Below are 42,607 nucleotides of genomic sequence, written 5' to 3'. Positions count from 1 at the left end.
TGCTCTAGCATACCTACAAGACAATAATTTTAAAAAGCTCTCAACTCCCTGATAATCAAAGGACTGAGAGCTTTTTTATTTGATAAATTCTGCCAAACTCAGGTTTGATCACGGAGCCGTCCGCACGAAGAACCTGGAACTTGTCATTGGTTCTGACACCGCCGATGGTTCCCATCGTTGACGGAATGACACGAACTGCGTAGAAAGGAGCCTGCTCGAACGGAACCAGGAATTCAGGATTTTTATCGAAAACGGGGTCCTTCTTGTCTTTGCAGGCCTGGTTGTACTGATCCATCGTGGCTTTCAGCTGAGCAGCGGGAACGCCCATCGCTTTGGCGAGCTCTTCCCAGTTTTTACCGCTGACAACGATTTCCGGATCGTTGTATTTGGCAAGCAGAGCGGCCTTATTCGTGTCTTTGCTGTCCAGGATTGCCCAAGCGGCTTTCTGATTGGCGATCGGATCAACAATGTAAGGCAGGTCTTCCTTAACGAAGCGTTTTCCGTCCTGGTTCACAAAGACGTCATCTTTGTACACATTCTTGGTTCTGAAGGTATTGTTCAGTTCCCTCTTTGTAGAAACCGGACTGATACCCATGACCCAGCCGTCTTTGAAGCCTGCGGCGCCCACTTTCTGAGCCATGATAATGCCGTCACCGGTGGCGCCGGGCGTCGCATTGGACACATCCGTGTAGGGTGCGTAGGAAGGAACGAATTTTTCAAGGAGTTCTTTATTTCTGGCAAATCCGCCGGTACCGAGAATAACGGCTTTTGCACGAATTTCGATTGGCTGTTTGCCTTTCATGGCTTTGACGCCGACGACATTGCCCTTGCTGTCCGTGATTAATTCTTCAGCCTTAGTTCCGGTCATGATCGGAACACCGGCATTGTCGAGATAAGTTGTGAATGCCTTGACGACAAAGCGGCCGCCCGCAGGAGAAGAGCCTCTGCCGGAAGCAGGAATCGGAGATTCTGCCGGTGCGTGCGCATAATTCGGGCCGCCGTAGCCGAAGGGGCGCGGAACGGCAAACTTATGGCCGATATCCTTTTCCATCCAGTTGACGGTCTTGTCGAATTCATTAATGATCTTATGCATGCGGGCTTCATCCGGCATGCTTTCATCGGCGCCCGGGAAGGAGCGATCCTGGTCTTTAATCCAAATGTTGACGAAACCGTCATCTGAAACATTCTGCGTACCGGCTCGCTTCTGCGGGTTTGTGTTTCCCGCCGCTATAGCGCCGCCTGCAAGTGCGGAACTGCCGCCGACAAATGCCTGCTTTTCAATAAGAAGTACTTTAGCGCCGTGCTGATGGGCCGACGCGGCAGCAGATAAGCCCGTTCCGCCTGATCCAACCACGACAACATCGGTGTTGATTTTTTCGATATCAGCTGCGGAGACTACAAAGGGAAGGCAGGCTAGTACAACAGAAAGCGAAAGCGTTTTGAATTTCGTCATTTCAAGTTCCTTGAGAGTTTTTTTAATTATGTAGACCGTCGGATAGCTCCCACAGAGCTTCCGGAATGCATTATTATTAAATTATAAGAATGAGCTCAGAAATACTCACGCTTTTTAAGAGCCTCAACGGGTTTGTTCGATTTGATTTGAATTGCTGAAAGCGTTCGTCTGACCGAACGAACAGGCGTTTTGGTTCCGAAAGAAAAGATGTACTGTTTAGCCCGATAATTTCTTTTCAGAGGTCTGGATAAAAACAAACCCGGGACATTGCCCGGGTCTTCGCATCTGGAAATGTTTTTATTTCTGCAGGATTTTTTTGCGAACAAACTGCACAATAACTGCGAAAGTAAAAGGTACCAGCGCAGCGAGGATGCCGACAATCAAAATCAGGGAGAGATTGTTTTTGATGAACGGGATGTTGCCGAACAGATAGCCCGCGCCGACGATAGATGTGACCCAAAGAAACGCGCCGGTGCAGTTGTAGAGCTGGAATTTGCCCATTTCCATTTTGGCAGCGCCTGCGACTAAGGGGGCAAAAGAGCGAACGATCGGGATAAAACGCGCTAAAACAATAGTTTTTCCGCCGTGCTTTTCATAAAAGTCATGAGTTCTCTGAAGGGCGGACTGATCAATCCAGCTGATGGAGCCGTCATAAATCTTATTGCCAAGCCAAGAGCCGATGTAATAGTTCAGTGTGTTGCCGAGGATCGCGCCGAGGGTAATGAGAAGAATCAGCGTCGATACTTCAAGCGCGCCCGCCGCAGCTGCGGCGCCGGAGATGAATAACAGAGAGTCTCCCGGAAGAAAAGCCGCAATGACCAGCCCTGTCTCGCTGAAGAAAATCGAGAAAAGGACAAAGTAGACCCACCAGCCGTAGTTCTCGGCAATGTAAAAAATAAAGTGGTCGGCGTTGCGGAACAGCTCTAAAGCAAGAGAGAAAAAATCCATGTTATTCAAAAAGGCAGACTGACTCATGAAACAAGTGATTCTACAGTATCCCAAGGGGTTTCATTGCCGCATACGGGAAGAACCTAGGGAGGTTTCGGCCTTTCGCTGAAGTCTAGCGGTCCGGATGCTGTCTCCACTTTTTGACAATAAAGCCGATCACAAAGGGCGCGAGTCCCAGCACAATACCGCCGACAAGGATGAGCGACAGATTGTTTTTGATGAACGGGATGTTTCCGAAGAGGTAACCGGCCGTCACGATAATCCCGGCCCAGAGAACGGCGCCGAGTGTTCCACTCGCTTCAAAGCGCAGTCGATTCATCTTGGCCGCACCGGCGACGAGCGGCGCAAAGGACCGAACTATCGGCACAAATCGAGCAAGCAGGATGGTCAGATTACCGTGCTTGGCAAAGAACGCTTTTGTCTTCGCCATGGAGTCCTGATCGATCCACTTAATCGACCCGTCGTAAATTTTATTGCCGAGCCAGTAACCAAGTCCGTAAGCGACAGTGTTGCCCACGCAGGCGCCAAGCGCGATCGCGAAAAACGCCGCGACAGGGTTCAGGATTCCTGCGGCAGCCGCAGCGCCCGTTACAAAGATCAGAGAGTCTCCCGGCAGAAGCGCGCAGATTGCGACACCGGTTTCAAGAAAGTAGACGGTGAATAGGAATAAATAAACATAGGCGCCGTACTGAGCAGCCATATGCGCGATAAATTGGTCGCTGTTTCGGAAAAGTTCCAGAAATACCGATAAAAAATCCATCTCTTCATGCTCAAACAATCATCCGAAAATAATTTTAGAAAGATGAAGGAGAATCGGCGCCGGAAAGGCCCAAAACAAGGAAATTAAAGACGAAAATGAATAAAGCGAAACAGATTAATTGGTTGCGTCAAAGCGCCGAAAATCTAAAATAATCATATGAACAATACAGCCAAAAATATATACACCGGGCGCGGAATTCGTGAACTTTCCGATCAGCTCGTGAGCCAGATCGCTGCTGGAGAGGTAGTGGACCGTCCTGCGTCCGTTGTGAAGGAACTTGTGGAAAACGCGATCGACGCGGGTTCGACTTCAATCGAAGTGCGGCTGGACGGAGGCGGTATCAAACGCGTCTCCGTTGCGGACGACGGATGCGGTATCCCGCGCGAAGAACTGACGCTTGCGGTAAAGCGTCATGCGACGAGTAAAGTACGCGATTTGGATGAGTTGGAATCTGTCGCTTCGTTAGGGTTTAGAGGCGAGGCGCTTGCGTCTATCGCCAGTGTCGCGGATCTTAAACTCACTTCAAGGGTCGAGGGCTCGGACGCCTTTTCGATAATGGACGGAGAAATTTCTCCCGCATCCGGAACACATGGAACCCGCATTGAAGTTAGTGATCTTTTCTATAAGACGCCGGCACGCAGAAAGTTCCTTAAAAGTGAATCCACGGAACTTGCACACTGTCTTACATGCATCGAGCGGATCGCGCTCGCTTATCCGAATATCGCTTTCAGTGTGATTGTGAACGGCAAGTCTGTGATCAATCTGCCTGCTTCCGGAACCGAGGAACGCCTTTCAAGGCTTATGCCCAAAGACTTTAGAGACGCGCATCGGGCGGTGGACGCCTCTGTGCCGATCGGTAATCTCTACGGCTGGGTCGGTCTTCCAACCGCCGCAAGGGCAAGAGCGGACAACCAGTATTTCTACATTAACGGTCGTTTTGTACGCGATAAAGTGCTCTCCCATGCGGTACGTCAGGCTTATAACGATGTGCTGCACGGACAAAGCCAGCCGAGCTACTGCCTGTTTTTGGATATGGATCCCAAACGAGTGGACGTCAATGTCCATCCGACAAAGAGTGAAGTTCGTTTGAGAGACTCACAGGCGATTCATCAGTTTGTATTCCATGCGGTGGAAGAAGCGCTTGCGCGAACCACTATTGTGGATCCTTCCAGCGGTGAGATTGTCGAACAAAAAGATCCGTCGGCAGTCAATCGTCTTGAGCATACTGCTCGCACGGACTTTCCTCCGCAGCCTGCCGCGCACAAGGGGACCGCGCGTTCTTTGGAAGCTTTCTTAGACTTTGCTTCTCCGGGGTCGCGTCCCCATTCTTCGAGCGCAAAACCATTTCCGACAACGATTGCGGCAATGCGCGTCGATAGGACGGAAACACAGGGACTTTCCGCGGTTTATCACTCCGATCAGAGCCTTCCTCAGGGTCCGCAGCCGTTGGGCAGGGCCGTCGGACAGGTATGCGGTACCTTTATTATTGCCGAGAACGCCCAGGGCATGGTGCTCGTCGATATGCACGCCGCCCACGAGCGCATCCTTTATGAGCGCCTGAAAAAGAGTTTTGACGAACGAAATATGCCGATTCAGGCGCAGCTGATTCCGCTCGTGTTTACGGTCACGGCCGAGCAGATGGCGGTGTTTGAGGAGAGCCGCGAGGAGCTTGAGCGCTTGGGTCTTGAACTCAGCGCGGTGGGTCCGACTCAGCTGAGTCTGCGCGGCGCGCCGCAGTTCCTGGACACACAGATGGCGCAGTCCGGTCCGACCATTGTTCGAGACGTCCTCGACGACATTCGGCAATTCGGCAAAAGCGCGGTCATGACTGAAAAACGTAATGAAGTCCTTGCGCGTATGGCCTGTCATGCGGCAGTACGCGTCAACCGTATCCTGACCATTGAAGAAATGGATGCGATCCTGCGTCAGATGGAGCAGACCGACCGAGCGGACGAATGCAATCACGGCCGGCCGACATGGATTCAGCTTTCGGCTAAAGAGCTCGACAGTTTCTTTATGCGGGGCAAATAATGAACGAGAAACCCGACGCGATTTTGCTGGTTGGTCCGACCGCAAGCGGAAAGACCGCGTTTGCACTCGACTTGGCAAAAAAACTTCCGATCGAAATTATTTCGGTGGATTCCGCGCTCGTCTACAAGGGAATGGATATCGGTACGGCCAAACCAACCGCAGAAGAGCTCGCGTCAGTCCCGCATCATTTAATTGACATCATCACGCCGTTGGAAAGTTATTCAGCCGCTCAGTTTGCAGAGGACTGCACTCGATTGGTTCGAGAGATCCGCGGCAGAGGCAGACTGCCTATGATCGTAGGCGGTACGATGCTGTACGCCAAGGCGATTCGCGACGGCTTATCCGAAGTCCCGACCACCACGCTCGAAGTCCGTGACCGTGTCGCAAAAGAGCTTGAAGAAAAAGGGCTCGCATCGCTCTATGAGCGCCTGAAAACGGTTGATCCGAAGACGGCCGAGCGCCTGAAACCCGGGGATACTCAGAGAATATCGCGAGCGATTGAAGTGTATGAGATGTCGAGGAGACCGATTTCTTCTTTCTATGCCGATCAAAAGCCGCCCGTCTTGAAGCTCCGTTCCTTTGCGCTGCTTCCTCCGGATCGAGCCGAGCTGCATCGCAGGATCGCACTGCGTTTTGATCAAATGCTTGAGGTGGGATTTATCGATGAAGTGAAGCGTCTGAGAGAGATTCCCGGCCTTACGACAAACTATGCAAGCATGAGGTGCGTCGGTTATCGTCAGGCGTGGGAATACCTCGACGGTAAGAAAACGTTTGATGAGTTCCGGGAAAGCGGCATTGCGGCGACTCGGCAGCTTGCGAAGCGGCAGATGACATGGATGCGTTCGATGAAGGATACCGAGCTTTTAGATCCGACGGATCCGAAGAGTTTTGAAGTATGGGAGTGCGCCGCACACGCCGCTTTATAAGAAAGTTCTGAAAATGAAAGAGGCTGCCGAGGCAGCCTCTTTGAGCACTACAGACTTAGACGTTCAGAATATTTCCGCCTTCCAAATCCGTTCTTGAGCCGCTGCTCAGTTTCGCGCGTTCTTTGTCGCGAATTTCTTCGGCTCTGCCGCCTGTCCAATAATCGGCGCCGCGGATTCTAAGCTTTTCCGGGTGGAAAACAGGGTCAAGACCGATGGCAAGCTGTTCCGACAATCGCGCCGAAAGCCGCGTCAGCGCCGAAGGCGCAGCGGACGATCAGAGAGACGACGTCATCGAGCATGTCGATGTGCATGAACACAATCACAAGCGAGAAGATCACGTAGGCCTGAGCCATGAAGGGCACGACCAGAGTTGTGAACGCCGCGATGCGTTTTAAGCCGCCGAACACAATGAAGGAGAGAAGAGCCGCGATGGCGCCGGCGGAGATCGCAGGAGTGATGCCGAAGGCGTTTTCCATGCTGGTCGCGATGGCGTTAGCCTGTACGCCCGGCGGGAAAAGACCGCAGGAGAAAATCGTCACAATCGCAAAGAGCCAGGCGAACCATTTAATGCCGAGGCCTTTTTCGATGTAGAAGGCGGGACCGCCGCGGTATTCACCGTTAATCTTTTCTTTGTAGATCTGACCGAGCGTGGATTCTACGAATGCGGAGCTTGCACCGAGGAACGCAACCATCCACATCCAGAAAACGGCGCCGGGGCCGCCGAACGTGATCGCGGTGGCAACGCCCGCGATGTTGCCGGTACCGACTCTGCCGGCAAGTGTCATAGAGAGGGCCTGAAAGGAAGAGACGCCTGTGACGTTGTCCTTAGGCTGGAAAAGGAGCTGCCACATGTGCCTTAAGTGGCGCAGCTGCAGAAAGCCTCCGCGCAGGGAAAGAAAAAGGCCTGCGCCAAGGCACAGGTAAACGAGCGCCGGCGACCACACGACGTCGTTTACTGCCGATACGATGGATTCCATTGAAAACTCCGATGATGTAATTGGTGTTGTTTAAAAATAAATTAACGCAAAAAATCTTGACTTTTTTCGCTTAAAGATATTTTTTTTATCGGTGTTATCGTAAATACGGTGATTTTTACCGTTTTCGAGGCATTTCTGCTTAAAGTTCACTTTAAGTGCGATAAAAGAAACCGTAAAAAAAGCGCCTCCGAGGAGGCGCTGCATTTTGAGGCCGACAAAACGCCGGCCAAGAGGAAATTTTTATTCGTGTTTGGCTTTTTCAAGGATCGGTTCGGTCACGCCCTGTACGCCGACAAGAGTCATGGCGGTAAGGAAGGCGACCTGCGGTCCCTGGAAGGCGTCGGTGCTGTCCCAGCTTTCGCTTAACGCATGGTTGTTGGCTTCTGTGCCGCCTGCGCCGAGCGTTGTCGCGGGAAGTCCGTAGTAGAGCGGAACGTTCTGGTCGGTCGCGGCAAGAGTGTACTTGTCGAGCGAAATGTCCAGAGAAAGCAGTGCGCCGTAAGCGGCCTGAATGACGGACGCGTCGTCAGCGTTCATACCGGCAGGACGGTCGCCGATCTGCTCGATGATGAGACGGACTGCGTTTTCACCTTCAAGATTCCAGCGTTTGTTTTCATCTTCGCAGGCCTGTTTGATGGTGGCGAGGATTTTCTCGACGAACGCTTCGAGAGAGGGCTGGTTGAAGCTGCGGATGTCGAGTTCGGCTTCGGCTCGGGCCGCGATCGCGTTGACGCTGGTGCCGCCCTTGATGACGCCGAAATTGAACGTGCACTTCGGATCCTGCGGAGCTTCGAGGTTGTCAACCATCGTGATTGCGCGGGCGAGACCGTGAATGGCAGAACCCACGATGCCGAATTTATGCAGGCTGTGTCCGCCCATGCTTTCAAAGATGATGCGGAAGCGCTTGCAGCCGACCGCGCCGCGAAGAATGCGGTGGACATTGGCCGAATCGATTGCGATCATGCCGTCATAATCGTTCTTTTCCTTAAAGAGCGCTTTGCAGCCGCGAAGATCGCCGTTGCCTTCTTCGCCGAGCGTTCCGACAAAAACGATGTCGCCGACCGGCTTGATGTTGTTCTGAGTCACGCAGCGCATGACCTGAAGCATGCCGGCAAGACCGCCCGCATCATCAGAGATGCCGGGCGCGTAGTAGACGTTTCCTTCTTTACGGACGGTGCAGTCGGTGCCTTCTTTAAACACGGTGTCGATGTGCGCGCCGATGACAAGCACAGGGCCGTTTCCGGAACCTTTGACGCGGCCGATAACATTGCCGATCGTATCCTTATGCGCGTTTTCTACGCCGTACTGCTTGAACATTTCTACCAGGGCGTCAGCGCGGACTTCTTCGTGGAAGGGAGGCGCGGGGATTTCTGTCAGCTTGACCTGATCGTCGATACGCTGCTGATGCTGCTCTTCACACTGCTGAATCGCTTTGGCGATAACAGGATCGGCACGCAAGGCGGCGATGACGGCCTTTGTTTTATCGGTGCATACGGGCTTCGGGTCGGTCATTAAATTCTCCTTTGCTGGTTATTTGTGCTAACAAGTAAGTAGCAACTATCCATTCTTTCAGACTTCTGCCGCTTTCGATATAGAGATAACCCAGGTTTGACAAAACCGCTGCCACGTGTCAGCCGCCAGCTAAAGATTTTCGGATTTCGGGGTTTGTCCGCTCTGGAAGTTGACACTGAGATGATTCGTTTTTTAGCGGTATTCTTAGATTTATTTTGCGGACAGATTATGAATTCAGCAGAACATCTCAGTGCGTTAAGAAAATGGATGGTTTCGAAGAAAGTCGACGCCGTTTATCTGACCTGTACCGATCCGCACCAAAGCGAATCCGTGGCAGATCATTGGAAGACCGTTCAGTGGTTTACCGGTTTCACCGGAAGTGTCGCCTGGGCGATTGTGACCGCTGATAAAGCGGCATTCTGGACAGACGGCCGCTACACGGAACAGGCAAAACGTCAGGTGGATGCGGAACTATTTGCGCTTTACAGCATTTCTGATCCGAAGGATCCGGATCGTTTCGATTGGCTGAGAAACCATATTCCGAAGGACGGCTGTCTCGCGCTTGACGCAGGCGTTCTGTCGACAGCGAATTTCCGCAAAATCCAATCCGCGCTGAAGGGCAGAGATATCCGTTTTGAACTGAATCTTGAATCCTTCCTCAATATTTGGACCGATCGTCCGAGGATTCCTCAGGACTCGCTTTATCAGCTTGAAGAGGAATTCACTGTCAGAACCCGAAGAGAAAAGCTGACGGCGCTCAGAAAAGAACTCAGAGAGGCGGCAGGAGAAGGCGCGGTGACGCTTGTCTGCGGACTCGACGATGTGGTTTGGCTCACCAACCTTCGCGGACACGATAATCCGCTCTATCCGTTCTTTCATGCCTATATGGTGGTCGGGCCGGACATTGCGCTTCTCATGACGGATCAGAGAAAAGTCACCGCCGAGCAGGCCGAAGGGCTGGATGCGGACGGAATATTCCTCGTTCCGTACCGCGAGACGGAGAAGTTTCTCTCGCATATCGCCGCCGGTACTAAAGTTGTTTTAGATCCGCATAAGACACCGGTCGCGCTCTTTGAGGCGCTGCCGGACACGGTGGAGATTGTCGAAAGGCCGGATTTAACCGCTGCGCTGAAAGCTAAAAAATGCGCGCGTGAACTCGAGAACATCCATAAGGCGAATGATTTGGAAGCGGCAGCGGTTATTCGGCTCATGCGCTGGCTTGAAAAGACTGTCGGTAAAGAAACGATTACCGAATACGACGTCGGTCAAAAGCTGAATGAATTTCGCGCGCGCTCAGAACTGTACCTGCAGCCCGCGAATCTTCCGATCGTCGGTTTCGCGGATAACGCCGCGGTGATTCATTACCGTCCGCGTAAAGAGGATAGTAAAAAAGTGATCGCCGAAGGTTTTCTTCTTTTTGATGTCTGCGCTCAGTACAAGTGCGGCACGACCGATTTAACAAGAACGGTCGCACTGGGTCTGCTGACTGAAGAAATGAAAGAGGATTACACAGACGTGCTGAAAGCCAACATCCGATTGGCCTCTCAAAAGTTCCCGCTCGGAACCACCGGTGACCTTTTGGACGCGATCGCAAAAGCCGATCTGTGGAACAAGGGAAAGAATTTCCGCCACGGCACCGGTCACGGCATTGGCTATGTATCCAATATCCATGAAGGTCCCGGAAAAATCTGCGTTGAATATGCGCCTGCGTTCCCTTACGCGCGAAATACGCCGCTTGAGGAAGGCATGCTGTTTTCTGACGAGCCCGGTATTTACAGAGTCGGCCGTTACGGCATCCGCATAGAGAACTCGATCGCGGTGCGCGAAGAAGGAGAGACGGAGTTTGGTACTTTCCTCGGATTTGAAGTGATGACCTTCCTGCCGTTTGAGCACAAGGCGATTCTTGCGGAAAAACTGAGTGCATTCGAAGTGAACTGGATTCGGGATTATTACGCCGAGTGCAGAAAACGACTGCGTCCTTACCTGGACGATGAAGAATTCTCGTGGCTTGAGAAAAAGACAGAGTTTTAATCGCTAAACAAAAAACCGGAGTCGATGGGCTCCGGTTTTAAGTGGTCAATGCGTCTGAATTACTTGACGACGCAGGGCGCTTCGCCTTCGGGGAGCGCTTCGATACAGCCGATGGTGTAAACGGTTTCACCCGCTTTTTCCAGCGCGGCTTTAGCTTTTTCGGCGTCTCCAGCAGCGACGATCACAGCCATGCCGATACCGTTATTGAAGACTCGGTACATTTCGTGATCTTCGATATGGCCTTCCTGTTGCAGCCAGTTGAAGACTTCGGGTCTCTTCCAGGAGCCTGCTTTGATCACGCACTGTGTGCCTTCGGGCAGCACGCGCGGGATATTTTCCAGAAGGCCGCCGCCGGTGATGTGCGCCATACCCTTGATCGTGACAGTCTTCATCGCTTCAAGAATCTGTTTGACGTAGATACGGGTCGGTTCCATAACGGCGTCGGCAAGAGTTTTTCCGTCCGAAAGCTGTGTTTCCCAGGATTTTCCGGAGACTTCCACAACCTTGCGGATCAGAGAGAAGCCGTTGGAGTGCGGGCCACTGGAGGCAAGACCGAGCACAACGTCGCCCGGTTTAATCGTCGTTCCGTCGATGATCTGATCCTTTTCGACGATACCGACCGCAAATCCGGCGAGATCGTATTCGCCCTGCGGATACATGCCGGGCATTTCAGCGGTTTCGCCGCCGATAAGGGCGCAGCCTGCGAGTTCGCAGCCGCGTGCGACGCCGCCGACCACTTTTTCCGCGACGTCCACATCTAAGTGGCCGCATGCGTAGTAATCAAGGAAGAAGAGGGAGCGGGCGCCCTGAACCAGAATGTCGTTCACGCTCATGCCGACTAAATCCTGGCCGACAGTGTCATGACGGTTCAGCAGGAAGGCAAGCTTGAGCTTGGTTCCGACGCCGTCTGTACCGGTCACGAGAACCGGGTTCTTATATTCTTTAGAGATTTCAAAGAGCGCACCAAATCCGCCGATTGAACCGAGCACACCCGGAATCAATGTCTTTTTAGCAAGCGGTTTGATACGTTCGACTAATTCATCGCCGGCGTCAATAGAGACTCCGGAGTCTGCATAGGAAAGAGGTTTAGTCATTGCTGGCAGTACTGAGAAGTGAGGATGTAATGCGGCAATTTTAGCGGATAAAGCCCCTTAGGAACTCGAATTTCGGAGGAGCCTTAATACAGACTGAAAAAATCCTCCGCAGCGCTTGCGGATTCAAGTGCCGCTAGCGTTGGGGAGGATGGCTTTGGGACAGAACCGATTTAGGCGGTTTCTGTAGAAAGCTTGGCCGCGAGCGCGGTTGGGCTCATTGCGGTAAACGGGCCTCTGCCGTCGGAGAGGAAAATCGCGGGCGTGCCGTGCAGTCCGAGTCTTTCAGCCAAGCGGCGATTTTTATCAAGGATCTGGTCGGATGCTTCCGAGGAGAGTCCGTTGGGCATCTGATCAAACTTCATCCAGTCCACCAGAGCTTTGGCTCGGTTGGAGCTCGATAAGATGGCGCTTGCCATCTCTTCGGACTCTTCACCGAGAATCGGCCAAAGATAGACATAAATCGTGATGTTGTTCATGTTCGCAAGCGTTTCCTTGCTGAGTTTTTTGCAGTACACGCAGAAAGGATCCATGAAGACGGCAAGTTTCTTGTCGCCTGCCCCTTTCACAACTTTAACCGCGGTCTCTTCAGGCCAATCCATCTCATTAAACTGATGATTCATTTTCACCGCCTTTTTGCTAGCACATGCCGACCACGATAAAACGATCTCAGTCGGAAGGAAGACGTCTGGCTCTCGTATTGAGCAAATAACAAATTGTGCGAACCTTAGTGAAACGCCTTGCGAATGGTTAAAATTCAGGAAGACGAATTTTGCAGACGTATGAATTTAGAAAGAAAAACACAGCTTCCTCTGGCTTTTTTTGAGGATAACAAGCCGACACTTGATAACTTTATCGTTCCCGCCGACGGCGGAGAGGAGTTTTTCGGCGTTTCTTCAAACCGGGGGATCATCGAAGCGATGCGCGAAGTGGCCTCAGGGACAGGCCCGCAGTTTCTTTTTATCTGGGGCGATCAGGGCGCCGGGAAGACACATCTACTGAAGGCGCTGGCGACTCAATCGGAGTGCGTGCCGAAATTCACGGAAGGCGTCTCCCTTTACACCGTTGACGATGTTCAGAACCTGAATGACAGTGAGCGGCATCAGCTTTTTGAGCTGTATAACGAAATCCGCGCGCATAGCGGTACACACCTTGTCGCGGCTTCCGACCGCAGTCCTAAGGATTTTGAAGCGGAGGGCTGGCGCCAAGATCTGACAAGTCGTTTTTCCTGGGGTCCGGTATTTGAGCTGTTCCCGCTTTCTCAAGAAGACAAGCGGCGCATTATCTTGGAGCGGGCGGCTAATCGCGGCCTTACCGTGAGTGACGAAGTGATCTCATGGATGGAGAACAATCTTCCGCGCGACATGCACAGCATGACCACGCTTCTTAATAATTTAGATCGTTACGCGATGGCCGCCAAGCGGCCGATTACGATTCCGCTGATCAAAGAATGTCTTTCTCAGCAGGATGACACCAAGGAAAAATAAGTGAAATACGCTTTCTTTGATTTAGACGGGACGCTTATTCCCGTCGACAGTTCTATTCGATGGGCAGAAACTCTGCTGGATCACGCCGCAGAGGATAGCCGCGAGGCACTGAGAAAAGAAAGGCTTCAGTTTGACGTGGACTACCACAACGGCTGTCTTGATATTCACAAGTTTGACGATTTTGAGATGCAGCTGCTGGCGAGTTTTCCGCGCAGCGAGCTGGATCGGCTCAGAGTCGAATACATGCGTGATTTGATTGAACCGCATATTCTTCCTAAAGCGGTTGAACTCGTGGAGGCCTATCGCAGAAGCGGTGCTAAAGTTGTCATGGTGACCGCTTCGTACCGATATCCGGTAGAGCCGATCGCGGAGCTTTTTAATATGGATCATTTGCTGTGTGCGGAGCCTGAGGTAGGGCCAGACGGCGAGTTCACAGGCCGGTGCGCGAAAGAAAATTTTGCGGCAAGCAAGATCACCGGCGTGAGGGACTATCTGCTCGAGCGAGGTGAACCGACGGACATCATTAAGCAATGCGTGTTCTATTCGGATTCGAAGAATGATCTTCCGCTGCTCGAGTTCATTGCGGACAACGGAGGAAAAGCGGTGGCGACTAACCCTGACGACTTGCTTCGGCAGACGGCCGAAGCAAGAGGCTGGGAGATTTTGGATTTGTTTTCCAAAGATGAAATGCAGTAGGCGCCCCGCGGAGGAAAAAAATTGATCGACCAAATAGTTGAGACAGTACAGAATCTTTTCGGGACCCGAAAAATCAGGCGCAAGCCGCGGGTCATTCCGCATAAAGAAAATAAGATCGACCTCAGGCAGGTCAGCCCGTTTGCGGTTTCTGTCTGCAAAAGGCTGCAGGAGGCGGGCTACAAAGCCTACATTGTCGGCGGCGCGGTCCGCGATCTTCTGATCGGGCATACGCCTAAAGACTTTGATGTTGCCACCGATGCGACGCCCGAGCAGGTGCGCAAGGTAACCCGACGCGCCATCATCATCGGACGCAGATTTCGTCTGGTTCATGTCATCAAAGGAGCGGAAACGATTGAGGTTTCCACTTTTCGCGGATTGACCGCCGAAGGCGTCCAAAAAGATAAGAACGGACGAGTGATCAGCGACAATGTTTTCGGAGAGCAGTACGAAGACGCGGCACGACGCGACTTTACCGTAAACGCGCTGTACTTCGATCCGACAAGCGGCGACGTGCTGGACTACCACAACGGTATGCTCGATATCCGCAAAAAGCGGATTCGCATGATCGGAGATCCGCAGATTCGCTATCAGGAGGATCCGGTTCGTATTCTTCGCGCCGTTCGAATCGCCTCCAAACTCGGCTTCACCATTGATCCGAAAACCGCGGATCCGATGACACAAATGCAGCAGTATCTTGACAACGTTCCGGCGGCCCGACTGAACGATGAGATGCTCAAGATGCTGATGAGCGGGGCTGCGCTGCAGTGTGTGGATTTAATGGCGAAGTACAAGATTGAAGTGCATCTTCCGATCTTTAAGCTTCTGATGAGAGAGCGGGAGAATGTATTTGTGCGCAAGGCGCTTGACCGATGCGACGCACGTGTGCGTCAGGGCAGATCCATTTCTCAGAGTTTCCTTTACGCCGTACTCCTATGGCGTGATGTGGAATCTTATGTTGAGAAGAACTCGAACGCTAAGAGCATGACGCAGTGCTGGGAAAAGGCTGCCGCCGAAGTCAGCCACAGCCCTGTGATGGTCGGTGTCCAGGGACGCTTTATCAATGATATGCAGGAAATCTGGAAGCTTCAGCCTAAGTTCGAGCGCAGAGGCGGCCGCCTTCCGTTCCGTCTTTTGAATCACCCGCGATTCCGCGCAGCGTACGACTTTCTGCTGATCCGAGCTTCAAGCGGCGAGGTGCCGCATGAGCTGGCGGATTGGTGGACCGCGTTTGAGAGCGCTTCCGAGGATGACCGCCACATCATGATTCAGGAAATGGAGCGCGCAGCACGTGTCCGGAAGACTTCTGCAAAAGAGGAAGGAGCAGAGGACAAACCGAAGAAGACGAGAAGGAGGAGAAAGAAGAAAACGGGTTCTCAGCCCGCGAATGCCGCTCTGCAGAGCGAAAGCGTCGAGCCCCAAGAGCTGGCCGCAGCGGCTGAACCGCCGCAGCTTCCCGCTGTGGAGACTATTCAGGAACCGGCTGCAAAACGAAATTCTCCGGCCGCAAAACCGAAGAGCGAGGCAAAGCCTCAGGCGAAAGTTTCAGAAGCCGAAAAGTCCGAAGCTTTTTCTGACGAGCCGAGTGCGCCGAGAACGGTCAGACGCCGCAGAGCGCCGCAGAGATCAGCACTTTTAGGCGGAAGATCCCGAGAATGACGATCGCCGTGATTGGAATGGGCGGAAATATCGGGGAGCCTGAAAAAGCGCTCCCCGAAGCCGTTTTAAGAATTTGTGCGCTCGATTCAGTCAGCTTCCGCACGGTCTCTTCTCTTTACCGCACTGAGCCGATCGACTCGAGCGGCCCGGATTATCTAAATGCCGTTCTTGTAATCGAAACAGAGATGGGCGCAAGGGCGCTTTTAACAGAACTCCTCCGTATCGAAAACGAACTCGGCCGCGTCAGACCCGCGGGTGTTCACAACGCGCCGCGTACCGTTGATCTCGACCTTCTTCTCTATGGTGAAGAAGTCAGTGATGATCCCTTTGTCATACTCCCGCACCCGAGAATGACAGAACGCGCGTTTGTCCTTGTGCCTCTAAATGAAGCGGCGCCGCAGTGTAAGATAACTGCCAAAACAAAAGCCGCGGATTATTTAGCGGATGTGAAAGATCAGAGAATCCAAAAATACAAGAGCCCTAAGCAGTGGCTCAATCTCAACGGAGAATGTACTCATGGAAGAAAACAAAACCCGAAAGCCGGTTAAGCTCGGCACGCTCAGAAAGATGCATCAGGAGGGCGAACCGATCGTCATGCTGACATGCTACGACGCGACTTTCGCTGCGCTCGAAGATGAAGCGGGCGTGGATATCATGCTGATCGGAGACTCTCTCGGCATGACAGTTCAGGGTCACGGCACCACGATTCCGGTTTCAATTGACGACATGGCGTATCACACCGCCTGCGTCGCCTGCGGAAACAAAAACGCCTTCGTGCTTGCCGACATGAATTTCGGCTCTTACCTTGTGAACGAAGACGAAGCGGTTCGCAACGCGGTCAAGCTGATGAAAGCGGGCGCCAATATGGTGAAATTTGAGGGAGGCCTTGAAGTTTGTCCGCTCGTTGGCCGCCTAAAGCAGATTGGTATTCCAGTTTGCGCGCACATCGGTTTTACGCCTCAGTCGGTCAACGCGATCGGCGGATATTATGTGCAGGGCAAAACCGCAAGCGGCGAAGAAAAGCTCTATCAGGAAGCGATGGCGCTTCAGGAAGCGGGCGCGGACATGGTGCTTTTTGAAATGGTTCCCGCCGAGATCGCCTCGAAGATCACCAAAGAGCTCCGTATCCCGACGATCGGAATCGGCGCCGGTGTCGGAACGTCGGGTCAGGTGCTCGTGCTCCAGGATATTCTCGGCATCTTCCCCGGCCGCAAGCCGAAGTTCTCTAAGAATTTTATGGAAGGCGCTTCTTCCATTCAGCAGGCTGTAGCCAACTATGTTCAGGCGGTGAAAAGCAGACAGTTCCCGACTGATCAGCACTCTTTTTAGGAAACGGACGTCATGAAAGTTGTTCATACCATTAAAGATCTTCAGGCTGAGCTTGCGGATAAGAAAAACATTGTTTTAGTACCGACGATGGGAAATCTCCATGACGGCCATCTGCAGCTGATGAAAACCGCCGGAGCGCACGGCGACACGGTTGTCGCATCCGTCTTTGTCAATCGTCTGCAGTTCGGACCGAACGAGGATTTTGATCAGTATCCCCGTACGCTCGAAGAGGACTGTGCCAAACTCGAAGCGCAGGGCGTTGTGGATATTGTTTTTGCGCCGAGCGAAAAAGACATGTATCCCGAGCCTCAGGTTTTTACCGTTCAGCCGGATCCGAAGCTCGCTGACATTCTTGAAGGGTTTTATCGTCCGGGATTCTTTACCGGGGTCGCCACCGTCGTGATGAAGCTTTTTTCGATCGTTCGTCCGAACAAAGCCGCTTTTGGCAAGAAAGACTATCAGCAGCTTCGTATTATTCAGAAGATGGTAGAGCAGTTTGGAATGCCCATTGAAATTATCCCGGTGGAGCTGCAGAGAAATCAGCAGACCGGTCTTGCGCTGTCCTCACGAAACCGTTATCTGAATGACAAGGAGCTTGAAGAGGCGACACTGCTCTATCGTACGGTTAAAGGCGTGAAAGAAGCGCTTGAAGCAGGAAGCTCGGACGCCGACGCGCTTGAAGAAAAGGCGATGGAGACGCTGAGACAGAACGGCTGGCAGCCGGATTATGTCGCGGTTGTCCGCAGAAAGGACTTACTTGCGCCGACTAAGGACGATCTGCTTACCAGAGAGCCGCTGGTGGTGCTTGCGGCCGCTAAGATCGGCACGACGCGTCTCATTGACAATATTGAAGTGTTCTAATCGAACGGTTTCATAAAATTATTAAAGAGCCTCTTTCCAAAACGGATCGAGGCTTTTTTTTGCGTTAAAGCTTATCGCGGAACATGAAGTAGGCTGCGCCGAGTATGCAGAGTCCGGCCCAAAGGTAATCCAGTTTCAGCGGCTCCTTCATGTAAAAGACGGCAAAAGGAATGAAGACCGACAGCGAGACAACTTCCTGCAGGATTTTGAGCTGACCGAGTGAGAGGTCCGTGAATCCGAGTCGGTTGGCGGGCACCATAATCGAGTATTCGAAGAGCGCCACGCCCCAGCTTGAGAGGATCGCGATCCAAATCGGCGCGCTGCTGAGATTTTTGAGATGCGCATACCATGCGAAACTCATGAAGAGGTTGGAGAGAACCAAAAGTGCTACGGTCCTATAGATGACCGGAATAGAAGAAAAGAAATGAGAGAAGTCCATGATTGGCTCGGCACAAAAGAAAAGGAGCCGCAGCTCCTTTTCAAATCTTAGACCTAATTATTCGGCTTTAGGAAGCACGCGCTTCAGGAATGTCTTGGTACGTTCCTCTTTCGGGTGCATCAGAACATCTTCCGGGTTGCCCTGTTCGACGATCACGCCGCCGTCCATAAAGATGACTCGGTCGGCCACTTCGCGCGCGAAATTGATTTCGTGCGTGACGACGACCATCGTCATACCGGACTTGGCCAAATCGGTCATGACTTTCAGCACTTCGCCGACGAGTTCCGGGTCAAGCGCAGAGGTCGGCTCATCAAAGAGCATCGCTCTGGGCTCCATCGCCAAGCCGCGGGCAATCGCGACGCGCTGCTGCTGACCGCCGGAAAGACTTGCGGGATAAGCGTTTGCTTTATCGGCCAAGCCCACGCGCTTGAGCATTTCCAGCGCTTTTTTCTCAGCGGAAGCCTTGTCGACTTTAGAGACGAGCTTCGGAGCCAGCGCGACGTTTTCGAGGACCGTTTTGTGCGGCCAGAGATTAAATCTCTGGAATACCATGCCGAGGTGTTCGCGTACCTTGTTGATGTCGGTCGACGGCGATGTGATATCGACGTCGTTGACATAAATGTGTCCGCTCGTTGCTTCTTCAAGCGCGTTGATGCAGCGAAGCATGGTCGATTTTCCGGAGCCGGACGGTCCGAGGATTACGACCTTTTCGCCGGGCATAATGTCCAGATCGATTCCGCGAAGCACCTGGTTGTCGCCGAAGTACTTATGCAGATCGCAGATACGAATGATAGGCTTCTGTTCGCTCATCGGTTGTCATCTCCTTTACCCAAGTGTTCTTCCATCTTCTTAACGAGATAAGCCAAGGCAAGTGTCATGACCCAGTACATGAGAGAGATGGTGATGTACGGCTCCCAGTAACGAGCCGATGCGCCGGCGACTGTTCGCGCAGCGTAGGCAAGTTCGGCAAGACCGATTGCGGACACCAGCGAGGAGTCTTTCAGGATGGCGATCGCGTTGTTGCCCAAAGGCGGAAGCATGCGGCGGAAAGCCTGCGGAAGGATAATGTGGAACATTGCCTGCCAGTAGGTCATGCCGACAGAGCGGGCCGCTTCCATTTGACCTTTGTCCAGAGACTGGATACCGGCACGGAAGACTTCGGAGAGGTAGGCGCCGGCGTTCAGAGTGATTGCGATGATACCGGCGAGCATAGCGCCGTATGTTGAGCGGATTTCTCTGGCTAAGTCGCCGCTGATCAGCAGTCCCTCGGTCGGATGGATAAAGAAGGGCAGGATCGCGAACTGCATCAGCAGGATCTGCACAAAGAGCGGAGTTCCGCGGAAGAAACTCACGTATACCGTCACAGGCCAGCGTACGCAATATTTCAAAATCTGCCGCCACGGTGCGTGACGCGCGTCCGCAAGACGCGCCATACCTAATGCCATACCCAGGATAACGCCCAAGACCACGCAGATGATCGTGATCTGAATCGTCATCTTGGCGCCTTCCATAAACAAGGGCCAATACTCTGTAATTACCTCATAGCGAAAACCGCCCACGATTACTCCTTCGAGTTAGGTTAAAAAGAGCCCGACCTGTAAAAGATCGGGTTCTATCGGGAAGAAAAGATTAGTCGGGAAGTTTCGGGGCGTCGGTGCCGAACCACTTCTGATAAATCTTGTTGTATTCGCCGCTCTTTACGACTTTATCCAAACCGGCGTTGATTTTTTCGGCCAGTGCTTTGTTGCCTTTCTTGACGGCGATTCCGAAATACTGTTCTTTGAAGTTCGGATCGCGGGTCATGTTGAAGTGTTTGTCCGGATTGTTGCGAGCGTAGAAAGCGAGAACGCCGACGTCACCGATCGCGGCAACAACACCGCCCTGGTTCAGTTCTTCAAGAGCGAGCGGAGTGTTGTCGAAGCGGCGGATGCGGGTAGAGGCTTTGCCGAAAGCTTCGGAAGCGGCTACGTCACCGGCGGAACCGCTGACAACCGCGACATTGCCTTTCTTAAGATCGGTAAGCTTTTCAATCTTGGTGTTCTTGTCTGTCAGGATGAGCTGATGGGCAAGGAAGTAGGGTTTGGAGAAATCGACAGCTTCTCTGCGCTTGTCGGTAATTGTGATACCCGACATGATGATGTCTCTGTCGCCTTTATCGACGGTAGCGAAAATGCCTTCCCAAGGAGTGTTGATAAATTTGACATCAAAGCCTTCGGCTTTAGCGATGGCGCGCATCAGATCTACGTCAAAGCCGACGAGCTCTTTCTGAGGAGTTTCGTATTCGAACGGACGATAGGTAGCACCGGTACCGACAACATATTCTTCAGCGCTGACGCCGGCTGAAGCAGTAAGGGCTGCGGCAGCACAGACCGCCCACAGCAGCTTTTTGAAAGGCATTTCTTGATCTCCAATAAGGTTGAGTGGCCCTGAAAGACGCACATTACTGTAATCATGCCATAGTAGGACGCTTGGGATGTCTTTTCAAGGAACGAGTTTCTCTGTTGTTAGGGTTAATATTAGGTCAGCGACCCGTTTACGAGGATCCAGACGGTTGGTTTTTGCAGGAAAAACTTCACAGCGCTAAATCTCGTTTTTAGTTGATTATGATTTGAACGCGCGGCGCTTCTTGGCGGCTGCCTTGTCAACCCTTATTAAGGACCTTAATGGAAAAAGAAAATCGTTATTCGCGTCATGAGCTTTTAAAGGAATTTGACGCGCATACTCAGGAAAAAATCAGCGCTTCCAAGGTGCTGATCATCGGTGCGGGCGGCTTGGGTTCCCCTGCGTCTCTGTATTTGGCCGCTTCCGGCGTAGGCCGCATCACGATCGCCGACGGAGATACCGTGGATCTCACCAATCTGCAGCGTCAGGTGATTCACAACATGAGCCGCATCGGTATGAATAAGGCGACCAGCGCGAAGGCTTCGCTTGAGGCGATGAATTCCGAGATTGATATTCGAGCCTTTACGCATCGTCCTTCGCTTGAAGAGCTCGAAGAGCTGATTGCAGATCATGACGTAGTGCTGGACTGCACCGACAACACCGCTTCCCGCTACCCGATCAGTGAACTGTGCCGCAGACATAAAAAGCCGCTTGTTACGGCCGGCGCGGTCGCGTTTGACGGACAGATTACGGTTTTTGACTATCGGGACCCGGACTCCGCCTGTTATGCCTGTCTTTTCCCAAATCATGACGGGGCCGACGAGAAGGCTTCGACTAAGGGCGTATTTGCGCCTTTAGTGGGTACGCTCGGATGTATGCAGGCCTCAGAGGCTCTTAAAATTATCGGAGGTTTCGGCAAGCCGCTGACGGGTGAGCTATTAATGGTGGATGCCCGCAGCTGGAGCTGGTGGCATATGAAGTACAGCCGAAGTGAAGATTGCCCTTGCTGCGCAAAGGAGAAATAAATGAGCGTGAAAGTTTTGTATTTTGCTTCCCTGAAAGATAAGGTTCTGAAGGGCGAAGACAGTCTTGAACTGCCGGAAGATGTCACGACAGTCGAGGATTTGATTAATTACCTGTCGGAAAACGACGAAGCGCTGAAAGCCGCATTTGAAGAAATGCCGAGACTTCGCTTTGCCGTGAACCAGGAAATGGCCAAGGAATCGACGAAGATTAAAGACGGAGACGAAGTCGCCTTTTTCCCGCCGGTTACCGGAGGCTGATTTTAAGGCGGCTGCAAAATGGCAGTGACCGCGCAGGATCCGAAGCTCGAAAGGAAATCGAGGCTTACGGCCACTCTGCGCTTTTTTATAACGATATCGCTTGCGCTGGGTATCTCCGCTTTGATCGGAGATCAGCAGATCGGCGGTTTCGCGGCTCTGGGCGCCTTTATGGCGCTTCTGAGTGATACGGAGTCTACTTTAAAGAGCCGACTGGGCGGTCTTTTGCTGACTTTTCTCGGAGTGCTGGCCGCAGCCGGTGTCGGTCTCGCTTTGAAGCACTTGGCTTTCGGGGAGTGGCTGATTCTTGCCGCAGCGTGCTTCGGGCAGAGCCTCATGACTTTTGCGGAGAAGTTCTGGTGGCTTTGGGGCAAGTATGTCCTGGTCTTTCTTTTGATCTCCGTTTTTGATTTCTCGCCGAACCTGTCGGCATTCATCGGATACGCGATGGGTTTTTCGCTGGCGGCTCTGGTGGTCGTTGCGGACCATTATGTCTGGCGCATCGAAAAGCTTGGTCCCCGCTTATTTGATCAGCTCAGGATGGTCGAAGGCGGAACGCGCAATACGACCGCCTACGGACTGATTTCCGCGCTGACCATGGTGACAGGCCTCTGGCTGTCCACGTTTATTGATATGTCAGAACCCGGCTGGGTCGGCATCACGATTATTTATATTCTGAATTCGGACGTTCGTTCCGGCTTCATCCGCATTCTTCTTCGTATTCTGGGTACCGTTGCCGGCTACTTCGCCGTAGTGCTTCTGATGCCTCATATTCCAAATCTTTTTGTCCTCGGAACGGTTGTGGTGCTGGCCTCTCTGGGCATACCTTACTTCGTCGGACGCAATTACGCGCTGATGCAGTTTTTCATCACGATGTACATCCTCTTCGTCCTTGATTGGCTGATGTACGCCTACGGCGGAGACCATTCCATTCTGATCTGGCGTATCTGGGACACGCTTTTAGGCGCAGGCTGCGCCTCGGTTGGTCTGTTTATTTACTGGTTATGGACAAAACGCCACTCAAATACGGGAATATCTAAGTGAATACGAGTGTGGTTTTGTCTCTTTCAGATATTGACAAAACCCACCCCTTAATGGGAAAATTATTAGATTAGTCATTTGAAATTATTGACTTTTTTTCGTAACAGATGTTTAAAAAAATTATGGCAATGGAAAAGACAAATCAGTCTGAAGCGACTGAGCAGAAAACAGAGAAAACCCCCGCCTCGACAGTGAAGAAGGCCGCTCCCGCGCGGCGCACCCGTCGTCCGGCGGCTGTATCCGCAGCGGCAGAGCCGGCAGCTGCGTCCGCCCCCATCTCGCTTGATGATCCCTCTCTCTACATTAACCGAGATATCAGCTGGATTGAGTTCGACCGCAAGGTGCTTGAGACCGCGATGGACCCGTCCATTCCTCTGCTCAACAGAGTTCTTTTCCTTTCGATTTTCTTCAACAATCTCGACGAATTCTTCATGGTTCGCGTGATGAACGTGCAGAGACAGGCACGCATGGGTGCAGAGCCGACAGGTCCGGATAAGATGGCGCCCGCCAAGCAGATGTCTGAAATCCGCAGAAAAGTTTCGGAAATTGTTGAGGTTGCGGAAAATCTCTGGATCAATACCCTGAAGCCCGCTCTTGATAAGAACAATATTCGCATTGTTAAGTATTCGACGCTTCCTGCGGCGCAGAAAGAAACGCTGAATCTTTTTTTCAACGAAGATATTCTTCCGGTGCTGACGCCTCAGGCAGTCGACAAGGGTCGTCCTTTCCCGATGATTTCCAACACCAGTCTGAACTTTGTGATGGAACTTCAGGCGACGACTCCGAACGCTCCGGTGAAAACACGTTTTGCGCGTCTGAAGTGCCCGAACAACGTGCCGCGCTTCCTTTTTGTTTCCAATAAAGACAACTCTGTGACGCCGGATCTGTCGTACGCGACCTCCGACGGCGTGATTGTTCTTTCTGAAGATTTAATCGGGAACTGTCTGGACACGCTTTTCCCGGGATACAAGGTCACCAGCCAGGGCCTTTTCCGAATCACCCGCAACACGGACGGCGAGATCGAAGAAGATGAAGCCGACGATCTGCTGTCAGCGGTTCGTGACTATGTTGAACAGCGCCGTTTCGGCTCTGTGGTTCGTCTTGAGATTGAGCGCGGCATGCCGCAGCGTTTGCAGGACTTCCTTTACTCTCATCTGGACATGCTTCCGAGCCAGGTTTATCGCTGCAGAATTCCGCTCGCGTTCTCTGAATTCGGCCGTCTGATGAAAGAGGATCGTCCCTCGCTCAAATATCCTGCCGACCATCCGAAGATGCTCAAGGCGTTTGACTCGGACCACTGCTGCTTTGACGAGATCCGCAAGCATGACATCATGGTCTACCATCCGTATGACTCTTTCAACTGCGTGCTTGAATTTTTGAAGCAGGCTGCTCGTGATCCGAACGTTGTCGCGATTAAGCAGACGCTGTATCGCGCAGGAAGCGATTCTCCGGTCGCCAAGTATCTGCTCGAAGCGCGCCGCCGCGGCAAACAGGTGACTGCGGTGGTTGAGCTCAAAGCCCGTTTTGACGAAGAGCAGAACATCAACTGGGCCGAAGAGATGGAACGCAACGGCGTGAACGTGGTTTACGGTTTTGCCGGCCTGAAGATTCACGCGAAGCTCTGTTTTGTTGTTCGCCGTGAAAAAGACAAACTGGCGCGCTACACCCACATCGGCTCCGGCAACTACAACGCCGCATCCGCGAAGATCTACACCGACCTTGGACTCTTTACGTCGAATAAGGCCATTAATGATGACGTTCAGGATTTGTTCAACGTCATGACCGGATACGGCCTTGTGAAGAAGTATCGTGAACTTTTAGTTTCTCCGCACACGCTTCGTCCGCAGATCACCGCGCTGATTCAGCGTGAGATTGAGCAGCACAAGAAGCACGGCAACGGTCACATCATCATTAAGTGCAACCAGCTGGTTGACTTTGAAATGGTGAAGGTCCTGTATGAAGCAAGCAGGGCAGGCGTGAAAGTTGAGTGTATCGTCCGCGGCATCTGCAGTCTTCGTCCCGGAGTCCCCGGCGTATCCGAGACGATTACCGTTCGTTCGATTGTCGGACGGCTGCTTGAGCATGCCCGCGTGTACTACTTCCACAATAACGGCGAAGAGGAAATGTACTTCGGCAGTGCTGACCTGATGACCCGCAACCTCAACGGCAGAATCGAGGTTCTGACACCGATTCTTGAAGAGCGTCTGCGCAAGAACATCATGAACCAGATTATTGAGCCGCAGCTCAAAGACAATATTCACGCGTGGGTAATGCATTCCGACGGTTCCTACACCAAGCTCAACCCGAAGAAGGGAGAGAAGGCGTATGACAGTCAGGAAGAGATTGTCCGCAAACTGAACCTGATGAAGAAGTAATCCCATCTTTGTCTGACGCAAATCTCTCTTTCGGTTTTCGGAAGAGAGATTTTTTAAAATGCAGCTCTTCTTTCGTGCAATTTTTAGGATCCGACGCTGTGCGTGAATCGACTTCTTTGAATGAAGCGAAGCTTCTTCTTAACGTTTTAAAGCGAATTCCTCTGAATCGCAAAATTACGACTTCCGAGATTTATGAGCAGCTGACCGCGGCCGGCTTTAAGATGCACCGCAGGTCGCTGCAGCGTTACTTAAAGGCGCTCACTGAAGGGGATATGGGCGTTGAGTGCGATAAAAAGTCGATTCCGTTCGGCTATCGTCGAACCCTCAGTACGAATGATCTGGACCGTGTCGGTATCGGTGCTGACGGATCTCTTCTTCTGCTTTTGGCGCGTGAGCATTTGCGCTATCAAATGCCGCCCGATCTGACAAATTCCATGTCCTATCTGTTTGATGCCGCAGAGCGCTTTATGACGGAAAACAGTAAATCCGCTCCGGAGAAACAGTGGCTCAGCAAAGTCTGTTTTGTGAGCGGGACGCTGCCGCAGCTTCCGCCTCTGATCCGTCCGAAGATTTTTAATACGGTATCTGAGGCTTTGTTTAAGCAGAAAAAACTTGATGTGCTTTACAGCACGAGTGAAGGCGAAGAGTTCGAGCGCCGAATCTCGCCGCTTGGTCTTGTGCAGCAGGACGTACGTCTCTATTTAGTATGCTGCTATGACGACACGACTCAGATTAGAAATTTTGCGCTTCATCGTATTCGAAGCGCAAAACTCACGGATTTTGCGGCTGAAGAGTCCAAGGGGTTTGATTTACGCCGTTATGTGGACGCCGGGCCTTTCAATTACGGGCGTTCCGAGATGGTTCGGCTGGAACTGATTTTTACCAACAAACAGACAGCCGTTAATCTTCGCGAGACTCCGTTTAAAAGAGATCAGCTCATTGAGGAACTGCCCGACGGCACTTATAAATTAACCGTTGATATCGAAGACTCGATGCCTTTAAAAGGCTGGCTTGCGATGTGGCGGGAAAAAGCGGGCGTTATTTCAGAGAAGAAAACACCTCTGAATAAGACATCGCCCTCTAAATAAAGCAAAACCTTCCGTTTTCGGAAGGTTTTGCCTATTAATGCTCTGAATTAGTATTCAGGTACGTAGCGCTTTTTCTGAGAACGCTTGAGTGAAGACGCATAACGAATCCAAGCCTCAGGAAGCGTTTCATCGTCTCTCCAATTGAAGGTACGGATGCCGGCCCAAAGTTTCGGATTCCACATCGGTTCATCCGGGACACGGATAAACGCGTTCAGGCTCGGGTACTCTTTCGGATTGAGCTTCATCATGATCTTCTTGCAGTCGCTCACAAAGTTTCCGTAGAAGTCATCCACAAAGCGATCGAATTTCGTGAAGTTGATCGTGATATTGCGGCCGCCTTCAGGGGCTTTTTCAATCAGGAGAATCGGAGTGCCGCTGCTGTATTTGCCGAGTCGGATGACCAGGCCGCCGTAAGTTTCGTAAACGGACTTCAGGTAATCCGGTGTTGTTTGGAAGAATTCTTCGGCGATCGGGTTAAGGCGCGGTTTTCTGAGCCAAGGCTTATTCGGGATATTCGGGCCCTGGACCGTCATGATTCGAGGATCGGCGAGAACCTCGGGCGGAACGTTGAGTTCCTTGCTGTGAACCATGTTGTCAAAAGCTCTTCGATCGGCGATTTTCTGCATTTGGTCAAGGATTGACCAGACTTCGGGAAGATTCTGCGCGGGCAGATCGAATTCATCGCAGTATCCGTATGCTTCGCTTTCAGCTCTGTAGTTCGGACGCTGATCAAGCGCGTGCATCACTTTCCAGTGTCTGCCCTGTGCGGCGCTCGGCTGAGGCCAGCGGCTGTCGATTTCTTCCTGAACTGGTGCTGCGGTTTGGCCAGACTCGTCTTCCGCTTCGAAATTCATTTGCTGCTGACGCTGAGACGCGTATTGAGCGTTGTCTTTGCGGCGGTCTCTTTGGCGATCTTTGCGGTTGCCGCGGTTAAATTTGTTGGTCTGGCGAGATTCGTGCGGGTTGTATTCCTCAGGAACTGCTGGTTCGGCATTCTGTGTCTGCACTGTTTCGGGTTCTGTCAGCGAAGCAGTAGGAATTTGTGTGTCAGGAGCGGGCTTGGTTTCAATCTGTACGGCTGGAGCTTCTGTTTCGACTGATTCGTGTCTTTTTCTCGGAAGGCGCAGTCTTGGTCTTTCCTGCATCGGAGCGGTATTGACCTGAGTCGGAGCAGTATTGACCTGAGGTGCGTCTGTCGGGGCTTCACTGATAGTCTGTGCAGGGGGCTCTGCGGGTTTTTCCGACGCAGCGACGGGATTAACACTCTCAGCGGGCCGGACCGAGTTCTCAGCGGCTTGGCCTTCTTTATTCTGCATGGCCGCTTTATGTTTCTCTAATTCTTTGACCCACTGATACAGGCTTACGACGTTTACGCCAAGTTCGGCAGCGACGACAGCCGGTTTTTCATGACCGATAACGACTCTTTTGGCCGCTTCAACTTTAAATGCCGGGTCGAATGTGCGACGTGTTCTCTTAGTTTCCATAAATAACGAATAGAAAGTAACCGCAAAATTCCATAAAAGAACCTCAAAGTTCGCAAGAAGCGCCTGAAGGGTTTCGGTCGGGTAAGGAATATGAAAAGACGAATGAGACCGAAACGGTGGAATTAACTCTTTTCTCAAGAGTTGCGGCTTAGTCTTCGAGTGGATTGTAGCTTAAAAATTAAATAATTTTTTTTGCTTTTTTTCGATTTGGGCAGACAAACGCAAAGAAATACAGATTTTTTCGTATGAGCGGGACGCATAAAGCCGCCGTGTAGGGAAAAAATGCCTCAAATTAAAAAATAAGCTTCTGAGCAGGAGATAACAGTAGTTGCGAATAAACTTAGAGCACGCTTAATAATTAGGGAAACTACCTAAAAAATCGCTCGTTTTATTCACCAATACTTCTTCAGAATGCTTGCATCCCATTTAATTTTGTATTTTTTTCTTCGTATGATCGTAAAAAATAAACTGAATACCCGTCTGAGCTGTGTCTTTTTATCCTGCTGCGCAGCATTAAGTTTTTCATCCGCTGCGAACGCTGCAGGCTTTCAGCTGACTGAGCAGAGCGTTGCCGGTATGGGCCGTTCTCACGCCGGTGCAGGTATTGTCGGAGACGACCTTTCTGCCGTGCATTACAACGCCGCCGGTATGACGCTTCTTCCCGGACTGCAGATGCAGGTTGCGGGCACATACGTCGCCCTCGATATTGACTACAAAGGCCTTGATGGTTCAACAGAAAACGGTCGCGATAAGCCCACAGCGGTACCGGCCACCTTCATTACCTATCAGATTAATGATTCTCTTTGGGCCGGTCTTGGCATTACCTCGCCCTACGGCATGAAGATTCGCTACGGCAACGACTGGAGCGCAAGGGAACGCGGTATCAGCGGTTCTATCATCACAGTCGACATCAACCCGAATATCGCTTGGAAAGCCAACGAAATGTTTAGTTTCGGCTTCGGTGTTTCCGCTCTGTACACTCACTCAAAACTTAAGAACGGCCTTCCCGGAAGTCTTTCTATGGGGGGAATGACTGTGCCTCTCGGCGGCGAGTTTGAGTACAAAGGCAGTGACTGGATGTTTACTTATAACCTCGGCATGATGTTCTCGCCGACGGAAGATCTGCGCTTTGGTCTTTCTTATCGCTCCGCCGCTCATGTGACCGCACGCGGCGATTACACAATCCGCGGAAATGGTTTAGCCAACGGTACCGGAAGCGGCAAGGGCAAACTCGAAACTCCGGAAACCGTGTACATCACCGGTACTTGGAAACCAGTTCAAAGCCTCCGTCTTTCCGCCTTAGCGCGCTGGGCCAACTGGAAGAATTTCGATACCATGGATTTCACCATGGATGATCCGGACAATCTTTCCTTTACCCCTCTGGGGCAGTTTGCGGCAGGTTCTAATCCCGTTGCCGGCGCTGCGATCATGGGCAGACTGAGCCACATGCCTCTTGAAAACAATTGGAAGTCCGTTTGGCTCTTCTCTTTGGGCGCTGACTACGACATCAATGAGCAGTGGACGATTCGCGGCGGTATCGCTTATGAAACCAACCCGATTAAACATCAGGAACTTCGTACCGCTCTGATTCCGGATACCAGCCGTCTCTGGCTGACATGCGGCTTCTCTTGGAAACCGACTGCTAACTGGCAGATTGATGCCGCTTACGGCCACATCCGCGGTATCGGCGATCGCGATCTCTACAATCACTCCGGACAGAAGATCGGCAAATTCGAAAAGATGAACGCATGGATGGCAGGCGCCTCTGTGACCTATCGCTTCTAATTTGACCGCTGTCTAAATAGGGTCGACGAGTTTTAATCAGCTCGCCGGCCTTTTTTCTTGACCAAAACCGCAAAAACAGAAAACAACTCGGGCAGTTTTCCGATCAACTGAGTAGCTTTTACTCCTCTCCAGCTCTGCTTTGAATATTTTTCCGTAGAGACAGAGGGACATGATCTTGTTTTTACACTGAGCCCGATGTCATATTGTTAAAAATTGCTGAACAGCGATGATCCAAAATCTGAATTAAGAGGATCGCACGCGGGATTCTTACAATGTGATTTTCTTAGGTTCTTCTCCAGACAACTTCAGCAGCATTGCCATATACACCGGTAAGTACAGGATCTTCCCGTCCCGCTTAATCTCGCCTGAGTTAGACAGAACAATTCCCATTCTGATTCGGCTGTGGGCATTGTTAAGCAATGAGTTTAAAGCACTGTGGATCGTATAGTCTTTGCCGGATTTTACTTCGATGGGGACAACGGTCAGATTGTTGTAATCATCAATCAGGAAGTCTACTTCTCCTTTGTGTCGATTGTCATAATAAAACAGGCTGTGACCAAGGGAGGCAAGCTGCATGGCAAGCGTAGATTCGTAAACAGAGCCGAGGCTGATACTGTTTGCATCACCTAAGATTGCATTGATGTTATTTTTGTATAAAACAGAAGTTAAGATTCCCACATCATTTAAGTAAAGCTTCAAGAGATTTTTCGGCTCGATTGTATAAGTGGGAATGTAGGATCTGTATTTGACTGGACTTCCAAAGATATTCCGGAGTTCGTCAAATAATCTATTTCTTCTAAGAAATTTGAAGCTCTTGCCTTTTTCCCTTCAATAGCATTAAAAAAGAGTCGTTTCTTTTTGTTTTCCATGTTTGACGGGATCATTTCATAAATGCGTTTAATTTTTAGGCGGTGTTCCTCGTCGTATTTCCCTGCATCCAATTCATACAGCTCATGAATTGCATTTTGAATATCTCTGATTTTCACAATGTTCTGTGATTCTAGGAATTCATGAACTGCGTCAGGCATTCCTCCGACCAGCAAGTATTTTTTGAATAGATCCAAGAGACGCTCATGAATTGAAGATATCGGACTCCGTTCCGTAATTAGGCATTCCCGTAGGTATTCAATAACGGTGCTGTTTATACTATTGGCAATTAAAAACTCTTCAAAATCAAGCTGATACATCCTGACGATTTCAATGGAGCCTAAAGGTATTGACGTTGATTTCTTCAGAGTGATTCCAAGAAGTGACCCGCTTGCAACATAGCGGAAGCGACCTTCCTTTCTGAGGAATTTTAAAAGAGTTAAAAGTTCCGGATATTGCTGAATTTCATCTAAAAAAATTAGAGTGTCATCGCGCGTGCCAAATGATGTCCCGGCAAGAGAAGCTAAGGTGAGATAAAAGTCCTGAGTTGTTTTAACTTTGCCAACGAGCCTGTTACCCGCTGAGTCTTCGACTAAATTAATCTCGATAAAATTTTTAAAAAGCTTTTCCCTACGTGTCGTATAAGAAATGATTTTCCTATTTGCCTGGCACCAGTGAGTATCAATATTTTGTCGCTGTTTTTCAAAGAGTCAGCAACTTTTTTCTCTAGTTTCCTAAACAACATGTCAACAAGGGTTCTCTATTGAGGGCAGGGTTCAAATAAAAAGAAGCAATAAAAATACACTTTTCAATAGAAAAACAGGTATCAAAACTACACTTTTCAATAAAAAAAAGCCGAAAATTGCACTTTTCAAATTTTTTAGTTGGTTTGCCATTGAAATCTGTTCAAAAAAACAGTCAGAATTAAACTGAAGCCCATTTGATTTGTACTGCAGATTGAACAAGTGAAAGAGCCGCTGAAGCCCAATCCTGAGGACGAAAGTCTTGCGCATAAGGACTGAGAGCAAGAGCTCACTTGTACAAGCGGCTGAACAAACAGTCGATGCAAAACTTAATTGACCGGCTAGACGGGTTAAAGTTAATGACCCTAAGAAGCCCGGCAAGACCGCCGCTCAAAGAAACAGTAATACAAAGGCGATCAGCTCTTCTTTGGGCTGATGATTTTCCCTGCTTTAAAGAAAAAATCAAAGACGGCTAAACGCCATCATCGCCTAAATTGCTGACGGGACCGTCAGATCACTTTTAGATAAACACCCCTATATTCATTATGGACAAGCAGAATTAGTAAAGAGAGAGTTATCTTTTTAGGAGAAACTTAATAAAAATCACCGATTCTACGAACAAATAGCAATTTGTTAGGTTAGTTGTATTAAAAATTTGGTATTAATAAGTTTTCAAAAATTGGGTAATTGTTTTTTATAAATAAATCGGAATCGAATTGTTTGAAGGTAAAAAAATACAGTTTTTTTAAGAGGTTATACTGTCTTTTGTCATTAATTAGTATCTTTCCGCATGTAAACAGACTATACTTAAAACAATTAAAATCATCAGAGGTAAAGCCATGAAGCTATCCAGGAAGCCAGATTGCGTTTTGTCCGATATTAAGAAACAGCTATTGGCCATTACCGACATCGACAGCAAATGTGCAAAAGAACTCGAAGGGGTTCACTTTATACGTTGGGAAGAAGGTGATGAGTACGGAACCAGAAAATTTGGTTCTCTTATTACAAAAGCCGCCGTTTTTCTGATCGTCTCCGGAGGTCTGAAACTTCTCTTCTGCGGTGAAGAGAAAGTTTACGGGCCCGGCGATCTGTTCCTTGCCGGTACTTCTATTCCGCTTTCCTACGAACATGTCACCGAGGGCAAGGAACCTTTCCTTGCGATCGAGGTCGACATCGATGTCAGTGATATTGAAAATGTGCTGGAATATTTGGACGAGAAATACTTCCAGTTCATTACGAACCAGCCGACGAAAGCCTTTACTGTCACAAAGGCCGATGCCAATGTGCTGACGGTATTCCAGGATCTTGCGGCGCTCGCCGAATCCGATCTTGAAGAACGCATTGCGGGTCAGTTTATGAAGCGCTTCCTCTACCTTCGCATCTTCATGACGCCTGCGGGTTCCTCTTTCTCGCAGCTCTTCCGTCCTGACAGAGTGGAGTCTAAGGTTCGCATTGCGGCCGATCTCATTGTGGATCACATTGCCGATAAACAGGAACCAAGCGTCATCTCTGAGCAGATTGATCTGAAACCGTCGCTCTACCACCACTATTTCAAGGAAGTGATGGGCGTTCCGCCGGGACAGTTCAGAAAGTGGTGCCGAGTCACGGAAGCACGCCGTCTCATGATTGAGGACGGGCTGCCCGCGACACAGGCCTGCTACAAACTCGGCTACGACAACCTGACGTACTTCATTATTCAGTTCAAGCAGGTGTTTAAATGCACCCCGGGCAAGTTTATTCAGGATGAGCTTCAGTCCTATCCCTGGCAGCAGCTGCTGATCCGAGAGGGCTACAAGTTCAAATAGTCGCTATTGACTAGAGACAGCCGTACAATAGCTGTACGGACTATCTGAGAGGCCGGAGTTTCCGACCTTTTTTCTAAGTGCGGAAGGATAAAAATCTATGGACCTCAATACCATTCAGACCCCGGCCCTTTTGTTGGATTTGAATAAATTCACGGCAAACTGCGAATTTATGAAAGACAAATGCAGCCGCCTTGGCGTGCAGCTTCGGCCGCATTTAAAAACAGGTAAAAGCATCAACTTCGCAAAGGCCCAGATGACCTCTGCCTCAGGTCCGGCCACTGTTTCCACGCTTGCTGAAGCAGAGTATTTTTTCGCGCACGGCGTTAATGATCTCATTTACGCGGTCGGCATCAGCCTTGGGAAATTTGATCGCGTGCTTGCGCTCAGAAGTGCGGGCTGCGATGTAAAGGTTATTCTCGATAATGTCGAGACGGCCGTTATGTTCAGTCAATACTGCGATCAGAAGAAAGTTCCGTGCCCAGTGCTGATTGAAATCGACTGCGACGGCCATCGCTCCGGTGTTAAGCCCGACTCGGATGATCTTATTGAAATTGCCCGTGCGATCAAAGGCGAAGCTTATTTCGCCGGTATTTTGACGCATGCGGGAGACTCCTATAAGTGTGTCGGCGAGCAAGCCTGTCAGAAAGCTCAGGAAAATGAAAGAGACTCCCTGGTGCGCTGCGCCGATCGACTGAAAAAAGCAGGCTTTGAATGCCGCATCATTTCAGCCGGTTCTACGCCGACCGCAGTGTTTGCTAAATCTTGGGAAGGCGTCACCGAGGTGAGATGCGGCGTTTACTGTCTTTTTGATTTGGTTATGGCCGGACTAGGCGTCTGCACGAAGGAGCAGATCGCGCTTTCTCTGCTGGTTGAAGTGATCGGACATCAGAAAGAGAAAGGCTGGGTTATCACAGACGGCGGATGGATGTCCATGTCGCGCGACAGAGGGACTTCCGCTCAGGCGGTTGACCAGGGCTACGGCGTTGTCTGCGATATCAGCGGAAAGATCTATGACGATCTGATTGTCGGATCCGCCAATCAGGAACACGGCATCATTGTTCGCCGCGACGGTTCTCTGATTGATCCGAAAGATTTCCCGGTCGGTACTCGCCTTCGTATTCTGCCGAATCATGCATGCGCGATGGCCGCTCAGCATCCTCAGTACTTCGTTGTCAAAGACGGCAAAATTGACGCTATTTGGAACCGTATTTACGGTTGGCAGCCTAAGGAGCTCTCTTTATGAAAGAAATAATTGTTTCAGATCTTCCCGCCCCCAACGGGCACTATTCTCATGCCGTCGTTTTTAACGGTGCGGCTTATCTTTCCGGAATTCTGCCTATGGGTGTAAAACCGGAAGACAGTGTGAAGGCTCAGTTCAAGGCTGTGTTTGATGTGATTGAGAAAATCCTCAGCGAATGCGGCAGTGATCTCAATCAAGTGGTTAACTGCAGAATTTACATTGCTGATCTGAAGGACTGGCCGGAAATTAATGCGCTCTACGCGGAAAGATTTGGTGCGCACAAACCCGCCCGAGTTGTCGTTCCGGTAAAGGAACTTCACTTTGGCTATCGCTTGGAAGTTGAGTTGATGGCGGCAGTTTAACTTCGGTTTTATCCTTTTGGTTTAGGCCCGAATTCTTTCCGAATTTGGGCTGAATTTTTATAGAGGCAGCCCGAACGATATTTAAAGTATCGTTACTGACAAAGGATTTAGCCTCTATGAAACTTAATAAACATATTGCAGCTCTGTGCATCGGCACATTCTGCCTAGGTGTGGCTGAACTTGGCATTGTTCCTGTCCTGACGGATGTCGCTCATTCTCTGCATGTCTCCATTCCTCAGGCGGGTCTGTATATTTCTGCTTACGCCGCAGGCGTCTGCGCTGGCATTATCGTGCTGCTTGTTTTTGCCCGCAGCGTAAATCTAAAGTACACGCTGCTTGCGGCGGCCGTTTTAATTTTGGTTGGCAACGCGTCGGCGGCCTTGGCTCAGAACGACTATATGATGCTTGCCGCACGGTTTATTTCCGGCTCTCCTCACGGAATTTTCTTTGCGCTTGGCGCGGTGGCCGCCCAGCGGCTCGCAGCAGAAGGCGAATCGGCGCGTGATATTACGCTGATGGTGCTGGGTCAGACGAGCGCAAATCTCGTCGGCGTGCCGCTTGGCTCGTGGATCGGATATGCCTTCAGCTGGCGGATTATTTTTATGACGATTGCCGCGCTGTCGCTTCTCTTAATTGCGGCGCTGATTTACTGGCTGTCAAGCCTTCCGGTACAGAAAAAAACGTTAAAGGAATTGATTCAGCCGCTTCGTTATCCGCATCCGTGGATCATTCTTGCCGGCATCGCGATCGGAAGCGGCGGCTTCTATGCTTATTACTCTTATGTCGATCCGATTATGAGTAAAGTCTCAGGACTGCCTGCTTCGATGATGACTCCGGTGATTGCGCTGGCAGGCCTGTCAATGTTTGTGGGCAATGTCGTATCGGCGCCGCTCACAAAGCATTTTAACGATGAGACGCTCGTCTTCTCTGGTCAGCTTTTGATTGCTTTCGCAGCGCTCGGCGCTTATTTCCTTTCCCGCGATGAAATCACTTCGATATTTATGATGTCTCTTGCGGCTTTCGGGTATTTCTTTATCGCAGGTCCCATGCAAGCGCTGGTGATTAAAGGGGCGGGCGACGCCAAGGTCATTATTGCCGCTTTGGGACAGATCGCTTACAACGGCGCCAACGCGATCGGAGCTTATTTAGGCGGAGTCGCGATCGACGTGAGCGGTATCGCGTCCGAATGCGCGCTTCCTTCTTTGCTCCTGGGATTTGTGTCATCGGTCCTGTTTTACTTTGTTTGGCGCAGCAGCAATAGGAATGATTTAGCTGGCGACTAGTGGTTCTTTTTCATGTGTCACATCCTTTGTGACGGCTCATGTAACTGTTTGTATGATTTGCAACAATAACCAAATTAGGTTAAATGTTGCAAATTTAAATAGGTATTAACCATTAGAATTCAAACTGTCTTGATAAAGGAGACAGTTATGAAGATGAACAAATTACTATGCGTTCTCGCCGGTGCTTTCGCATTGAGCTGCGGAGCTGCACAGGCTAACAATATGGAAAATGATGAGTACAACGGCTGGTTCAACGGAAGCGGCCCTGTCGATCATACGGTCAGCGAAATCAAAGAAGACGCGGCACCGTTCCAGTTAGTCGAACTTGACGGGAACCTGGTCAGAGGAATCGCCGGTGAAACATATGTTTTCCAGGATAAGACCGGTGAAGTTGTCGTCAACATCCCCGATGAAGTTTTTGTCGGTCAGGTTGTCAACGCCAACACTCCGGTAAAGATTCAGGGTGAAGTCAGACCCGATATGGCTCAGCCTGACACGGTCGATGTTTATACACTGGACGTTGTTGACTAAACCTTAACAGTCGAGACATCTGATTTTTCCGCAAATCCGCCGCATCCACGGGTTCTGGCGGCGGAATGCGAAGGCTCCGCAGCGATAATAAGCTTCGGAGCCTTTGATATTTACGAAGCAGCGCTTGTGTACTTAGCCGAGTTTGCCGGTTCTGCGAACCTCTTCGTCAGCCTCTTTTCCGGTGATGCATTCGGGCACAAGTTTCATCATAAAGACATATTGAAGTGAATGCTGAATTTCTTCCTCATTATCTTCGACTCCTTTGCTGTATTTGTCCGCCATTGCGAGCAGGGCTTCCAGTTTTTCATTTAGATCCGTGACTGGTTTGAGCGTTCCCCATACCGTTACGCTTTTGTAATTGTTTGCGCGAAGCTTAGGGACTACTTCGCTTTGTCCCACAACTGAAAAGCTCGTTTTCTTTGTTCTGGCAAAACAGTCATGCTTGTAGCCGCGCGGCGATCCGTGGAAATAAATGCTCCCGTCATAAAGGATGTAGGACAGAGGCACACTGTAGAGGTATCCGTCGTCTCCGTTCAGCGCAAGCACTCCGTACACGCCGTCCCTGAGTATTTCCTGAGTTTTCTCTTCTGACAGAGTCTGTTTGGTTCTCACTAATTCCTTTCGCATTATCTTTCCCTCTCTTACCGATTAAAAAACACTTCCAAGCCGTCCCGCAGTCTTGAAACCGCTTCCCGAAGCTCATCTTCCGTGAAGTGCGCATAGCCAAGGATAAGACCGCTTCGAGAATTTGCCAGTCGATAGCACTCAGAAAGAGGACGAGCTTCGATTCGATACTTTTCGTCAAGAAATCTGCAGATTTCAATGTCGTTGACGGGGTGGTTAAAAAGGAATGTCACATGCGTACCTTCATTTTCCCCTTCAATACTGCCATAGCGGCCAAGGAGTCGGCCGATTGATCGGACCAGAGCCTGTCTGCGCTTTTCATACATAGTTTTAAGGCGTCTGACGTGCGAATCGTAGAAGCCTCTTTCAATGAATTCTGCCAAGATACATTGATGAACTTCGCTCGAGTGTCGGTCTGTCAAAAATTTCGCGCCTTCAAATACTCGGATCAGCGGCTTTGGTACGACCATATAACCCATGTTGAAGCCCGGATAAATGACTTTTGTGAAACTGCCTAAATAGATACAGCATTCATTTTGGTCCAAAGACGCGAGCGCCGGGTGTGGTTTCTTGCCGTAACGCAGTTCGCTGTCGTAATCGTCTTCTATTATCCAAGCCGAGTTTTTGGCGGCCCAGTCCAGGAGCTTTTCCCTTGTTTGGGAGGAGAAGACATAACCGAGCGGGTATTGGTGGCACGGCGTCACAAGTACGCCTCTGATGTCGCTGTGTTTTTCCAAGCGGTCAGTGTCTATGCCGTCCTGAGTGACGGGAATCGGTACGGGCTTCAAACCGCGGAATTCAAGCAGGTTCACATGCGGCTGGAAGTAAGGATCTTCGACTGCCACTAAGTCCGAAGCTTTGAAGAGGACAGAGGCGCATAAATCGAGCGCCTGCTGAATGCCGGTTGTCGCAATGACCTGATCCGCGCTGCAGGAGATGCCGCGAAATCTGCGGAGATAGTCTGCGACGGCTTCCTTATAAGGCATGAAACCGCCCGGTTCACAATAGCCGTTGTGCAGCCAGGGACTTCTGGATATGCGGCTGACAATAGTGGTCCAATTTTTCCCGGGCAGACTTTCGTGGTCGGGTGCGATAACTGCAAAAGGCAGATTTTTCTGAACGCTGAAACTTCTTGCGTCGGAAGCGACTCTGGCAGAAGCTGGAAGTTCGGCCAAACGAAGAGGGGAGTGTGCATTTGCGCTGTCAGTAGAGAGTTCGGTGAGCGCGTCTGCTGTTTCGGAAACAAAAGTGCCGCTTCCTTTGCGCGAATTGATCAAACCTTCTTCAGTAAGCTGCTTGTATACATGCGAAACCGTGCTTCGGGATACGTCGAGCAGATCGCTAAGCTGCCTGCTGGAGGGCGGCGGATCATTTGCAAGCAGATTGCCGGACTCAATGAGCGAGCATATCGCTTTGTAAAGCTGCTCGGACAGAGGTTCTGAATTCTCGCTTCTGTCTAAAGACAGAGAAGCGAGTCTCGGGTGCACTTTGTTTGCCATATCGAAATTGTAAAAGCATGAGACCGGACAAACGTCCGGTCTCGACACGAGTTATCGATTTACTTTACGGCTTTTTGAGCTTCTGCAGTTGCCGTTCTCAGGTTCTTGATGACGTATGAAGATGTTTCTTCAAATCCCGAAGGATCGTGTACGCCTTTGGAGTAATCAGAGAAGTAGAAACCGGTGGTGTGCAGATAGAGACTGTAAGCGTCCTGAAGTTTCTTGTACTGGTCGTCCGGAATTTTAACTTCACCGACTTTAGCCTTGATAAGGAGGTCGCGAGCTGCCAAACCGTAGCGCTCTAATCTTTCCTTATGGATGCGGTAGCGCTGCTGAATTGTGGCGACCATATAAGCGGCCTGTCCTTCACTCCAGTTATCTCCGTTCGGATTGCCATGGCAGTCGGAACGAGCGCAGGTGTTCTTATACTTCAGGGTCGGAAGACTCGGCTGATGCTCGAGAGTGCCGTTTTCTTTCTTAGCGAAATGGCAGTCTGTACATCCGACGCCTGCTTGGCCGTGCTTGGATGCAACAACAGTTTCCATATGGTAGTGGTCGGTGGAAACAGTCTTAACTCCGGTCGCTTTATCGATTCCGTTATAAAGACCGAGGCCGCGAACCAGATTCCAGCGCTCCAGCGGATTGCCGGCAAAATACGTACCGACGGACCATCCGTTTCTGTCGATCGCGTTCTTTTCATGCGCTAAAGAGCCGTCGCTGTCCTTGTAGAAAGTTTCCGAACGGTTGTGGCCCTGATGGCACTGTCCGCACATGTAATTAGAGTTTGCCTTATCAAGAATCGCAATCTTTCTCGGGTATCCGCGTACACCCATTTCGATGACTTCAATCTTCGGGTAACCGGTTTTGCCGACGTTTTTCTGATAGTTGGAATCCTTAAAGTCTTTATGAGACATAGCCTCGATCAGATGATCGAACACAATGCGCGGTTCAGCTGAGTGAGGATCGTGGCAGGTAATACAGTTAAAGCTGTTGTTGACAGTCTTAAGTACCTTGTGGTCCGGATCGTCGAACGCTAAGGGCGCTTTCGGATCTCTCTTTCCGAGGTATGCGTAATCGAGCATGTTGTCATTCGTCTTGCACTTTAAGCAGTCCGAGCGGCCCATGATTTCGCGGCCCTTTTGCGGACGCCATGTGAGTGAAAGCGTCTTGGAGGGTTTGATCTTGTCACCTTCCTCGGGGCGGGTGTCAGTGAGTGCTTCCCAGAGCGGAGCGCCGGGCTTGGAAAGATCGGTGTACTTTTTGTACTGATATCTTCCGTCAGAACGGACGTTGGCAAGGTCGGTCACGATGCTGGAATGGAATCTCGGCAGCCTGAACTGAACATCACGGAATGAGTTGTCGCCGGTGAGTTCTCGGAATTGAGCATAAGTAGGCGGCGTGTTCTTCAGGGCCCACTCATAGTGATATTTCGGGTCCATGATGTCTTTGTGCTGCTCAGTGTGGCACTGTCCGCATGCTGCGTATTCAAAGTGAGTCGTCGGCCGATTCTCTTTACTTGGAGCGCTCATATGCTCCTTAGGAATGTCATGGCAGGCGACGCAGTTGACGTTCTTGTGGGCGCCTCTTGTTGAAAGCGTTTTAATTGCTGAGGCATGACATCCGAAGCACTGGTTTGTGTTAACCGGGTCTTTTGCAGGCAGGGTGTCCGCGGCGACAGCGGAAAGCGAAAACAAACTGAGGCTTAATAAAAGCAAGCTGGGTATTTTTGCTGTTTTCATTTTTGTCTCCTTAAGATTGACTTCATTTTCCAAAACAATCTTTTTGAAGAGCAGTCCACTTTATGACTGTTTCAGCAGTCCACTTGGGTTTGTCCTGAGATTGTTTCTCTGCGAACAAACAAATGCTGTTTTGACGTTTTTTGTCTTACCGGAGCAGAGGGTAAGTTTTATTAAAGTCCTATCTTATTGGGCTTATTAAAAATAATTTACCCTTCCTTTCTTCTGCCTCAGCTGATAAAATTAAGACCTAACGAAAAGGATAAAAAATGAAAAAATCAGCCCGGAGATATATCGAAAACGTTCGTCTGATGGACGATATCTTTTTTGAAGTTTTTTTCAAAGATCAACCGCAATGTATAGAGGTTGTGATTCACGAAATTTTCAAGCAGTTAGGGTATCCGCTGGTTAAAGTCAAGAAAGTCGAGGTTCAGAAAAACCTTAATGCACTGGATAAAAGAACAGTGAGGCTCGATGCATTGGCCGTGGATGAACAAGGGAATCACATCAACATCGAGGTTCAACGCGTCGTTTCGAGTAATTTGGAAAGGCGCGCACGTTACCATTCTGCGCTGCTTGATACGAACAGTTTGGAAAAGAACAGTGATTTTTCATCTCTGAATGAGTGTTACGTGATATTTATTACAGAGAAAGACTTCAAAAGAAAAGGATTGCCCGCGTATCAAATTGAGAGGATCTGCGTTCAGGACAATACTCATTTCAGAGATGGAACGCATATAATTTTTGTAAATGGTGAATATCGCGGTGAAGATCCTATCGGCAAACTAATGCATGATTTTTCTTGTAAAGGAGCTGACGAGATGAAAAACGAAACTTTGGCAGAACGCATGCGCCTCTTTAAAGAGACAAAAATGGGCCAGCGCGAACTTTCGGGTATTGAACTGGATATAGCTGAAAGTAATTGGGAAGGAGGCCGGCAAGAAGGTCTGGAAGAAGGTCGGCAGGAAGGTCTGGAAGAAGCTAAAACGGACATGGCCGCAAAGTTGATTCTGCTCGGACAGATGTCACTTGAAGCGATTGCGGAAGTGAGCGGATTGCCTATAGAGCAGCTACGAGAAATTAAGTCGAATCTATCTCTTTCTGTCTAGACGTTCTCCGCTTTAAGGGATCCAAAGAGTGCAAAAAGAAACATGGTCAGATCGTCTACGTCGTGAGATAAGAGAAGGCGAGCGTGAACTTTCAGGTATTGAACTGGAGATGGCTGAAGAAGCTTGGGCCAAAGGTCGGGCCGAAGGTTGGGCACAAGTTCAAGCGGAGATGGCTGCAAAGTTGATTCGACTCGGGCAGATGCCGCTTGAAGCGATTGCTGAAGTAGTCGACTTGCCCATAGAGCGACTCCGAGAAATTAAGAAAAATCTTTCACATCCGACCTAGACGCCTTTCGGATTAAAAGGTTCAAAGAATGCAAAAAGATACTCTGGCAGAACGCATGCGTTTATTTAAAGAAACAGGAATAAGCGGCCGCGAACTTTCAGGTGTTGAACTGGAGATAGCTGAAGAAGCTTGGGCCGAAGGTTGGGCACAAGCTCAAACGGAGGTGGCTGCAAAGTTGATTCGGCTCGGACAGATGTCACTTGAAGCGATTGCTGAAGTGAGCGGATTGTCTATAGAGCAGCTCCGAGAAATTAAGAAAAATCTTTCTTGTTCGTGAAAGGTCTCCTGTTTAGGAGGTTCCAAGAATGAAAAGCGAAGTTCTGCGCGAAATAGAGAATTCCTGTGACAGCATAGAAGACGTCTGCAGAAAATGTTCAGGTATTGAGTTGGATATTTATGAAAGGGCGTGGCTGGAAGGTTGGATGAAAGGCTGGATAATGGGCTGGATAGAAGGATGGGCGGAAGCGCAAAAGCGGTTAGTCAAGTACCGAATGGAGGAGGCAGTAAAGCTGCTGCAGCATGAGTCGAAGATGCCTATCGAATTGATTTCTGAAGTGACAGATGTGCCTGAGAGTACGCTTATGAGCGTCAACGACATGCTTATCGATCTAAAAAACCTTTCGGAACAGCTGGATTTGGACCAGCAAAAACTCAGACTTTAGCTAATGTCCTTCGATCTCTAATGAAAGCTTGAAAGATCAAAAGCACACGAGCTGAGCTTCATACCTGAGTTTGGCAGATTCTAACTGACCACTTGGTCGTCAACGGCCATGGGGTCTGTTTTTTTGCCTTTTTATTCATTATTCGCTTGTGGATATGTAGTAGGTATGTTATAATTAGATCATTATTGGAGGTGGTCTATGTTTGTTTCTACTTGCAAGGGTGGCGCC

General features: G+C 50.4%; 42 protein-coding genes. 24 read left to right on the top strand and 18 right to left on the bottom strand.

Annotated features, from left to right (window positions below):
- Positions 1-55: 55 nt before the first annotated feature.
- From E5987_RS08580 to E5987_RS08570, 3 genes are all read right to left on the bottom strand, one after another.
- The gene (locus tag E5987_RS08580; protein WP_160335679.1) at positions 56-1,453 is read right to left on the bottom strand and encodes an FAD-dependent oxidoreductase; all 1,398 of its coding nucleotides are present in this window, start codon (positions 1,451-1,453) and stop codon (positions 56-58) included.
- Between the two features lie 297 nt (positions 1,454-1,750).
- Complete coding sequence (locus E5987_RS08575; RefSeq protein WP_160335678.1) at positions 1,751-2,401, bottom strand: VTT domain-containing protein; 651 nt, start codon at positions 2,399-2,401, stop codon at positions 1,751-1,753.
- 112 nt (positions 2,402-2,513) lie between these two features.
- Positions 2,514-3,161, bottom strand: coding sequence for a VTT domain-containing protein (locus tag E5987_RS08570; RefSeq protein ID WP_160335677.1), 648 nt, complete (start codon positions 3,159-3,161; stop codon positions 2,514-2,516).
- A gap of 156 nt (positions 3,162-3,317) precedes the next feature.
- Here E5987_RS08570 and mutL point away from each other — a divergent pair, with 156 nt between their 5' ends.
- On the top strand, positions 3,318-5,192 hold the full coding sequence (gene mutL / locus E5987_RS08565; protein WP_160335676.1) for a DNA mismatch repair endonuclease MutL: 1,875 nt from the start codon (positions 3,318-3,320) through the stop codon (positions 5,190-5,192).
- Positions 5,192-6,118, top strand: coding sequence for a tRNA (adenosine(37)-N6)-dimethylallyltransferase MiaA (gene miaA, locus E5987_RS08560; RefSeq protein WP_160335675.1), 927 nt, complete (start codon positions 5,192-5,194; stop codon positions 6,116-6,118). Before mutL ends, miaA begins: the two co-directional genes overlap by 1 nt.
- Positions 6,119-6,173: 55 nt before the next feature.
- On the opposite strand, the gene E5987_RS13100 is transcribed toward miaA, so the two are convergent.
- From E5987_RS13100 to E5987_RS08550, 3 genes are all read right to left on the bottom strand, one after another.
- A complete protein-coding gene (locus E5987_RS13100; RefSeq protein WP_237178781.1) occupies positions 6,174-6,350 on the bottom strand; it encodes a hypothetical protein in 177 nt (58 codons plus the stop codon).
- Complete coding sequence (locus E5987_RS08555; RefSeq protein WP_237178780.1) at positions 6,322-7,095, bottom strand: alanine/glycine:cation symporter family protein; 774 nt, start codon at positions 7,093-7,095, stop codon at positions 6,322-6,324. The genes E5987_RS13100 and E5987_RS08555 overlap by 29 nt, the downstream gene beginning before the upstream one ends.
- Before the next feature lie 240 nt (positions 7,096-7,335).
- A complete protein-coding gene (locus tag E5987_RS08550; protein WP_160335674.1) occupies positions 7,336-8,607 on the bottom strand; it encodes a M20/M25/M40 family metallo-hydrolase in 1,272 nt (423 codons plus the stop codon).
- 228 nt (positions 8,608-8,835) lie between these two features.
- Between E5987_RS08550 and E5987_RS08545 the strand changes: the two genes are divergently transcribed.
- Entirely contained in the window at positions 8,836-10,638 is a 1,803-nt protein-coding gene (locus E5987_RS08545) for a M24 family metallopeptidase (protein ID WP_160335673.1), read from the top strand.
- A gap of 59 nt (positions 10,639-10,697) precedes the next feature.
- Here E5987_RS08545 and purM read toward each other — a convergent pair whose 3' ends face one another.
- Together purM and E5987_RS08535 are read right to left on the bottom strand one after the other, a co-directional pair.
- Positions 10,698-11,732, bottom strand: coding sequence for a phosphoribosylformylglycinamidine cyclo-ligase (gene purM / locus E5987_RS08540; RefSeq protein ID WP_160335672.1), 1,035 nt, complete (start codon positions 11,730-11,732; stop codon positions 10,698-10,700).
- Between the two features lie 170 nt (positions 11,733-11,902).
- The gene (locus tag E5987_RS08535; RefSeq protein ID WP_160335671.1) at positions 11,903-12,352 is read right to left on the bottom strand and encodes a DsbC family protein; all 450 of its coding nucleotides are present in this window, start codon (positions 12,350-12,352) and stop codon (positions 11,903-11,905) included.
- 159 nt (positions 12,353-12,511) lie between these two features.
- Between E5987_RS08535 and E5987_RS08530 the strand changes: the two genes are divergently transcribed.
- From E5987_RS08530 to panC, 6 genes are read left to right on the top strand one after another with little or no spacing between them, the layout of a single operon-like run.
- Positions 12,512-13,216 (top strand): HdaA/DnaA family protein, encoded by a 705-nt coding sequence (locus E5987_RS08530; protein WP_237178779.1) that lies wholly within the window; start codon positions 12,512-12,514, stop codon positions 13,214-13,216.
- Complete coding sequence (locus E5987_RS08525) at positions 13,217-13,912, top strand: HAD family hydrolase (RefSeq protein WP_160335669.1); 696 nt, start codon at positions 13,217-13,219, stop codon at positions 13,910-13,912.
- Between the two features lie 21 nt (positions 13,913-13,933).
- The gene (gene pcnB / locus E5987_RS08520; RefSeq protein WP_160335668.1) at positions 13,934-15,568 is read left to right on the top strand and encodes a polynucleotide adenylyltransferase PcnB; all 1,635 of its coding nucleotides are present in this window, start codon (positions 13,934-13,936) and stop codon (positions 15,566-15,568) included.
- Positions 15,565-16,116 carry a 2-amino-4-hydroxy-6-hydroxymethyldihydropteridine diphosphokinase gene (folK, locus tag E5987_RS08515; protein WP_160335667.1) on the top strand — a complete coding sequence of 184 codons (552 nt, stop codon included), beginning with the start codon at positions 15,565-15,567 and terminating at the stop codon, positions 16,114-16,116. Before pcnB ends, folK begins: the two co-directional genes overlap by 4 nt.
- The gene (panB, locus tag E5987_RS08510) at positions 16,085-16,897 is read left to right on the top strand and encodes a 3-methyl-2-oxobutanoate hydroxymethyltransferase (protein ID WP_160335666.1); all 813 of its coding nucleotides are present in this window, start codon (positions 16,085-16,087) and stop codon (positions 16,895-16,897) included. Before folK ends, panB begins: the two co-directional genes overlap by 32 nt.
- 12 nt (positions 16,898-16,909) lie before the next feature.
- Positions 16,910-17,758, top strand: a complete 849-nt coding sequence (panC, locus tag E5987_RS08505) for a pantoate--beta-alanine ligase (protein ID WP_160335665.1) — start codon at positions 16,910-16,912, stop codon at positions 17,756-17,758.
- A 64-nt stretch (positions 17,759-17,822) separates the two neighbouring features.
- Here panC and E5987_RS08500 read toward each other — a convergent pair whose 3' ends face one another.
- From E5987_RS08500 to E5987_RS08485, 4 genes are all read right to left on the bottom strand, one after another.
- Positions 17,823-18,197: a DMT family protein gene (locus E5987_RS08500; RefSeq protein ID WP_202074595.1), complete on the bottom strand. Its 375-nt coding sequence runs from the start codon at positions 18,195-18,197 to the stop codon at positions 17,823-17,825.
- A 57-nt stretch (positions 18,198-18,254) separates the two neighbouring features.
- The gene (locus E5987_RS08495; protein WP_160335664.1) at positions 18,255-19,007 is read right to left on the bottom strand and encodes an amino acid ABC transporter ATP-binding protein; all 753 of its coding nucleotides are present in this window, start codon (positions 19,005-19,007) and stop codon (positions 18,255-18,257) included.
- Positions 19,004-19,708 carry an amino acid ABC transporter permease gene (locus E5987_RS08490; RefSeq protein WP_202074596.1) on the bottom strand — a complete coding sequence of 235 codons (705 nt, stop codon included), beginning with the start codon at positions 19,706-19,708 and terminating at the stop codon, positions 19,004-19,006. The genes E5987_RS08495 and E5987_RS08490 overlap by 4 nt, the downstream gene beginning before the upstream one ends.
- A gap of 118 nt (positions 19,709-19,826) precedes the next feature.
- A complete protein-coding gene (locus E5987_RS08485; protein ID WP_160335662.1) occupies positions 19,827-20,594 on the bottom strand; it encodes a basic amino acid ABC transporter substrate-binding protein in 768 nt (255 codons plus the stop codon).
- A gap of 266 nt (positions 20,595-20,860) precedes the next feature.
- On the opposite strand from E5987_RS08485, the gene E5987_RS08480 reads away from it, so the two are divergent.
- The 5 genes from E5987_RS08480 (at position 20,861) to E5987_RS08460 (ending at position 26,363) form a co-directional block, all read left to right on the top strand.
- Positions 20,861-21,604: a HesA/MoeB/ThiF family protein gene (locus E5987_RS08480; RefSeq protein ID WP_160335661.1), complete on the top strand. Its 744-nt coding sequence runs from the start codon at positions 20,861-20,863 to the stop codon at positions 21,602-21,604.
- Entirely contained in the window at positions 21,605-21,862 is a 258-nt protein-coding gene (moaD, locus tag E5987_RS08475) for a molybdopterin converting factor subunit 1 (RefSeq protein WP_160335660.1), read from the top strand.
- An 18-nt stretch (positions 21,863-21,880) separates the two neighbouring features.
- Positions 21,881-22,903 carry an FUSC family protein gene (locus tag E5987_RS08470; RefSeq protein WP_160335659.1) on the top strand — a complete coding sequence of 341 codons (1,023 nt, stop codon included), beginning with the start codon at positions 21,881-21,883 and terminating at the stop codon, positions 22,901-22,903.
- Between the two features lie 125 nt (positions 22,904-23,028).
- A complete protein-coding gene (ppk1, locus tag E5987_RS08465) occupies positions 23,029-25,275 on the top strand; it encodes a polyphosphate kinase 1 (protein ID WP_237178778.1) in 2,247 nt (748 codons plus the stop codon).
- 74 nt (positions 25,276-25,349) lie between these two features.
- The gene (locus E5987_RS08460; protein WP_338143621.1) at positions 25,350-26,363 is read left to right on the top strand and encodes a helix-turn-helix transcriptional regulator; all 1,014 of its coding nucleotides are present in this window, start codon (positions 25,350-25,352) and stop codon (positions 26,361-26,363) included.
- Between the two features lie 47 nt (positions 26,364-26,410).
- On the opposite strand, the gene E5987_RS08455 is transcribed toward E5987_RS08460, so the two are convergent.
- A complete protein-coding gene (locus E5987_RS08455; RefSeq protein WP_160335657.1) occupies positions 26,411-27,847 on the bottom strand; it encodes a transposase in 1,437 nt (478 codons plus the stop codon).
- Between the two features lie 450 nt (positions 27,848-28,297).
- Here E5987_RS08455 and E5987_RS08450 point away from each other — a divergent pair, with 450 nt between their 5' ends.
- Positions 28,298-29,632, top strand: coding sequence for an OmpP1/FadL family transporter (locus E5987_RS08450; protein WP_160335656.1), 1,335 nt, complete (start codon positions 28,298-28,300; stop codon positions 29,630-29,632).
- A 267-nt stretch (positions 29,633-29,899) separates the two neighbouring features.
- On the opposite strand, the gene E5987_RS12945 is transcribed toward E5987_RS08450, so the two are convergent.
- Both E5987_RS12945 and E5987_RS13290 read right to left on the bottom strand, forming a co-directional pair.
- Positions 29,900-30,331, bottom strand: a complete 432-nt coding sequence (locus E5987_RS12945) for a DUF4143 domain-containing protein (RefSeq protein WP_202074593.1) — start codon at positions 30,329-30,331, stop codon at positions 29,900-29,902.
- The gene (locus tag E5987_RS13290) at positions 30,328-31,107 is read right to left on the bottom strand and encodes an AAA family ATPase (protein ID WP_277612572.1); all 780 of its coding nucleotides are present in this window, start codon (positions 31,105-31,107) and stop codon (positions 30,328-30,330) included. Before E5987_RS13290 ends, E5987_RS12945 begins: the two co-directional genes overlap by 4 nt.
- Positions 31,108-32,111: 1,004 nt before the next feature.
- Here E5987_RS13290 and E5987_RS08440 point away from each other — a divergent pair.
- The 5 genes from E5987_RS08440 (at position 32,112) to E5987_RS08420 (ending at position 36,463) form a co-directional block, all read left to right on the top strand.
- Entirely contained in the window at positions 32,112-33,047 is a 936-nt protein-coding gene (locus E5987_RS08440) for a helix-turn-helix domain-containing protein (RefSeq protein WP_160335655.1), read from the top strand.
- Positions 33,048-33,144: 97 nt separating this feature from the next.
- Positions 33,145-34,290: an alanine racemase gene (locus E5987_RS08435; protein WP_160335654.1), complete on the top strand. Its 1,146-nt coding sequence runs from the start codon at positions 33,145-33,147 to the stop codon at positions 34,288-34,290.
- Positions 34,287-34,649, top strand: a complete 363-nt coding sequence (locus E5987_RS08430; protein ID WP_160335653.1) for a RidA family protein — start codon at positions 34,287-34,289, stop codon at positions 34,647-34,649. The genes E5987_RS08435 and E5987_RS08430 overlap by 4 nt, the downstream gene beginning before the upstream one ends.
- 116 nt (positions 34,650-34,765) lie before the next feature.
- Entirely contained in the window at positions 34,766-35,932 is a 1,167-nt protein-coding gene (locus E5987_RS08425) for an MFS transporter (protein WP_160335652.1), read from the top strand.
- 147 nt (positions 35,933-36,079) lie between these two features.
- Positions 36,080-36,463 (top strand): YgiW/YdeI family stress tolerance OB fold protein, encoded by a 384-nt coding sequence (locus tag E5987_RS08420; protein ID WP_160335651.1) that lies wholly within the window; start codon positions 36,080-36,082, stop codon positions 36,461-36,463.
- Positions 36,464-36,595: 132 nt separating this feature from the next.
- Here the strand turns inward: E5987_RS08420 and E5987_RS08415 are convergent, their stop codons facing one another.
- The 3 genes from E5987_RS08415 to E5987_RS08405 are packed head-to-tail and all read right to left on the bottom strand — an operon-like array spanning position 36,596 to position 40,325.
- Positions 36,596-37,090 (bottom strand): pyridoxamine 5'-phosphate oxidase family protein, encoded by a 495-nt coding sequence (locus E5987_RS08415; RefSeq protein ID WP_160335650.1) that lies wholly within the window; start codon positions 37,088-37,090, stop codon positions 36,596-36,598.
- Positions 37,091-37,104: 14 nt separating this feature from the next.
- On the bottom strand, positions 37,105-38,586 hold the full coding sequence (gene pdxR, locus E5987_RS08410; RefSeq protein ID WP_160335649.1) for a MocR-like pyridoxine biosynthesis transcription factor PdxR: 1,482 nt from the start codon (positions 38,584-38,586) through the stop codon (positions 37,105-37,107).
- A 59-nt stretch (positions 38,587-38,645) separates the two neighbouring features.
- Complete coding sequence (locus E5987_RS08405; RefSeq protein ID WP_160335648.1) at positions 38,646-40,325, bottom strand: ammonia-forming cytochrome c nitrite reductase subunit c552; 1,680 nt, start codon at positions 40,323-40,325, stop codon at positions 38,646-38,648.
- A gap of 266 nt (positions 40,326-40,591) precedes the next feature.
- Here E5987_RS08405 and E5987_RS08400 point away from each other — a divergent pair, with 266 nt between their 5' ends.
- The 4 genes from E5987_RS08400 to E5987_RS08385 are packed head-to-tail and all read left to right on the top strand — an operon-like array spanning position 40,592 to position 42,379.
- Positions 40,592-41,431 (top strand): PD-(D/E)XK nuclease family transposase, encoded by an 840-nt coding sequence (locus tag E5987_RS08400; protein ID WP_160335647.1) that lies wholly within the window; start codon positions 40,592-40,594, stop codon positions 41,429-41,431.
- Between the two features lie 28 nt (positions 41,432-41,459).
- Positions 41,460-41,717 carry a hypothetical protein gene (locus E5987_RS08395; RefSeq protein WP_160335646.1) on the top strand — a complete coding sequence of 86 codons (258 nt, stop codon included), beginning with the start codon at positions 41,460-41,462 and terminating at the stop codon, positions 41,715-41,717.
- Between the two features lie 28 nt (positions 41,718-41,745).
- A complete protein-coding gene (locus E5987_RS08390) occupies positions 41,746-41,994 on the top strand; it encodes a hypothetical protein (protein WP_160335645.1) in 249 nt (82 codons plus the stop codon).
- A gap of 28 nt (positions 41,995-42,022) precedes the next feature.
- The gene (locus E5987_RS08385) at positions 42,023-42,379 is read left to right on the top strand and encodes a hypothetical protein (RefSeq protein WP_160335644.1); all 357 of its coding nucleotides are present in this window, start codon (positions 42,023-42,025) and stop codon (positions 42,377-42,379) included.
- Positions 42,380-42,607: the final 228 nt, after the last annotated feature.

It is taken from the genome of Parasutterella muris (genome assembly GCF_009767915.1).
Classification (GTDB): Bacteria; Pseudomonadota; Gammaproteobacteria; order Burkholderiales; family Burkholderiaceae_F; genus Parasutterella; species Parasutterella muris.
The sequence above is the reverse complement of the archived record's forward strand: the minus strand, read 5'-3'. Positions and strand labels throughout refer to the sequence as shown.

What these genes read in the sequence shown, in the direction of transcription:
- E5987_RS08580 (WP_160335679.1), bottom strand. Translation starts at nt 1,453, where the DNA reads ATGACGAAATTCAAAACGCTTTCGCTTTCTGTTGTACTAGCCTGCCTT.
- E5987_RS08575 (WP_160335678.1), bottom strand. Translation starts at nt 2,401, where the DNA reads ATGGATTTTTTCTCTCTTGCTTTAGAGCTGTTCCGCAACGCCGACCAC.
- E5987_RS08570 (WP_160335677.1), bottom strand. Translation starts at nt 3,161, where the DNA reads ATGGATTTTTTATCGGTATTTCTGGAACTTTTCCGAAACAGCGACCAA.
- mutL (WP_160335676.1), top strand. Translation starts at nt 3,318, where the DNA reads ATGAACAATACAGCCAAAAATATATACACCGGGCGCGGAATTCGTGAA.
- miaA (WP_160335675.1), top strand. Translation starts at nt 5,192, where the DNA reads ATGAACGAGAAACCCGACGCGATTTTGCTGGTTGGTCCGACCGCAAGC.
- E5987_RS08555 (WP_237178780.1), bottom strand. Translation starts at nt 7,095, where the DNA reads ATGGAATCCATCGTATCGGCAGTAAACGACGTCGTGTGGTCGCCGGCG.
- E5987_RS08550 (WP_160335674.1), bottom strand. Translation starts at nt 8,607, where the DNA reads ATGACCGACCCGAAGCCCGTATGCACCGATAAAACAAAGGCCGTCATC.
- E5987_RS08545 (WP_160335673.1), top strand. Translation starts at nt 8,836, where the DNA reads ATGAATTCAGCAGAACATCTCAGTGCGTTAAGAAAATGGATGGTTTCG.
- purM (WP_160335672.1), bottom strand. Translation starts at nt 11,732, where the DNA reads ATGACTAAACCTCTTTCCTATGCAGACTCCGGAGTCTCTATTGACGCC.
- E5987_RS08535 (WP_160335671.1), bottom strand. Translation starts at nt 12,352, where the DNA reads ATGAATCATCAGTTTAATGAGATGGATTGGCCTGAAGAGACCGCGGTT.
- E5987_RS08530 (WP_237178779.1), top strand. Translation starts at nt 12,512, where the DNA reads ATGAATTTAGAAAGAAAAACACAGCTTCCTCTGGCTTTTTTTGAGGAT.
- folK (WP_160335667.1), top strand. Translation starts at nt 15,565, where the DNA reads ATGACGATCGCCGTGATTGGAATGGGCGGAAATATCGGGGAGCCTGAA.
- panB (WP_160335666.1), top strand. Translation starts at nt 16,085, where the DNA reads ATGGAAGAAAACAAAACCCGAAAGCCGGTTAAGCTCGGCACGCTCAGA.
- panC (WP_160335665.1), top strand. Translation starts at nt 16,910, where the DNA reads ATGAAAGTTGTTCATACCATTAAAGATCTTCAGGCTGAGCTTGCGGAT.
- E5987_RS08500 (WP_202074595.1), bottom strand. Translation starts at nt 18,197, where the DNA reads ATGGACTTCTCTCATTTCTTTTCTTCTATTCCGGTCATCTATAGGACC.
- E5987_RS08495 (WP_160335664.1), bottom strand. Translation starts at nt 19,007, where the DNA reads ATGAGCGAACAGAAGCCTATCATTCGTATCTGCGATCTGCATAAGTAC.
- E5987_RS08490 (WP_202074596.1), bottom strand. Translation starts at nt 19,708, where the DNA reads ATGGAAGGCGCCAAGATGACGATTCAGATCACGATCATCTGCGTGGTC.
- E5987_RS08485 (WP_160335662.1), bottom strand. Translation starts at nt 20,594, where the DNA reads ATGCCTTTCAAAAAGCTGCTGTGGGCGGTCTGTGCTGCCGCAGCCCTT.
- E5987_RS08480 (WP_160335661.1), top strand. Translation starts at nt 20,861, where the DNA reads ATGGAAAAAGAAAATCGTTATTCGCGTCATGAGCTTTTAAAGGAATTT.
- moaD (WP_160335660.1), top strand. Translation starts at nt 21,605, where the DNA reads ATGAGCGTGAAAGTTTTGTATTTTGCTTCCCTGAAAGATAAGGTTCTG.
- E5987_RS08470 (WP_160335659.1), top strand. Translation starts at nt 21,881, where the DNA reads ATGGCAGTGACCGCGCAGGATCCGAAGCTCGAAAGGAAATCGAGGCTT.
- ppk1 (WP_237178778.1), top strand. Translation starts at nt 23,029, where the DNA reads ATGGAAAAGACAAATCAGTCTGAAGCGACTGAGCAGAAAACAGAGAAA.
- E5987_RS08455 (WP_160335657.1), bottom strand. Translation starts at nt 27,847, where the DNA reads ATGGAAACTAAGAGAACACGTCGCACATTCGACCCGGCATTTAAAGTT.
- E5987_RS08450 (WP_160335656.1), top strand. Translation starts at nt 28,298, where the DNA reads ATGATCGTAAAAAATAAACTGAATACCCGTCTGAGCTGTGTCTTTTTA.
- E5987_RS08435 (WP_160335654.1), top strand. Translation starts at nt 33,145, where the DNA reads ATGGACCTCAATACCATTCAGACCCCGGCCCTTTTGTTGGATTTGAAT.
- E5987_RS08430 (WP_160335653.1), top strand. Translation starts at nt 34,287, where the DNA reads ATGAAAGAAATAATTGTTTCAGATCTTCCCGCCCCCAACGGGCACTAT.
- E5987_RS08425 (WP_160335652.1), top strand. Translation starts at nt 34,766, where the DNA reads ATGAAACTTAATAAACATATTGCAGCTCTGTGCATCGGCACATTCTGC.
- E5987_RS08420 (WP_160335651.1), top strand. Translation starts at nt 36,080, where the DNA reads ATGAAGATGAACAAATTACTATGCGTTCTCGCCGGTGCTTTCGCATTG.
- E5987_RS08415 (WP_160335650.1), bottom strand. Translation starts at nt 37,090, where the DNA reads ATGCGAAAGGAATTAGTGAGAACCAAACAGACTCTGTCAGAAGAGAAA.
- pdxR (WP_160335649.1), bottom strand. Translation starts at nt 38,586, where the DNA reads ATGGCAAACAAAGTGCACCCGAGACTCGCTTCTCTGTCTTTAGACAGA.
- E5987_RS08405 (WP_160335648.1), bottom strand. Translation starts at nt 40,325, where the DNA reads ATGAAAACAGCAAAAATACCCAGCTTGCTTTTATTAAGCCTCAGTTTG.
- E5987_RS08400 (WP_160335647.1), top strand. Translation starts at nt 40,592, where the DNA reads ATGAAAAAATCAGCCCGGAGATATATCGAAAACGTTCGTCTGATGGAC.
- E5987_RS08390 (WP_160335645.1), top strand. Translation starts at nt 41,746, where the DNA reads ATGCAAAAAGATACTCTGGCAGAACGCATGCGTTTATTTAAAGAAACA.
- E5987_RS08385 (WP_160335644.1), top strand. Translation starts at nt 42,023, where the DNA reads ATGAAAAGCGAAGTTCTGCGCGAAATAGAGAATTCCTGTGACAGCATA.